The following is a 57671-nucleotide window of genomic DNA, read 5'->3' as shown; positions in this document are numbered from 1 at the left end:
TGAGCTTTAGGGAAAAAGGAATGTTTAATCTTCCTCCTCAAATCGTAAAACTGGATTCATTGTTCTTTTTAAATGTAATGGCAAATAAGCTTGAGAAAATGGATCAGGAGCTCTTTAGGTTAAAAGAACTGGAATTTTTGAATGTGAACGAAAACAGCATCAAATATATTCCCGATGAAATCAGTCAGCTCAGAAAACTCACCACATTCTCTATGAATTTGAATAGTCTGACAAGCATCAATCCTAATATAGCAAAGCTGCAAAATCTTAAGGTAGTTCATTTTGATGCCAATAATCTTAATACTTTTCCCGAGGCACTTATGAAAATTCCTACCTTGGAAGAAATAAATTTACAGGGAAATCAGATAAGTTTTATTGCCGACCGGTTATATCAGATCAAAAATCTGAAGTTTTTAAACCTGGCAAATAATCAGATCAATGATATGGGAGACCTATCATTTCCCCAAAATTTAAAATATCTTGAATTACAGCAGAATGCAATTGGCAGGCTTCCGGAAAATCTTTTTAAAGCCCGGGAACTTGAATTTCTGAATGCAAGTGATAACAATATCACTGAAATTTCATCCAGAGTAAAAGGATTAAAGAACATTGTAAGCATGAATCTGGCTAACAATAATCTGAAAGATATTCCTGTAGAAATCAGCCAGCTTAAAAATCTGAAAACTTTGATTCTTACAGGAAATCCTATAGAAAAATCCAGAATTGAAAAGTTAAAAACCTTACTTCCGGAAACCCAGGTCTATTTCTAGGCCTATCCGCCAACACGTTTGGTTTTATAACCCATATCTTTAAGGATAGCCATTATTTTATCACGGTTGTCACCCTGGATGATAATCGTTCCATCCTTCTCAGAACCGCCTATTCCTAAGGTGGTTTTTATTTTCTTTGAGATCTTTTTAAGGTCTTCTTCACTGCCTTCCCAGCCTTCAACAACCGTTACAGGCTTTCCGTTTCTTCCTTTCTTCTCAAATTTGCATACCAATGGTTCTTTCTGCTTGAATTCTTCTTCAGGCATTTCAAAATCCTGCTCTTCATGTGCAGGAAAAAGATTCTTCAATTGATCACGTAAGTCCATACCGCAAAATTAAAAAAGATTTATGGATTAGCCCGCGCAATCCTCATGAAAATTAAAGAAGAAAGTTTTTAAGCTTGAATTATTCTGCTTCAAAAGTAACAGATATGTTTTCGGATCCCAGTGCTGTTGTTAAGCCGGTTGTATTATTTATGGTGCCCAGTCTTGTATAGCTGTAGGAAGTTGGAATAGCTTTATAAAATAATACCAGTGTTTGTGATCCATATAACATCAGGTCACCATTTTTTATAGTCTTAGGACGCTCCATATTTGTTGGAAGATTTTTCGGTAGATCACTATACTTTTCATTTCCGTTGAGTTCAGTCATAGCTATCGTTAATGGTAACATTTCTTTAAATGCTTTTGCCGGATAATGATCTAAAAGGGTAGCGGTGAAAACCTGTGAGCCAACTTTTATTTTAATGGTGTCGTTTGTCACTGGAGAAGTATTTTCAGGGTTATTTACATTTTGAAGAGAGGATGAGACGCTGTACAGAACCATTGATATGCAAACTGAAATCATTAAAAATAATGGTCTCATAGCTGTTTTTTATTTTAAATTATCCTTAAAAAAAGCTTCCAGTTTATCAAAAGGAATAAGATTCGTTTTATCATATAAATCTACATGAACGGCATTAGGAATAATCACCAGTTCTTTAGGTTCAGCAGCCATTTTGAATGCATCTTCACTGAAATAACGGGAATGGGCTTTTTCTCCGGCAATTATCAGAAGTGGTCTGGGTGCTATTTCTTTAATATAAGTGAGGAGAGGTATGTTCATAAAAGACACTGCATTTGTAGCATTCCACGCACCGGTAGAATTTAGGGAACGTTCGTGAAATCCTCTTGAAGTTCTGTAATAATCGTAATAGTCTTTTACAAATTGTGGCTCATCACCTTTCAGTTTTTCAGCATTCAGTAAGCTTCCGGCATGAAAAACTCCTTCTTCAGCATCTTTCCAGCGCTGTTCTCCCAACTGTTCTAATGTTTTATTTCGTTGTTCAGGTGTCATAGCATCATAATATCCCTTTGACATTACTCTTGACATATCATACATGCTTGTAACAGCAACAGCTTTTACACGTTTGTCTATAGCCGCAGCATTCAGAGCAAAACCACCAAAACCACAGATTCCTATGATTCCTACCTTATTTCGGTCAATATTTCTTTGAATGCCCAGAAAATCTACTGCAGCACTAAAATCTTCAGTATTGATGTCGGGAGATGCTACATTGCGGGGCTCACCACCGCTTTCACCGGTATAGGAAGGATCAAATGCCAGCGTGATAAATCCACGCTCTGCCATCTGATTGGCATATAGTCCTGATGATTGTTCCTTTACAGCTCCAAATGGCCCACTGATGGCAATTGCTGGTAATAATTCCTTACTGTGGTATTTAGGAAGATAGAGATCGCCTGTAAGAATTATTCCATAACGGTTCTTAAACCTTACCTTCTGACGGGTTACCTTGTCACTTACTATAAAAGTATAATGTTCCGCTGTATTCATTTTTTGAATTTTTGATTTCTTGTCTTGTGCAAATACTTGTCCCATGGCTAGAAATATAATACACAGGCTTATTATTTTTTTCATAGTATGTCTTAGATCTGTTTAATTGTTTTCGCGGGAATCCCCCCAGCAATAGTGTTGTCCGGAACATCTTTTGAAACTACTGCACCGGCAGCAACTATTGAGTTTTCACCAATGGTTACCCCGGGTAAAATAGTTGCATTTGCCCCAATCCATGCATTTTTTTTAATGTGAATAGATCCAACCATTAAAGAGTGCCTGTCTTCAGATGAAACAGGATGTCCTTCAGACAATAAACTGACTTTGGGAGCAATCAGTACATTGTCCTCAATTGTAATTCCTCCTAAATCTAGGAAGGTACAATCAAAATTGATAAATACATTCTTTCCAATTCTGGTATGTTTTCCATAGTTGATGTAAAGTGGAGTAAATATATGGGTGCTTTTGTCAATCTCAGAAGCTGTTATTTGGCCTAGCAAATCTCTCACTTCGTCAGGATCAGAAGTGTTGTTCATCTGAATAAGCAGTTTTTTTGTCGAAAAAGATTGTTCCAGCATTTTATGAGCTTCAGGATCGTTGGCCGGAATGGTTTTTCCGTTTCGTAACCTTTCAAAAATATCTTGTGTCTGCATTGTTTTATTAATTTACTAACCCTGCAAAATTAAAGATAAAGCCTCACTGCTGTTTTGCTGTGAGGCTCAAACTACTTTTTCTGTAAAGCTCGTTTTTAGACCTTGTCCTTATATTTCTGTTGGTGGTACACCATATTGTTTTTTAAAAGCAGTGGAGAAGTGGGAGAGATTTCTGAATCCAACTTCCATATAAACGTCTTGTACCTTTTTCTTTTCTTCTTTTAGTTTTACATAGGCCATTTCAAGGCGTTTTTTTATCAGCCATTTCTGAGGAGGCAGGCTGCTGATCTTTTTGAAATCCCTTTTGAATGTAGCTAGGCTTCGCCCAGTGAGTGATGCAATCTGTTCCATATTCAGATCATCCATATAATTATTATTGAGAAACTCGAGAAGATCAATCTTCCATGGTTCGGCGAAATCAAAAAGGATGGGATAAAGTAATTCGTTGTTGCTGAGCAAGGCATAAATTCCTTCAAGCAACTTAAGGTGTACGATGCTTTCAGTTGGCTGAATATTGCTGTCAAAATAAGGGGTAAGTGATTGGAAAAGGCTTTCAATAGCCGGTGTAGACTTTAACTTAAACACTTTTTTATCAGAAACATTAATGTCCCTTGGAATTTCTGATGTATTGATCTTGCTATAAAAATCACGCAACACATTACGTTGAAATACCAATGAAATACCACTATACAGATTGTTACCCTGGCTGTTTTTATACATTTTTAAACGATGATCTCTTCGGATAAAAGCACAGTCACCTGCCTTTAGTTTTATTTTCCTGTTTCTGTCTTCAATCACTTGCTCACCGGAGTAAAGGTAAACCAAAACATGCTCTGGCTTAGAATGAACACAATGTATACCATGTTCAGAAAAGCAGGAAAGAAATATACCTGAATAACTTATAGTTTCTAATGTGTTGTCTGTCTGTGTTTCCATATTTCTATAGTATTCATTGTTATACAAATGTAAGGTTTTTGTAATGAGGTGATTTTGCTGTGCAGCTCAATTATTATTTTATATTAATGCGTACAATTTTTCATATTTTAAATCGTTAACATTAAAAACTAATATGAAGACCCACTACATTCTTCCTGCTTTACTTTTAGCTTTCGGGATGACAAACGCTCAAGCCGGTTTTTCCACAGATCCATTGAATGCTATTTTTGAAACAAAAGATACCGAAAACTTCTGGAAAGCATTTGATAAAATGGATACCTCAAAACAAAATCCATTCATAGACTATATGAAAAATGGTTCTCCCGGAGTGAAGGGCTTCACAGAAAACAGAATCATCAATGCAGACTCTTTATACACAATGGTAAAAAAGAGAAAAGCAGATTACCTGGAAAGCCGCAATGTTTTATCAGGGTTAAAACAAAAAGAAAAAAGAATCCGGTCCATTTACGCAGGAATGAAGTACTGGTATCCTGAAGCTAAATTTCCACCCATCTATTTTGTATACGGAAGATTCAATGCCGGAGGTACATTTTCCAAAGACGGTGTGATGATCGGAACTGAAAACCTTAGAAATCTGGATGGCATTGTAGGCCTTATTTCCCATGAGCAGGTTCATTTTCAGCAGGATATTAAAGGGAAAGATAATTTGCTGAAATATTGCCTTATGGAAGGGAGTGCAGATTTTATCAGTGAGCTGGTTTCAGGAGAAACTAATAACAGTCCGTTTTATCAGTATGGTGAGGCTCATTCTGACAAATTATACAGAGAATTTGTAACAGTATTAAAAACAAGCAGTCCCATGGATTGGCTTTACGGGACCACTAAAAAAGATGACCGTCCCAATGACCTCGGATATTGGATGGGATATAAAATTTCTGAAGCCTATTTCAATAAACAGACAGATAAGCATAAAGCAATTTGGGATATTTTAAATATTAACGATCCTTTATTGTTCTTAAAAGAAAGTGGCTTCTTAGATTCCTATATCAAAGAATACACAAAGAAAAACAATATGAAGTTCGAAGACTTTTTTAAAGAATAATTTCTCTTAAATTAGAATGAAAGCCTTTGTAATCATACATAGGTTTTTTGAAAATCTCCGATTTTCCTATCCATAAACATCCGTGTAAATCCGTGGGATCTGTGGGAACATAAAATCGTTCACTGTTTTTTTCTTTTTACTCGGAATAGATGATTAGAAAGAAATTTCAAGGTTTCAAATTCTTCTATTCATCGGAAATTAGGTAAATTTGTGTACTAAAGTTTTACAAAATGTCAAAAAAAGCAATATTAGCAATCCTTGACGGATGGGGACTGGGAACAAACCCTGAAGTTTCTGCCATAGACAAAGCAAATACACCATTTATAGATAGCTGTTATCAAAAATTTCCACACACAACCCTTGAAGCAAGCGGCCTGGCTGTTGGTCTTCCTGCGGGACAGATGGGAAATTCCGAAGTAGGACATATGAACCTTGGAGCCGGAAGAGTTGTTTATCAAAATCTGGTAAAACTGAATATGGCTGTTGAAAACGGAACACTGGGACAGGAAAAAGTGATCCAGGATGCTTTCGAATACGCTAAAAAAGAAAATAAAAAAATACATTTCATCGGATTGGTTTCCAATGGAGGAGTACACTCACATATCAATCACCTAAAAGGTTTACTGACTGCTGCAAAAGAATTCGGTTTGAATGAAAATGTATTTGTACATGCATTCACTGATGGAAGAGACTGTGATCCGCATTCCGGTTTAGGTTTCATTGAAGAACTTCAGGACCATATGGAAGCAACCACCGGAAAACTGGCTACCATCGTAGGAAGGTATTACGCAATGGACAGAGATAAGAGATGGGAGCGTGTAAAGCTGGCTTATGATGCTCTTGTAGAAGGAGTAGGAGAGCAGAGTACAGATGCATTGGCATCTATCCGAGCTTCTTATGACAATAAGGTAACGGATGAATTTCTGAAACCTGTCATCTTAATGAATACAACAGCTACAGGAAACATTGTACCGGTAGCAAAAATTATTGATAATGATGTAGTGATCTGCTTCAACTTCCGTACAGACAGAGGAAGAGAAATTACAGAAGTTCTTTCCCAAAAGGATTTCCCGGAATATTCAATGAAAAAATTGAACCTTAACTATATTACGTTAACCAACTACGATAAAACATTCCAGAATGTTCAGGTTGTTTTTGATGAGAATATTTTAACGGAAACAATGGGTGAAGTTTTGGAGAAGAATGGGAAAACTCAGATCAGAATTGCTGAAACCGAAAAATATCCCCACGTTACATTCTTCTTCTCAGGGGGAAGGGAAGAGGAATACAATGGGGAGAAAAGATTATTGTGCCCAAGTCCAAAAGACGTTCCTACCTATGATTTAAAACCTGAAATGTCAGCATACGATATAACCAATGCCATTGTTCCTGAACTGGAGCAGGGTACAGCAGATTTTGTATGTCTGAATTTCGCCAATACAGATATGGTAGGACATACAGGAGTATTTGAAGCTGCAGTAAAAGCTGCAGAAACAGTAGACGCATGCATCGAAAAAGTAGCCACTGCTGCTTATGAAAACGGATATGCAGTGTTCATTCTGGCAGACCACGGAAATTCAGATGTTATGCTGAATCCTGATGGCACTCCTAATACCCAGCACTCAACAAATCTGGTTCCTTTTATTGTGATGGATAAAGATCATACATGGAGCTTAAAGCCCGGTAAATTGGGGGATGTAGCCCCTACAATCCTTAATGTAATGGGGGTTGAAATACCAAATGCAATGACAGGAGATATTTTAGTTAGCTAAAATTCAATAATATTGTTAAAAAAATGCCGTTATATCTATATATCGGCATTTTTTTATGATTTATGTCAGATAAAGTATGAGTTGCATACTTTATTATGCGCTAAATAATAAATAAATCATATCTTTGTTAATTAAAACTGAATATAAAAATGTATCAAAAGCTTGTTAGGAAAGAAGTAATGGGATTATTGGAAAAGGAAGTAGGTTCTTTTCTTGATAAATTTTTAACTCCAATTGAAAAAATTTGGCAGCCTTCTGATTATTTACCAGACCCTTCAAGCGAAGAATTTAAACATGATCTGGAAGAAATTCAGACTTTTGCCCGTGAAATGCCTTACGATCTTTTTGTAACATTGATTGGAGACTGTATTACGGAAGAAGCTCTTCCTTCTTATGAATCTTGGTTAATGGGTGTTGACGGAATTAATCAGGAAGAAAAAGTAGGCTGGGCAAACTGGGTAAGAGCTTGGACTGCAGAAGAGAACAGACACGGAGACTTATTAAATAAATACCTTTACCTATGCGGTAGAGTAAATATGAGAGAGGTAGAAATTACCACTCAATATCTTATTAATGATGGATTCGACTTGGGAACAAGCATGGATCCATACAGAAACTTCATTTATACAAGTTTCCAGGAAACAGCAACCAATATCTCTCACAGAAGAGTAGGCACATTGTCTAAACAGTCCGGAAACGGAAAGTTAGCTAAAATGTGTGGTGTAATTGCTGCTGATGAAGCAAGACACGCAAAAGCTTACAAGCATTTCGTAGCTAAAATCCTTGAAGTAGATCCATCAGAAATGATTCTTGCCTTCGAAGATATGATGCGTAAGAAGATCGTAATGCCAGCTCACCTGATGAGACAGTCAGGACAGAAAGCAGGTGAACTTTGGGGACATTTCTCAGATGCAGCACAAAGATGTATGGTATATACCGGTCAGGATTATATCAATATTATGAAAGATTTGTTAGATGAATGGAAGATTGAGCACGTAAAAGGTCTTACAGAAAAAGCTGAAAAAGCTCAGGAATACCTGATGAAGCTTCCTGGAAGACTACAGAAGATTACCGACAGAGTTTCTACTCCGGATCTTCAGTTCCAGTTTAACTGGGTTAAGAGCTAGTAGCCCATATTATTATTTTAAATTATAAAAGTATTGAGTGCCTTTCTTTTTGGCACTCTTTTTTATTTCTTATCTTTGCAAAGCTAAAAAAAGAACAAAATGTTAAATAATAAAAAGATTGCTGTTGACTTTGACGGAACTATTGTTGATGATGCTTATCCGGGGATTGGGAAGGCAAAGATCTTCGCTTTCGAGACCTTGAAAAGATTGCAGGCAGAGGGATACAGGCTTATTCTTTGGACATACAGACACGGAGAAACATTAGAAGATGCAATAGAATTCTGCAAAAAGAATGGAGTAGAATTTTATGCAGTGAACTCAAGTTTCGAAGGAGAAGTTTTCGATTCTGAAAACCAATCCAGAAAGTTGGATGCAGACTGGTTCATTGATGATAGAAATTTAGGCGGATTCCCTGGATGGGGTGAAATCTATAATATCATTCAGGAAAGAATAGAATTCCGTGTAGAAGGAAAAGAAGTTTTAGCCTATTCAAAACTTAAAAAAGAAAAGAAAAAAGGCCTTTTCTGGTAGAATAAAAAATAACAATTTAACAGTGCACCGATTGAGCAATCATATTGTTACACTGATATATTAATACATTGGTAAATTAATACAATGATTCAATTAAAAACAATAGACGAACTGCGTCTGATGAAGGAGAGCGCCCGATTGGTTTCTAAAACATTGGGTATGTTGGCAAAAGAAATTAAACCGGGAATTACGACTTTATATTTAGATAAGTTAGCACACGATTTTATTAAAGATCATGGTGCCCACCCTGCATTCTTAGGATATGGAGGTTTCCCGAATTCTCTGTGTATCTCTCCGAATGAGCAGGTAGTTCACGGCTTCCCGAATAATGAAGTGGTAAAAGAAGGAGACGTTCTTTCCGTAGACTGCGGAGTAATCCTTAACGGATTTGTGGGAGACCACGCTTATACTTTCGAGATCGGAGAAGTAAAACCAGAGGTTAAAAAACTATTGAAAGTTGCTAAAGAATCTCTTTATAAAGGTATTGAGCAGTGTGTAAGAGGAAAAAGAATCGGAGATATTTCTAATGCTATCCAGAAACATTGTGAAAAAGAAGGATACGGAGTGGTAAAAGAATTGGTAGGACATGGTTTGGGAAGACAGATGCATGAAGATCCTCAGGTTCCTAACTATGGAAAACAGGGAAGTGGAAAGGTGATTAAAGACGGTTTGGCAATTGCTATTGAACCTATGATCAACCTTGGAACAGAAAAAGTAAAGTTCCACAGCGATGGCTGGACGGTAACGACTTTAGATAACCTTCCTTCTGCACACTTCGAGCATGATGTAGCAGTAATCAATGGTAAGCCGGTATTGCTTTCCACATTTGATTATGTGTATGAAGCATTAGGGATTGTAAGTGATGAAGAAAAAGCTTTCCAACTGGACTTTTAATGAAAAAGATAACTAAGCTTTTACTGAACAAAATTCCACGTCCGATGCTTATTAAAATGAGCATCTGGGCAAGACCGCTTATTTATCAGTTTTTCAAAGGAGATCAGTTTTATGATCCTATCGATGGAAGATCTTACCGAAAGTTTCTGCCTTATGGGTACGGGAAGCAAAGGGAAAATGCCCTTTCTCCGGGAACCCTAAGTCTGGAGAGACACCGCCAGATGTGGCTGTATCTTCAGAATGAAACCGATTTCTTCATTAAAAGTTATAAAGTTCTGCATATTGCTCCCGAACAGGAATTTTTAAGGAAATTCAAGAGAATGAGCAATCTGAATTATATATCAGCAGATTTATATTCTCCCATTGTTGATGTGAAAGCCGATATTCTTGATTTACCTTTTGAGGATAACAGTTTTGATATAATTTTCTGTAACCACGTTCTGGAACACATTGAAGATGATGCAAAAGCAATGAGTGAACTATACAGAGTAATGAAGCCAGGTGGATGGGGAATCCTTCAGGTTCCGATGAAAAATTCACTGGAAAAAACCTATGAAGATTTTACCATCAAAGATCCAAAGGAACGCCAGAAACATTTTGGCCAATATGATCACGTTCGTTGGTACGGAATGGATTATTTTGACCGTTTAAAAAAAGTCGGCTTTGAAACAGATGCGAACTTCTATTCGCAGAAATTTTCTGAAGAAGAAATAAAGAAGTACGGGTTGAGAAGCAATGAAATCTTACCTTTAGTCTTCAAAAAATAATAAGAAATATAAATATGGATACAAACAAAGCTAAGGCTGCAAAGTATCCTGAAATATAATCAAAAAACAAAACCGTCTTCATATCGAAGGCGGTTTCATTTTTAAATATAGATAGAAGTTTATATTTTTATCTTAGTGTGATGAAGACACAGCTTTTAATCCTACAACAGAACCAATAAGAGTCATAATAAAGAATACTCTCCAGAAGCTTACAGGGTCTTTAAAGAAGATGATTCCCATTAAAGCAGTTCCTACCGCTCCAATTCCTGTCCATACCGCATAAGCAGTTCCAATAGGTAACGTTTGTGTAGCTTTAATCAGAAGAAGCATACTGATAGTCATCGTTATCAGAAAACCGGTATACCAAAGATACATTTCCGTTCCTGATGTCTCTTTTGCCTTTCCTAAACAAGAGGCAAAGGCAACCTCAAATAATCCTGCGATAACTAATATTATCCAATTCATTTTTTAAAATTTTTCTACTGCAAATTTCAGGATTTGAATGGAGAAAACATTTTACAATTGTTAAAAAATGATGTTTTATATAAGAGGGAAGCTGGAGGCTGGGAGAGAGAAGTTTATGGTAGTTGGAATAGGGGATGTTCTGATGTTTAATTAATGGAGTTATTATTTGAAGGGAAGCTGGAAGCGGGAGGTTATGGTAGTTGGAATGGGTGATGTTCTGATGTTTAATCAATAGGGGTCTTTTTGATAGGAAGCTGGGAGAGGGAAGTTATGGCAGTTGGAATGAGTGGTAATTCTGTTGCTTAACTAATGAGAGCTTTTTAGATAAAAGCTATTACTGCTTCCTTTTATTTCAATAAATAATCATCAATATTGAGATCATGTAGTATATAATATCAATAGGAGCGGACTTTAGTCCGCTCTCAATATAAATAACCATTCCTTCGGCTTTAGCCAAAACTTAAAATGACCTTTAGATCAATTAATAAAATAGAGGTGTCTTTACAGACTACCATAAACTTCCATCCTCCCTCTTCCAGCTTCCATCCTCAAACACATAAATTATTTAATCTCCGCCCGGATTCTGCTCAAACTCACCTGTGTAATTCCAAGATAGGACGCAATATGCCCAAGCTGAACTCTTTTAAGCAGATCAGGTTGATACTGGATAATATCTTTGTATCGCTCCAGAGACGTTTTGAATTGTCTTGAAATAATCAGTTCTTCAGATTTTATCATTTCTGCTTCAGCCAGTTTTCTTCCCCAGTTGGCAATATGAATATCTTCATTAAACAGCTTTTTGAGATTATCTGTTTCCAGTCTGTACAGATCACAGTCTTCCAGTAATTCAATGCTTTCATAACCCGGTTTGTCTTCCACATAGCTTTTCATAGAAAGGACGCATTGACCTTCACTTCCAAACCAGAATGTAATATCATTATCAGAAGTGGAAGAATAGGCACGGGCAATTCCTTTCCTTATAAAATAGACATAGGGAATTACCTTATCAGCTTCCATCAGACAATACCCTTTCGGGTGTGAAACTTCGGTTATATATGCTTTTAAGCTATTTTTGGAGGACTCCGGAAGGATATAAATCTGGTCAAGAATCTGGTCTATATTCATAAAAGATGAATTCTAATATTCAAAAGTATCAGTTTTAAGTAATGCGATACAAAATTATTTTATGGTTTTTGTGAGAAATATATCAGCTGCCGGATAAAGAAAAGATTATGACGGGTATTGCGGTAAGGTTTATCTTTCGACAGCAGTCTCTACAAAGTATTTGAATAATGTTAAATTGTTTAGATCTTTACAGGATGATAAATAGAATGTTTTAGAAACCGCGGATCTTTTTATCATATCATACCATATAATTCTTCTTAGTAAAATAATATAAAAACAAATAACTCTCTTTTTTCTTTTAAATATTGAGATTAACCGTAAAGACCAATTTTGTTTTACTAACTTTGCAGTTCGTAATATTATTTTTATGCACAAAGCTGGATTTGTAAATATAGTTGGAAAGCCCAATGCCGGAAAATCGACACTACTCAACCAATTAATGGGAGAGAAACTGGCGATTGTAACGCAGAAAGCCCAGACAACCCGTCACCGAATTTTTGGTATTTATAATGAAGAGGACCTTCAGATTGTATTTTCAGATACTCCCGGAGTATTGGATCCAAAATACGGATTGCAGGAGAAGATGATGGATTTTGTAAAAGATTCCCTACAGGATGCGGATGTATTCCTGTTTATCGTTGATGTAACCGATAAAGCTGAACCTTCCGAATTTTTAATTGATAAATTAAATAAAATCCCTGTTCCTGTACTTTTACTATTAAATAAAGTAGATCAGACTGATCAGGCAGGCCTTGAAACATTAGTAGAAACCTGGCATAATAGGATTCCAAAAGCGGAAATACTTCCTATTTCTGCTCTGAATGCCTTTAATACTGAGGTTATTTTACCTAAACTAAAATCTTTATTGCCTGAAAATCCACCTTATTATGATAAGGATCAGTATACAGATAAACCAGAAAGGTTCTTCGTAAATGAAGCAATCCGTGAGAAAATCCTTTTAAACTATGATAAGGAAATTCCATATTCTGTGGAAGTAGTGACGGAGCAGTTCAAAGAAAAAGAAGGAATTATCTTCATTGACTCTATTATTTATGTGGAAAGAGATACCCAAAAAGGAATCATTATCGGACATAAAGGAGAAGCTATCAAAAAAGTAGGAACAGAAGCAAGATTAGACCTGGAGAAGTTCTTTTCCAAGAAAATTCACTTAAATTTATTTGTTAAGGTGAAAAAAGATTGGAGAAAGAACGATAGAGACCTTAAGAATTTTGGCTACAGATAGACTAAAAATGCTGTAAAGCCCCTTGTATTAAAAGATTTTTATTACCTTAGTCTAAATTTTTTAGTAGATGAACTATAATAATTCAAATTCGAGCTCAATACCTAAAGATATTATTTTATTAGTAGTAAGAGTATTTGCGGGTTTTGCAATGCTATCTCACGGATACCCGAAACTACAAATGTTGTTGGCAGGTGGAAAAATCGAATTCTTTGATTTTCTTGGCATGGGACCTCAGATTACTCTGGTTCTTACAGTACTTGCAGAATTTGTTTGTTCAATTCTGCTGATATTAGGGCTTTTCACAAGGGTTTCCTTAGGTTTCCTGATCTTTACAATGATCATTGCCGGATTTGTAGTTCATGGAGCAGATCCTTTTGAAAAAAGAGAAATGAGCCTTATTTATCTTTCGGTATACCTTCTTCTGATGATGACAGGAGCCGGAAAAGTTTCTGTTGATCATTTGATTGAGAGAAGAAAAAGAGCTTCAGACTGGTAAAAACATTACAATATATAATCAAAAGAGCATCTTCGGATGCTCTTTTTTATTGGAGTTATTTTTATAAATCTCTTTATTATTAGGGTTTATAGATGGTTTTTTATACCAGATTTATCTCAAAAATCACTACATTCGTAGAAAATGAATCTATATGAAGATAAAACTGACAATCTGCCTTCTGGCATTTCTCAATTTTTATGATGCCCAGGAGAATATTACTTATCAGAAACCCTCTGCCGAAATTTTAAAACTGGCAGATTATGAAAGACCACCATCAGTTTTAATGAACAATAAAAAAGATTGGGTGGTGTTTACTTACCGTCCAACTTATAAAACGTTGGATGATCTTAATCAGCAGGAAATGAAGCTGGGTGGATTAAGGATCAACCCGGTTACCAATATAGCAAGCACTGTTACTTATTTCAACAATCTTAAAGTAAGAAAGTTCAGTGATAAAAATGAGGTTCAGGTGAAGAATCTGCCTGCAGGTGCCAAAATTGCCTATGTACAGTTTTCACCGGACGAAAAAAAACTCACTTTTACCAATACAACGAATAAGGGAGTAGAGTTGTGGATTGTAGATATGGAAACAGCTACAGCCAAAAAGATTACAGGAGACATTCTGAATGCCAATTTAGGAACTCCATATCTTTGGTATAATGATTCCCAAAGTTTACTAATCAGAACGCTGCCTCAAAACAGACCTGCTTTGATTGATTCAGGAAAAGATCTTCCCACAGGACCCATTGTCTCTACAGCAGATGGAAAAGTATCCCAAAACAGAACATACCAGGATCTTTTAAAGAATCCGCAGGATGAAAAGAACTTTGAGACATTAGTAACTTCTGAAGTATTCAATGTAGATCTGAACGGAAACCTTAAAAAGGTAATGGACCAGGATATGTATACAGGATTAAGTTTTTCTCCTGATGGAAATTACCTGTTGTCTTCAGTCATTAAAAAGCCATTTTCTTATATTGTTCCACTGAACAGATTTCCTATGACCACAACGGTATCTGATACAAAAGGAAATACAGTAAAAGTTGTCAATGAAATTCCTCTGAATGAAATTATGCCTAAAGGCTTTTCATCAGTAAGAACAGGAAAGAGAGAAATGTCCTGGAGAAATGATGCTCCGGCTACATTAGTCTTTACAGAAGCTCTTGATGGTGGAGATCAATATAAAACTTCAGAATACAGAGATGAAATTTTTACCTGGGATGCGCCATTTACAGCTGCTCCTAAATCATTCTTCAAAATCAAACAGAGATTTGAGGATGTAGACTGGACGAATGACCACTATGCCTTAGTATCTGAAGAATGGTATGATACAAGAAATACCAAAACATTCCTGGTTGATCTTAACAATGGTGAATCAAAGATAATTGATGACAGAAATTCTCAGGACGTTTACAGCGATCCGGGAAAATTCAATACAGTGAAAAACCAATACGGTAGATCCGTTGTTGATATGAAAGGAGGTAAAGCTTTTCTGATAGGAGAAGGATTTACCAAAGAAGGTCAGCATCCGTTTATTGATGAGATGGATGTTAAATCATTGAAAAAGAAAAGGTTATACACTTCTAATCTTAAAGGCGCTAAAGAAAATATTGTAGATATTTTAAATCCGTCAAAAGGAGAAATCTTAACAACGCAGGAATCTTCAAGCCAATATCCGAACTTTTTCAAAAAGAATATCAAATCTAGCAAAGCTGAAGCGGTAACTCATTTTACCAATCCTTTTGAAAGTATCAAAGATGTTCACAAAGAAGTAATTACTTACAAAAGAAATGATGGTGTTACATTAACGGGAACCCTTTATCTGCCGGCAAACTATGACAGAAAGGCGAAGAAAGAAAAATTACCTTTATTGATCTGGGCTTATCCAAGAGAATTTAAGGATAAGAATACAGCAGGGCAGAGTACTCAGAATGATAATGACTTTACTTTCCCTTATTATGGCTCTTTCGTGTACTGGGTGACTAAAGGATATGCTGTTTTAGATAATGCTGCATTCCCGATCATCGGAGAAGGAAAAACAGAACCCAATGATACTTTTATTACGCAATTGGTAGCTGATGCTGATGCTGCGATTAATGCAGTAGATCAGTTAGGGTATATAGATAAAAAGAAAGTTGCTGTTGGAGGTCACTCATATGGGGCATTTATGACGGCTAACTTATTGACACACTCTAATCTTTTTGCATGTGGAATTGCAAGAAGTGGTGCTTACAACAGAACGCTGACTCCATTTGGATTCCAAACTGAGCAAAGAAACTATTGGGATGTTCCGGAGATCTATAATACCATGTCTCCGTTTATGAACGCAGATAAAATGAAAACCCCATTGCTTCTGATTCATGGTGATGCAGATAACAATCCGGGAACTTTTACATTGCAGACGGAAAGGTATTTCCAGGCTTTGAAAAACCTTGGAGCATCAGTAAGAATGGTTCTTCTTCCGAAAGAATCACACGGATATCAGGCTAAAGAGAATATATTTCACGTTTTATGGGAACAGGATCAGTTCCTTGAAAAATGTCTGAAAAAATAATATTAAAGGCTGTCTCAGAAATGGGACAGCCTTTATTTTTACAGAATGACAATGAAAGTAAATTGGAGGATTAAAGAAATTCTAAGATCTCATCAATATTTTTTAATTCTATAAAACGGTCATGTTCAAGGTTTAGATCATATTGTTCATGGCTCCAGGTCACATGGTAAGGAATATGAGCTGCTGATCCTCCGATTTCCAATACGGGCAGAATATCAGACTTAATTGAATTTCCGAGCATCAGGAAATTTTCCGGCTGGCAGTCAAGATGCTTCAGTAATTTTTTGTAATCATTTTCCTTTTTATCACTCATGATCTCAATATGGTGGAAATACTCCTGTAATCCTGAATTTTTAAGCTTGCGTTCCTGATCCAGCAGGTCTCCTTTGGTGGCAACAACCAGCCTGTATTTTCCCTTTAGACTTTCCAGGGTTTCTGTTACTCCATCTAAAAGCTCAATCGGTTTCTGAAGAAGCTCCTGTCCCAATTCAATAGCTTTGTTGACCAGTCGGAGAGGAGCTGTATTGTCAGAAACTCGTCCGATAGTTTCAACCATACACAGCATAAATCCTTTGACTCCATAACCATATAGATGGAGATTTTTCATCTCTGTTTTAAACAATTCCTGAGAGACAGAATGCTGAGGAAGATAGTCTTCAAGCAGTATACAGAATTCTTTTTCAGCTTCCTGAAAATAAGGCTCATTGATCCAAAGTGTATCATCCGCATCGAAAGCTATTGTTGTAATATGATTATTCATTTTTGTTTTGTAAATTTCTGGTTCAAATTTCTGTATAAAAAATAAATCAGCAAAGGACAATTGTCCCGAAGACCTATGTTACGAACAAATCAATCTTTTTTAAGCCATCTGGAAACACTTTATCAAAAACAATCCGGAGAAAATATAGTTCTGGAATCATTCTTCATAGGTCAGAAATTATTAATCCAGGATCACTCTGTTTCTAAAGTAATGCTGATTAAAGAAGGAATTACGAAATGCTACTTTGAAGAAGAAAATGGAAAAGAATACATTGTTGAATTTCTGGGAAGTGGTGAAATCATGGGGGAAGTGGAACTGATTAAAAATATCCCTTGTCTATGCGGTATTGAAGCATTAACGGAAGTTGTGGTATATACGATCAGCCTGTCATATTTTAATGAGCTGATTCAAAAAGATCTTATTTTAAATAACCTATTATTGAATTCCTTTGCAGAACGTATTATCAATACTTCCAGCAGAGCTTCATATCAGCAGCTTTATACTGTAGAACACACATTGACGCAGTTGCTTAAAATGCAGTCTAAACAGAATATTCAGATTTCCAAAGAAGATATGGCTGCATATTTAGGAATCACAGTGCGAAGCCTGAACAGAATTTTGAAAGATTTGAAATAATAGTTGTTGGTAAGCGTAAAGATTTTAAACCAACTTTATATCTATTTAAGAAGCAAGAGAATCAAAGATTCTCAGCAAGAAAAATACGTTCAACTTATTTTTTCTATTACAATATTCTAAGTCCCTATGGAATTTTTAAACGGATTTTAAGTACGTCAGCTTATAGTTTTTATAGGGGTTGGATGATTTTTATTAATTGAATTTAAATAAACTATTCAATTAAATAGGGGGTGTTTTTAAAATTTATTATTTTTGTATAATAAAATTGAATACAATACCAATGGGGAATTTAAAATTCAGAAATGCAGAATTGGCCGATTTAAATAAAATTGTAGCGATTTACAACTCAACAATTGCTTCAAGAATGGTGACTGCAGACGTTGAAGAAGTTTCTGTAGAAAGTAAAGTACAATGGTTCAGTGAGCATAATACTGAAACAAGACCACTTTGGGTTGTAGAAGATGCAGATGGTCAAATGATAGGCTGGGTGAGTTTCAGTTCGTTCCATGAAAGGTCGGCCTACAGTGGTACTGTGGAAGTGAGTATTTATCTGGATGAGAGCTGCAGAGGAAAAGGGTATGGCAAAACGATTCTTCAATATTGTATAGATAATGCAGGAAAATTCGGGGTGAATAACCTGGTTGCACTTATTTTTCTTCATAATGAACCGAGTTTAAAGCTGTTCAGGTACTTTGGATTTGAAGATTGGGGAAGCCTTCCTAATGTAGCCGTTCTGGATGGAATAGAAAGAAGCCTTGTAATATTGGGGAAAAGGATTTAAATAAAAAGCGACCTTGTTAGGATCGCTTTTATGATTAGTATTACATTGAGTCTCAGAAGACAGGCTGCTTATCTTTTTCAATATAAATATATCGGCCTTTGATTCCTTTCTGAAGCATTTCTTTTTTACTGTTAAGAGCTTCAATAGATTCTATCGTTTCATTCTTAAAGGTTGATTTTTGCCCGTTCTTTATTCCTTCCGAAAACATCCTTGTAGGGTTTTGATAAATATCTTCGATATACTTATTGAACTTCTCATTGGTGATAGGAATAGCCTGTTTTCCATAATGGGTTTCTACGAAATCCTGAGTATCATAATCTGAACTTAGTTTTTCATTGTTGATAAGCTTATACACAAAATTCTGATCTAGATCTTCCAGCATAAAGATGAGACCGGGAAGTCCTCTGAATTTATAGGGGCCTTCTTTGATGTTGATCTCATTAGAAAACCATGCAATCCAGCTTCTGCCTCCAAATTCTGTGGTAGCTTTTTGAAGTTTATAACCATTGTATTCTTTGGTTTCAGGGATGACCTGCCATTTCATTTCATCATTTGTTTTTACCACAAAATAGTCAAAAAAATCTCTGTACCAATTATTTTTGAAAGATTCAGGTTTTCTTTCAATTACCTGGTCTGTTCTTGTACTGTAATGCGATATTGATTGGTTGTTTTCTTTATTTTTTACATCATAGTCGGCAAAACTTTTATCATAAAATTTAACAGATCTGGGGCTTACATCCAGATTCATCAGGTTGGTGATGTATTCCTGGGAAGAATCGTTTCGGTATCGAAGTTCGTAAGTGAATCTGTTCGTTTGAGATTGATATAGAGCACCTGCATACAGAGCGAAGATGATCAGTGTTTTTTTCATGCTTATTAATTAATGTCGTCAAAAATAATAAAAAAACGCAGAGTTTTTATCTCTGCGTTTTTTTATTATTATGCTTTAACCTCAATATTTTGTTTGATTCTCTTTGCTGACATATTTAAGAACCGTTTAACAAGGAATACGGCTGAAATCGTTAATCCCAATCCTAGAGCGATCCACATTCCGAAAGCTCCCATTTCCAATGTTACGCAGAAGAAATATCCCAGTGGAATGGTAATCACCCAATAGGCAATAAAGGTGTAGATTGATGGGATTTTCACATCCTGTAACCCTCTCAGCATTCCTAAAGCTGTTACCTGGATTCCATCAGAAAGCTGGAATAAAGCTGCAATGATCATCAGCTTTGAAGCCAGGGTGATCACTTCTACTTCTTCTTTTTTCGTAAAGAAAGTAGGCAGTATATTTCTTCCAAGAATGAAGACCAATCCACAGATGCACATGAAAATAAAAGCGATCTTTAAATTATTGATCCCTACTTTTCTGAGTTCCACAAAGTTTTGTTCACCCAGTTTTCTTCCGATCATTACGGTAGAAGCTACACTGAATCCAACACAAAGGTTGAAGGTGAATGAAGCCATACTCAAAGCAATCTGGTGAGAGGCAATATCGTGTGCCGAAATTAATCCGCAGATAAATGCTGCTCCTGCAAAAGCTGTTACTTCGAAAAACATCTGTAATGCGGTAGGCAGTCCCAGTCTTACCATTTTATCAAACATCGCTTTTGAGAAACTTTGGATTTTTAATGAAAAATCCTTGATATAACGTCTCGTTCTCTTTTCCTTCAACAATACAAAATAAAGGAAAACTACCATGAAGATTCTAGAGATTAAAGTTGCTAAAGCAGAACCTTGTACTCCCATTGGCGGAATTCCCCAAAGTCCTTTGATAAAAACGTAGTTTAGAACAATATTGATGATGTTAGCAATAATGGTAGCCTTGGTAACTCCAATTGTATAAGATAAGCCTTCTGAAACCTCACGAAGTGTCTGAAAAGCCATAATAGGTATCATACTGACCACCATAATACTTAAAAAGCCTATCGTATCAGGAATGATCTTCTCTGGCTGCCCGGAATGATAGAGTAGTGGCATTACTGCGAATAATACCAACATAAGAATAACACCCACAGCCATATTGATGATAAAACCATGACTAAAAACAGAATTAATAGTAGCATGATCCTCCTTTGAATGTGCTTCCGAAACCAATGGTGGTATCGCAAATGAAAATCCAAGAGCCAATACAAATATAGAGAAGAACACTGCATTACCTAATGAAACGGACGCTAATGCATCAGCGCCTAAAAGTTTTCCAACAATAATATTGTCAAATAAATTCACTGAAACTTGCCCTACCTGGGTAAGCATTACAGGTAGAGCCAAAGTCAGGCATTCTTTTGTGTGGTTTTTGTTTAAAAATTTCATAATATTTTAAGATTCATATAGTTTATCATTCAAAATAGTCCAAAAAAAAAATTTGCAGTAGTGTACTGCAAATTTTTATAATATTGTAATAATAGCTTTATTATTTCCTTACAAAACTTGCAACGTCACTTTCAGAAACAGTATTTCCACCAAGAATAATCAATCTTTCCACAACATTCCTTAACTCCCTGATATTTCCAGTCCACGAAAGAGCTTTTAAAGCATCAATAGCTTTATCTTCAAACTTTTTCATAGCAGTACCATGTTCATCAGCAATCATACCGGAGAAATGCTCAACCAGCAATTTGATATCGTCTTTTCTGTCATCCAATGGCGGAACATAGATTTCAATTACAGAAAGTCTGTGGTAAAGGTCTTCTCTGAATTTTCCTTCTTCGATCTCTTTCTGCATATTTTTATTCGTTGCTGCAATTACTCTTACATCAACTTTTATTTCTTTATCGCTTCCCACAGGAGATACTTTACTTTCCTGAAGTGCTCTTAATACCTTAGCCTGAGCGATAAGGCTCATGTCTCCGATCTCATCAAGGAAAATAGTTCCTCCGTTAGCCTGTTCAAATTTTCCCTGCTTATCTTTAATTGCACCTGTAAAAGAACCTTTTACGTGTCCGAAAAGTTCAGATTCAATAAGTTCAGATGGGATGGCCGCGCAGTTTACCTCAATCATTGGTCCTCTTGCACGCTCACTTTGATTGTGAATAGCATGAGCTACCAATTCTTTTCCTGCACCGTTAGGTCCTGTAATCAGAACTCTGGCATCAGAAACAGCTACCTTTTCGATCATATCCTGAATCTTCTGCAAAGCAGGAGAATTTCCGATCATCTGGTATTTTTTATTTACTTTTCTCTTTAGCGTTTTATTTTCAGTCTGAAGGTTTTTGTTTTCTTTCTTCAGGGTTTCTTTTACTAAAGCATTCTTTACACTCGTAATAAGCCTGTTGATATCAATTGGCTTAGAGATAAAGTCGTATGCACCTTCTTTCAGGCAGGAAACGGCAGAATCAATGTCTGCGTGACCTGAAATCATGATAAAAGTAGTTTCAGGCTTTAATAACAGGCTCTGCTTCAAAAGCTCGGTTCCTGAAAGTTTAGGCATTTTGATATCAGAAATCACCAACGCGAAATCTTCTTTTTCTACCTGTTTGTAACCTTCAAGGCCGTCTTCGGCAATAACAAATTCATAATCTGTAAGTTCATCAGAAAGAATACTGTGAAGTACACCTGAGATTGCTTTTTCGTCTTCTACTATAAGGATTTTTTGCATAGTTGCAAATTTAAATTTTTTGTTTCAATTATTAGCAAAAACCATACCTAAATATTCTATTGAGAATAGTCTCTTCTTCCAAAAATTGCAGATCCCACTCTCACAGAGTTAGCTCCACATTCAATAGCCACAGGGAAATCATCACTCATTCCCATTGATAAGGTTTTTAAAGATTTCAGTTGATTTAATTCATCAAAAAGCACTTTTAGAGTTAAAAATTCTTTTCTGATCTGGGACTCATTATCCGTAAAGGTAGCCATTCCCATCAAACCGGTAATTGCAATATGTGGATAATTTCCATCAATATACTGTTGGAAAAGAGCTTTGGCTTCAGAAATTTCAAGCCCAAATTTACTTTCCTCTGCAGCAATTTTTACCTGAAGCAAAACTTTAATGCTTCTATTGTTTTTACCAGCTTCCTTATTGATTTCAGTCAATAATTTTTCTGAATCCACACTTTGGATGGTATCTATAAACGGAGCAATATACTTTACCTTATTGGTTTGTAGATGCCCGATCAGATGCCATTGGATATCTTCAGGCATGAGAGGAGCCTTTTCCATCAGTTCCTGAACTTTGTTTTCTCCAAAAACTCTTTGCCCAAGATCATACACCTCCTGAATAGAAGCAACCGGATGCGTTTTTGAAACGGCAACCAGTTGAACATCTGATGTAAGCTGACCTTGTATTGCTTTATAATTTTCCTTAATACTCATACATGCAAATTTCCGAAATTTAGTTCAAGGTTCAAAGCTTTAAGTTGAAAGTGGTGGAAAAACAGATGTTTTCCTATAGGTATCTGCTTTTCATGAATTTTTTGGCTTCACTTTAATGCCTGAATTAATTCAGGATCTCATTGATCTTCGGATACTGAGAGATCTTTCTGAAAACAAACTTGTTGCTTTTCTGTAGTTTCTCAATAAACAGATCCAGCTCATTGATAGAATCAGTGTCTCTAAGGTATTGGTCATGAGTAAGGAAAACCAGATGTCTTGATGTTTTTTCAAGATCGTTCAGAAAGATGCTGTCTACTTTTTTCAGCATGGCTTCATGGCTTCCTTTTAAGGTCATTTTTTGAGAAGGTCTCCATTCAAGATCCCAGCCAATGACTTTATAGCCTGCTCTTTTAAGACCATCTGCAGCTGCAGTGGAGCTTTTAATATCCGTTACATTAATATTGTTCAGTCTCCAGATATTTCTTCCCGGAGTTCTTGCTATTTTATCATGAAGTTTCAGACTGTCTTTGGCAATATCAAAATCATGAACCACGGCATCAGCATTCTTATAAAAATCACTGTATTTGTTATGGGCATGGGTAAAACTGTGATTGGCCAGCTCAATCCTAGGATTTTCCTTTAAAAGGTTAAAGTCATTTTTTTGTTTCGTGCTTCCATAGGCGTGTCTTCCCACTAAAAAAGCTGTGGCACATACATTTCTTTTATCAAGGATCTTTAAAAGATTTTCTGTTCCCTGATTGGGGCCATCGTCGAAGGTAAGGTAGATCACTCTTTTATCCGGATCTACGTTTTCATCGTCCATCGTGGGAACTGTTTTTGCGGTAGGATGTTCCAGTGAACTCATAGTGTCGTTCACGTCGCTTTTAAAATTACAGCTGTTTAATACTACTGAAGTTGCACTCATCAATGCAAACATCCCGAGAAAAGTCCTGTTTTTTGACTTTCCCGCAAAAATTTTTCTCATAAAGGTAATGGAAATTTAAATTGTTAAAAATCGTTAAAAATAACGGTAGAATGTTAACAAATTATATGCCATATTTCTCGGTAATTTTCCTTTTTAAGGTTATTTTAAGAACTTTATTTTAAAGGTGATTTCCGTTAAATTACTGATTGTTGTATAATGGTTTTATTTTCTACAATTCTTAACATTTATAAATGCTAAAGCGATAGTCTTTTTCTATTTATGTTGAAGTAATAATATTCTTCCTTTAGTTGGGAATTATTTTATTTTAACAAACGTAAGACATATTATGAGAATGATTTTGACAGTATAATATTCATTTTAAAATGCTTTTCAGGTACAAAGCATTTTCAATGGCAGCAGTTCCCCATGTATTGTTAAAGAATATAAATACAGTCTGTTGGGTATTTGCTGTACTTTCTGCAAGATGATTAAGAAAACCTTCGGTATAAGCAGATTTGTAGAGAACTGGTTTTCCATGAAGTCTATAGTATATTACCTCAGAATGATTAATGATAATGTCCTCAGGAAGATTTCCGGGGAAACTTACTCCTGAGAATACAATATTATTGCTTTTTAAAAGATCAAAAATCTCCTTCTTCCACCAGGATTCGTGACGAAACTCAATAACATTTAAAAATCGATTGTCAATATTGTTAATGATCAAATCTATATTTTCCTGAGTATGTTTAAAAGAGGGTGGAAACTGATACAGGAAGCCGGAAAGTTTTTGTTGAAGATGTTCATGAATATGTCTGCAGAAGACGGTGATCTCGTCTTTTGAATCTGCAAGACGTTTTTGATGGGTAATTGTTTTAGGAATTTTAATAAAAAACCTGAACGATCCGTGTGTTTCGTTATGCCATTTTAAGAGTGTCTTGGCAGTGGGTATTCTATAGAATGTAGAATTGATCTCTACGGCATTAAAAGTTCTGGTATATAAGGAAAGAAAATCTTTACCAGGGGTATTCTCAGGATATAAAGACCCTTTCCAGTCATTATTATAAAACCCTGAGCATCCTATGTAAAGATTTTCTTTTTTCATGCTGTTATTTTATATCCAGATCCACCGAATTTAATCTTAATGAATTTAAAATCACGGATAATGAACTTACGCTCATTGCTGCTGCTGCAATCATCGGTGATAAGAGGATTCCAAAAAATGGATACAATAATCCTGCCGCAACCGGAATTCCCAAAACATTATAAATAAAGGCAAAGAACAGATTCTCTTTAATATTTTTAAGAAGTTTTTCGCTTAATAATTTTGCTTTTGCCACTCCTAAAATATCTCCTTTTAATAAGGTGATTTCAGCGCTTTCAATAGCAACGTCGGTACCGGTTCCCATAGCAATTCCTATATCCGACTGGGCAAGGGCAGGGGAGTCGTTGATTCCATCACCGGTCATCGCTACAACTTTACCTTGTTGCTGTAATTTTTTTACTTCATTCAGCTTATCTTCAGGAAGGCAATTGGCTTTAAAATGTTTGATTCCTAATTCTTCAGCAACAGCTTTGGCGGTATGTTCATTATCTCCGGTCATCATAATAATGTCAACACCTTCGCTCATTAATCTATCTATTGCTTTTTTTGAACTTGCTTTAATTTTATCCGTAAAGCTGATGAATCCTAATACTTTCTGATCCTGAGCAATATAAGAAATAGTATGTGCTTTTGACTGTACTTCTGTAGCTTTCTGCTTTAATGTTGCTGGAATCTGGATCTGATGGGAGATTAATAGATTTTCATTTCCAAGATAGGCTGTTTTCCCATTGACGTTTCCTTTTACCCCTTTTCCTGAAATGTTTTCAAACTGATCTACTTTTTCAGCGGATACATTTTCATCCTTTGCTTTCCTGATAACAGCGTTTGAAAGTGGGTGTTCCGAATTTTGATTCAGTGAAAAGGCAAGTTTTAAAATATGATTTTTATCTTCGTTATTTACTGTCTCTATATGCTCTACAGAAGGTTTTCCTTCCGTTAAAGTTCCCGTTTTGTCGGTGATCAGAACGTTTACCTTATTCATTTGTTCAAGAGCTTCTGCGTTTTTGATCAGAATACCGTTTTTAGCTCCTTTTCCGATGCCTACCATCAAGGACATTGGGGTAGCCAGCCCTAAAGCACAGGGACATGCTACAATTAGAACTGCTACAGCATTCACAAAAGCGAATAAACTTCTTTTCCCTTCCGGGCCAAAGAACTGCCATAAAACAAAAGTAAGAACAGCAATAAGGATTACTACAGGAACAAAAACCTTTGATACTTTATCTGTCAGTTTTTGGATAGGTGCTCTGCTTCGGCTGGCTTCATTCACCATTTTAATGATTTGTGAAAGCAATGTTTCATCACCTACTTTTTCGGCTTTCATGATGAATACCTGATTTCCGTTAATTGTTCCTGAAGAAACTTTGTCATCAACGGTTTTTTCAACGGGAACAGGCTCACCTGTAATCATACTTTCGTCTATGATAGAGTTTCCTTCTGTAATTTTTCCGTCAACCGGAATTTTTTCACCCGGTTTTACCTTTAAAAGATCTCCGATTTTCACCTGAGAAAGCAATACTTTTTTTTCTTCGCCATTCACGATAAGATTCGCTTCATCTGGTGAAAGGTTCATCAATTCCTTGATGGCATTTCCTGTTTTTTTATGTGCAGCAGCTTCCATCAGCTGTCCAAGAATAACAAGGGTAAGAATCACGCAGACTGCTTCAAAATACAGTGGGATTTCATGATTGTGTCCACGAATTTCATGAGGGATAATGTCAGGGAAAGCTAATGCCGCAATGCTGAAAATAAAGGCAGCAGCCACACCCAGTGCAATTAAGCTAAACATATTCAGATTCCATGTTTTGAAGGAAACCCAGCCTCTTTTTAGCAGAAACCAGCCGGAATAAAACATCACAGGAAGTGTTAAGGCAAGCTCAATGAATCCCTGTACCTGATGTGAAAACGGAAAGTCTATAAACATTCCACCCATAGAGAGAATGAAAACAGGAATGGTGAATGCCAGTGAAATCAGAAATTTTCTTTTCAGAATGTTGTATGTTTCATCTTCATCATCTTCTCCGGTATTGGGCATTCTTACCAGATCCATTCCACAAATTGAGCAGCTTCCCGGTTCATCACTGATGATTTCAGGATGCATCGGACAAGTGTATTTTGCGGTTTTCTTCTCCGGGTATTTTACCAGGTCCATTCCGCAAACAGGGCATCCCACGTTGGAATCATAGGTTTTGTCTCCTTCACAGTACATCGGACAGTAGTATCTTCCTGCCATTTCATCAGTGACCTTAGGGGCTTCATGATGGTTGTGATTATGTGAATGTGAATGTGAATGTGAATGTGAATGATTGTGGTGTGAAACTGCGTTTTTAGCCATGTCATCGGAGATTTCCTCTAAACGCATATGACATACAGGGCAGTCTCCTTTTTCATCATATACTTTATCTCCTTCGCAGAACATCGGACAATAGTATTTGCCAATACTGTTTTTAAAGCTTTCAGGAAGATGGGTAGATGAGTAAGTGGGCTTATGATTAGGATCTTTTGCAAGTTTTTCTTCAATCGGAACCAGATACATATTACAGTCAGGACATCTTTCTCCCTGTTTGAAATATACTTTATCCCCTTCACATTCCATAGGGCAGTAATATACTGAAGATGGGGATACACGATCCTGAGGTTTTACAAAAGCTTTTTCAGGATTGTTTGGGTCTTCAAGTCTGTACTTTCCTATTTCTGTCAGGGAATCGTTTAAAACTGAAAGGGCAATTGCGTGATCAGAAGTGATCGTAGCCGTGTTGTTTTCCAGATTTACATTGGCGGTAACGCCTTCAATACTGTTCAGTTGGTTAGAGATCTTTTTCTGGCAACCGGAACAGGTCATTCCGAGTATTTTATACTGTTGGTCCATGATTCTTAAATTTATACTACAAATTTCCAAAATGAAAATCTAAGACTGTTATAAATTTAAGGATAATAGTTATAGAATTTAGGTTTGAGAGTGGGAGAGTATTAGAGGAGCAGGGAATTGATACATTATTATAATATCAAATATTCTGAGACTCATACTCAAATACTCTCCAACTCAATTAAAGAGTATCGAGGGGTTTTCTATGATGATCTTTTAATTTTTTAAACTCAGTAGGTGTGAATCCGGTAACGTTACGGAATTGGGTAGAAAGATGCTGAACACTTTTATAGCCCAATTTTCCTGCAATTTCCGTAAGATTAAATTCATTATATAAAAGAAGTTCCTTTACCTTTTCTATTTTTTGAAGAATAAAAAACTGTTCCAGTGTGATGTTTTCATTCTGGGAGAATGTTTTTGAAAGGGAACTGTAATCTTTATGAAGTTTTGAACTTAAAAATTCAGAAAGAAGAAAATCCTCATCAATGTCAAGGTCACTGACTTTTACAATAATAAGATTTTTAATTTTCTCAATAAGTTGATGGGCAGAATCCATGATTCTTTCAAAACCGGTTTCAAGCAGTTTTTCTTCAATGGACCGCATGATCGTTGCAGAAACATCCGACTCTGTTTCTACTTCTCCCAAGATAACAGAACTTGTGTTTACATTTGCATTATTGAAGATGGTTTCTACAGCGGAAATACATCTGCTGCAGACCATATTCTTTATGAATATCTTCATAGTTCGCTGTTTAACCTGTCTTTTACAAACTCAATCTTGGTTTTGCCATGAGGAGCTGGGTTTCCGTCACTGTCCAGATTAACCATGACGATTTTATCTACGGTAATGATTGTCTGATGGGTCATTTTATTACGGACATCACATCTTAAAGTAATAGAGGAGGATCCAAAGTGATTGGCTTCAATACCAATTTCTATAATGTCTCCCTGTTTTGCGGAACTTACAAAGTTGATCTCAGAAATAAATTTAGTTACTACTTTAGTGTTTTCAAGCTGGATGATTGCATATAATGCTGCTTCTTCATCAATCCATTGTAATAGTCTTCCTCCGAATAGTGAATGATTAGGATTTAAATCTTCGGGTTTTACCCATTTTCTTGTATGGTAGTTCATATTCTTAATAATTTACTGTACAAATTTAGTGTTAAAAGCTGGTGTTGTCAAAAGAATTGCATTTATGAATCTGAAGAGAATTATTCATTTTCTCAATTATTTTCTTTTGGAGCGCATTGCTTTCGTTTTTGCGATGTCGGGATCGGTTAAGAATTTTTGGTATTCTTTACTTTCTACGGGGAATATTGCTACTTTCCCTTCCTTATTATGATGAAACCCGAATCCATATCTTTTGGCGAGGGGAGAAGAGCGGAGGCAGGCTTGACCTTTGGAAAGAACTGCTCTCTTACTTTCTGTTTTTCATTTTCTGAAATATCATTTTTAAAGGCATAGCCATCAAAAATAATATCATCTGATGAATATTGATAAGGATGTTTACTGATCTTTTCATATTGAAGGTTCGCCAGAGTTTTTTCTTTCTTATCAGGGGGAACCTGTGCATGGGAGACGGGGCAGTCTTCGGCAACTTCTATGAAAGTATTCGTGTAATTGGTGCTATGTTGTTTCATAATAAAATCCCATTAAAGGCTTCATGAATGTAATGTTAAAAAGGGATTATAAATATACTAATATCTGTTTGTATTCTAAAATATAGGTTGTCGGCAGCCAATGAGTCTTACGTGGGGTGTGATTATTCCAAACAATTACACCTTATATATAATAATACTAAAAGAATTTTATTATGTTAACTAACTTTAACTTTTTAATGTGTTTTAGGTTTGATTTACTGATAATCAGTTTTTTAATGTTTAATTTTTAGTGAAATTAAACATTAAATTCAAACCAATGTGAGAAAGAGATAAAAAAAGCTTTGATTTAACGTTTTTAATTGTATCTTGCATACGTTTATATTTGGAATCAATATTTGTTCATTAATTTATGTTGCTTTTCTTTTATATACCAAATTTTTATTAATTTTTTAATTTATTTTAAAATGAACATTTTTGTTTCAAACATCAATTACGCAACTAAAGAGTATGAGTTGCACGATCTATTTGCAGAATTTGGTGATGTATCATCAGCTAAAATTGTAACAGACAGAGAAACTGGCCGTTCTAGAGGTTTTGGTTTCATCGAGATGGGTGATGAAGAAGGACAGCAGGCTATTGAAGCTCTTAATCAAAAAGAATTCAACGGAAAAACATTAAACGTATCTGAAGCTAAGCCAAGAGAAGAGAAGCCAAGAAGAAGCTTCGATAACAACAGAGGTGGAGGTTACGGTGGTAACAACCGTGGAAATGGTGGCGGTGGCTACGGCGGTGGAAACCGTGGTGGTAACGGCGGCGGAAATCGTTGGTAAAAAATATGAAGCGGCTTTTTTAAGCCGCTTTTTTTATGGTTTCTTTTTCTTCTTCTTCTTTTCTTTATCCTTATCTTTTTCTTTGCTGATTTTTGCCTTTTTGTCTTTTTCTTTCTTCGGATTTAGTATCTCGTCAGCAACCTCAAACTTTGGTTCTTCAACTTTCGCAGGTTTGATTTCAATTTTAAGATCAAAATAGCCCTTAAGATCGGTCTGTGTAAGCAGCTTCTCACTGAACAAAAACTCAAGGATTTCCTTTCCTGAATCATTGAAAAAATTGTGTGTAAGTTCTTTTAATAAAAACTTCCTGTATTCCTCAGACGGAACAAGTACCGTATACTTGAAGATTCTCCCTTCTTTTACAGTAGATAAATAGCCCTTTTCAACCAATATTTTCAAATATGTGGAAACCGTATTTTGGTGTGGTTTGGGTTCCGGGTGCTGCTCCATAACGTCCTTCAGATAGAAAGATTCCATTGTCCAAAACAGCTTCATAAAGTTTTCTTCTGCGGCAGTAAGATGATTGATTTTCATATATTCTTCTAATGTTGAAATTGTATATTGCAATAAAGATAAATAAAAGATACCATAAAAGCTATTCCAGCTCCCATAAATACTTCTTTTACCGTATGCCTTTTTAAAATAATTCTGGTGAGTCCCACCAGGCTGGCGATCCCTAACCATACAAGACCCATTTTCCAGTCTAAGGTGAAAAATAATGCAGCTACAAATATATTAAATGCAGTGTGCATCGAACTTTTAATGAAAAAATTGCTGATCTGAAGGGCAAAAAGCAGGACTAAAATAAAAAGCATTACCAGATCAATATACCCGTTTCTGATATAATGGAAAATAAGGTAAACAACAACACAGGCAGCAATAAATACATACAGTGTTTTTCGCTGTACCCGGTTAGAAACATCCATATTGGTGTATCTTCCGGTTTTCACATTCCATATCAGCCAGATAACAACTGGAGCAATAATCATTAATAATATAGGCAGAAAATAAAGCAGAGATTCCTTAAAAGTATACTCCCTGGTGCTCATATACACAAAAAAGATAATCAGAGAAACCAGTGGATTGAAGAAATCTGAGATAACCTTTGAGATTTTGTGGAGAAGCGAAGACTTTTTTTCTTCCATATTTAAGTTTAAAGACCAAATATAAGATTATAAGCCCAAAAAACAAACGAAGACCGGATGATGATAACGTTTTTGAGATACTGAAAATGCAGATAAGTACTATGCTTCTTACTATGCAGAATGTCTTTTTGTTTTTTTTTGAAAATAATCCGCTTTATTTCCGGAAATATTTAATTTTAATCACTTCTGTTTTTGAAGATAAAAGGAATGATTTTTCATTGAATATTTTTTGAAATATCAGATATAATAAAGGCTGATACAAAGGATTAATAAACTAATATCAATACTTATATATAATGAAACAACTATTTACATTATTCATATTTGTTCTTGGTGGATTTGTTTTCGAACAAACTTATTCTTCAACAGATTCTTCGCCCTCACAACTTCCTGTTCACCAGTTGAGAATTTATGAAATTCCAAAAGAAAACAGATAGGTGTTTTTAGACCGGTTCAGAGATCATGCCTTGAGAATTATGAAAAAGTATGGATTCAATATTGTGTCAATCTGGGAGTCAGAGTCTGAAGAAAAAAAAGAGTTTGTCTATCTGCTGGAATGGAAGGATGAAAACACAATGGAAATAGCATGGCAGGGTTTTATGGCAGATAAAGAATGGAAAGAGATTAAGGTTCAGACCGCAAAACTACATGGTGATTTCGTCAATAATATTGAAGACAGAACACTGAAGCTTACAGATTTTTCACCGGAAAAGAAGCTGTTGAAATAACCAAAAGATATGTTAACAATAATTAAAGAGGAAAGAGGAAGGGAATAAAATCAAGTGGTTTTTTGATAGTCTGTTTCATTTATGATGCCCGGAAGACTATACTGACAGGCTGATTTCTTATGTATTGCAATAAGAAAATAACAGACAAATTGCTGTTTTATGGGGGGTTCTAAGGGTCGAAAATTAAGAATAATCTGTTCCGCCTGCAAATAGATTTTAGAGAAAAAAGGAAAAGTTACTTATGCATACAATAAAAACAAAGTTTTTTTCATAATTTTGCTCAACTATTTCATCATAAAAAAGCAAGAGCTAACACATGAAAGAATTTTCTAAAGAGGTATACCTGAAGTGGTATGAAGATATGACAATGTGGAGAAGGTTTGAAGACAAATGCCGTTCTCTTTACCTAAAACAAAAGATCAGAGGATTTTTACATTTGTATAATGGTCAGGAAGCAATCCCTGCCGGATTTACACATGCAATGGACCTTACTAAAGACAGTATGATTACTGCTTACAGATGTCACATTCATCCAATGGCGATGGGAGTAGATCCTAAGAGAATCATGGCTGAACTTTGTGGTAAAGCTACAGGGACATCCGGAGGTATGGGTGGATCTATGCACATTTTCAGTAAAGAGCACCGTTTCTACGGAGGTCATGGTATTGTTGGAGGACAAATTCCTTTGGGAGCAGGTATTGCTTTTGCAGATAAATATTTTGACAGAAAAGCTGTAAATATCTGTTTCTTCGGAGATGGTGCTGCAAGACAAGGTTCATTACATGAAACATTCAACATGGCAATGAACTGGAAACTTCCTGTAGTATTTGTGGTAGAAAACAACCAATACGCCATGGGAACTTCTGTAAAAAGAACAGCCAACCACGAAGATATCTATAAATTAGGATTAGGATACGAAATGCCTTGTCTTGCTGTAGATGCAATGGATCCTGTAAAAGTAGCGGAAGCTGCTTACGAAGCTATCGAAAGAGCAAGAAGAGGAGACGGACCAACGTTTATCGAAGCAAGAACTTACCGTTACAGAGGACACTCTATGTCTGACGCTGAGCCTTATAGATCTAAAGAAGAAGTAGCTGTTCACAAGAATGATGACCCAATCGAATTGGTGAAACACAGAATTCTTGAAAACGGATGGGCTACAGAAGCTGAATTGGAAGTTATGGATAACAAGTCAAGAGACTTTGTTGAAGAGTGCATCGAATTCATGGAAAATTCTCCATATCCGGATGTTGAGAAAATTTATGAGTATGTGTATGCTCAGGAAGATTATCCATTCTTAGACAAATTAGAAAACTAAAAAATAAAAATTAATTTGAAATTTGAAGTTTGAAATTTCTGAAATCTCAAATCTCAAATCTCGAATCTCAAATCAATATAGATTATGGCAGAAGTAATTACGATGCCCCGCCTTTCCGATACTATGACGGAAGGTAAGGTGGCGAAATGGCATAAAAAAGTAGGAGATAAAGTAAAGGAAGGAGATATTTTAGCTGAAATTGAAACTGATAAAGCAGTTCAGGATTTCGAATCTGAAATAGAAGGAACCCTTTTATACATTGGTGTAGAAGAAGGTGCCACAGCTGCTGTAGATTCAGTTTTAGCAATTATTGGTAATGAAGGAGAAGATATTTCAGGATTAACAGGTGGAGCTGCTGCTCCGGCTGCAGGTGCTGAAGAAACAAAATCAGAAGAACAGCCTAAAGCAGAAGCTGTGGAAACTGCTTCCGCAGAAGTTCCGGCAGGAGTAGAAGTGATTACAATGCCTAGACTTTCTGATACAATGACAGAAGGGAAGGTTGCTAAATGGCACAAAAATGTTGGCGATACAGTAAAAGAAGGTGATCTTCTTGCTGAAATCGAAACAGATAAAGCAGTACAGGATTTCGAATCTGAGTTCAATGGTGTACTATTGAAGCAAGGTGTGGAAGAAGGTGGTGCTTCTCCGGTTGACACAGTATTGGCAATTATTGGCCCTGCAGGAACAGATGTTTCAGCAGTAGGAGCTCCTAAAGCAGCAGCTCCGGCATCAGAGAAACCAGCTGAACAGAAAGCAGAAGCTAAAACCGAAGAAAAAGCTGCTCCGGCTGCTAACACTTCATCTTCTGACAGAGTGGCAATTTCTCCATTGGCTAAGAAAATGGCTCAGGATAAAGGAGTTGATATCAATGCTGTTCAAGGCTCAGGTGAAAATGGAAGAATCGTTAAAAAAGATATTGAAAACTATCAGCCAGCTGCAAAACCAGCTGCTTCAGCTCCGGCTGCAAGCGCTGCTGCTCAGGTTGCGGTAAACTTCGTACAGGGAGAAGATACAGAGACTCAAAACTCACAGGTAAGAAATATTATTGCAAAACGTCTTTCTGAAAGTAAGTTCTCTGCTCCGCACTATTATCTTATGGTTGAAATCAACATGGATAAAGCGATCGAAGCTAGAAAAGAGATCAATTCTATTCCAGATACGAAGATTTCATTCAACGATATGATCATTAAAGCAACAGCTATTGCTTTAAGAAAGCACCCTCAGGTAAATTCAAGCTGGGCAGGTGATAAGATCATTCACAGAGGAAATATTAACGTTGGAGTGGCTGTAGCTATTCCTGACGGACTGGTAGTTCCTGTATTGAAGAATACTGACCAGATGTCTTACACTCAGATCTCTGCATCTGTAAAAGATATGGCTTCAAGAGCTAAGAGCAAAGGTCTTAAGGCTAATGAAATGGAAGGATCTACATTCTCTATCTCTAACCTTGGAATGTTCGGAATTGAAACGTTTACAAGTATCATCAACCAACCAAACTCTGCAATCCTTTCAGTAGGAGCAATCATTGAGAAACCAATCGTTAAGGATGGTCAGATTGTAGTGGGTAACACAATGAAGCTTTCATTAGCATGTGACCATAGAGTGGTAGATGGAGCTACAGGCGCTCAATTCTTACAAACTTTAAGAACATATTTAGAAAATCCATTAACTTTGTTACTGTAATTTCTAGAATGAAAATAATAAAACCTCCCAATTTGGGAGGTTTTTTGTTTTAATACAAATAATGTTATGACAATTTGTTGTAAAATCAACAATATGTTACTATTTTTGACTCATGATTAAAGCGAGAAATATCCATAAATCTTATGGGAATTTAGAAGTACTGAAAGGAGTTGATATTCACATCAAAGTAGGGGAAGTGGTTTCTATTGTAGGAGAATCCGGTGCAGGTAAGTCAACATTACTGCAGATTTTGGGAACTTTAGATCATCCTACTCAATCCGGGAAATATGATACTGAAATTGAGATTGCAGGAGAATCATTTATCAATATGAATGACAAACAGTTATCAAAATTCAGAAACCAGAATATCGGTTTTGTATTTCAGTTTCATCAGCTGCTTCCTGAGTTTACTGCTTTGGAAAATGTTTTGCTTCCTACCAGAATTGCGGGAGCTAATGAAAGAGAGGCCATGGAGAAGGCATATGCCCTATTTGAGGATCTTAAAATTGAACAACGACTGAATCATAAACCCAATCAGCTTTCCGGTGGAGAAGCACAAAGGGTAGCTGTAGCAAGAGCTTTAATCAATTCACCAAAAATTATCTTTGCTGATGAACCTACGGGAAACCTGGACTCAAAAAATGCGGATGACCTTCACAGGCTGTTTTTTGACCTTAGAGATAAGTATAATCAAACCTTTGTGATTGTAACCCACAACCCGAATCTGGCTGAAATTACCGACCGTAAGCTCGTTATGAAAGATGGAATGATTATAGAATAGCCTTCTTACACATATGATGAAACACTTTATTTTTCTTTTTATACTTTTAGTTTCCTGCTCAAAAGCTGAATCTCAGCAGGTAGAAGTATTGGGTATACCCCAATCCAGAATTTCAGAAATTAAAACTTTTATTAAAGATAAAGCCTACAATCAGGATCTGGCCATTTTTATTAACTTTAAAATTCCATCCGGAAAATACCGTTACTTCATTTACGACCTGAAAAATAATAAAATAGTACAAAAAGCAATTGTTGCTCATGGCTCCGGTTCAGTAATTTCGGGATCAAATGCTTTGAAATTCAGTAATGTTGAGGGGTCTTATCAGTCTTCCCTTGGGAAATATGCAGTTGGAGGAAGCTATGTTGGACAATTTGGAAAAGCTTACCGCTTAAAAGGACTGGATCCTACCAATGATAATGCGATGCTGAGAGCTATTGTCTTGCATTCCTTTAGTAGTGTTTCTGATGTAGAATCGGAAAAACCTGCCACTTTGAGCCTGGGATGCCCAATGCTTTCAATCAATGCTTTTAAAGAAACAGCAAAATATATTGACAAATCAGAGAAACCTATTATCTTATACACTTTCTATTAACCTATAATTTATCTTAATTCTATGTCCTTGAAATTTTTGGCAGAAGACGACAGACCCCGGGAAAAATTCTTGCAAAAAGGTAAGAGTGCACTTTCCGATTCTGAACTTTTAGCCATTATTATGGGAAGCGGAAATAGGGAAGAGAGCGTTTTGGAACTGTCAAGGAAAATTTTAGCATCCGTCAATAATAACTGGCATCAGCTAAGCTTACTTTCTGTTCAGGATCTGATGAAATTCAAAGGCATAGGAGAAGCAAAAGCTATTTCTATTATTACAGCGCTTGAAATCGGAAGAAGAAGAGCCGGACAGGAAATTCCTGAAAAATCAATTATCGGTAACAGTCATGATGCTTATGCAATTCTAAAAAACCAGTTATCAGATTTAAGAACTGAAGAATTTTGGGCCATTTTTCTGAATAACAGCAATAAGGTGATACATATTTCGCAGCTTACCCAGGGAGGAATCAGTCAGTCTATTGTAGACGTGAGGGTGCTGTTTAAAACAGCCCTTGAACATTTTTCAACAGGAGTGATTATTGCCCATAACCATCCTTCAGGAAGCCTTAAACCAAGCAAAGAAGATATTAACATTACACAAAAAATAAAAGAAGCGGGAAAAGTATTAAGCATCCAGCTTTTAGACCATATTATCATTACACAGAATTCCTATTTTAGCTTTTCAGACGCAGGATTATTATGATTAGAAGATTGAAATACAATGAAATTGATTTTGTGAAATATTCTCAGTGTTTAGACCGTTCTGAACAAAGAAAATACTCTGCTGCAAAAGACTTTTTGGATACCACTGCACCGAAACAGTGGGAAATACTTGTATATAACGATTATGAAGCAGTAATGCCCGTTCCTTTTGTGAGGAAATATGGTGTCAAAATAGTTCATAATCCTAAGCTTTGTCAACAGTTAGGAGTTTTTTCCGAAAAGGATGATGTGAATCTTAATGAGAAATTTTTAGATTATCTGGAAAGTCACTATCTGATAAGAGCATATCCTTTTAATGATGGCAATGAGCTTCGTACACCGTTCAGAATAAAGAAAAATTTTTTGATTTATCCTGATGCCTATGAGGATGTTTATGCAAGATATTCACCCAAAAGGAAGAGAAAACTGAGGCTGGATCAGGAAGTTTGTGATCATTCGGAATTGAGAAGCGTTTCTTATGGTGAAGTGAAACCTTTTATAGAATCCAATATTATAGGATTGAGTAAAGAAAGTGATCTAGCCGGATTTATGGATATCTATGAAACTTTCTACAGTCTGAAATATCTGAAGTTTCTAGCTTTCTATTATCAAGGGAAAATCATCAATGTTATTGCTACTTATTCAGACTGTGGTATGGTGGCACTTTTAGGGAATTTCAGTGATAAAGAATATGTAAAGCTATCCGGAGCTTCTGTTCTGATTGACCGGATGATTAAAGAAACCATTGCAACCCATATCTTTGATTTTGAAGGGGGAGATATTCCAAATATAGAAGAGTTTTTCAGAGGATTCCGCCCGGAGTTGAAACCTTATGCCATTATTGAGCGTTCCAAAAAAGACCTTTTTAAAAAATTAGGATCTTTATTTTTAAAAGGAAGGATTTTTTAATGATAAAAAGCATTGTTTAGATTGGTTCTAATGTAGTATTATTCCGTACCTTTATAACAGTTATATAACCGTCATGTTACAACAAATTCGTAATTATAAATTATCCTATATGCTTTATAATTTCTTTAAAAAAAGTAAATTAAAGCATAATATTCCATTATATAAAAAATACGGGATCAGCAAAAGCTATTTTTCGAGCATTTCAAGTAAAGATTTTTCACACCTTCCGCAGACAGAAAGAAGTATTACTGAAGAAAAGCTTTCTTCTACTGCCTTTTTTAAAAAACTATCAGAAGAAAATAAAGAAAGTGCTCTTCATTATGATGATAACGGCTACATGATCCTGAGAAACTTTATTACCCCGGAAACAGCAGAAAATATCAATCTTGAGATTGAAAAGCTGATGAAAGACGGAACCTTAAAATTTCGTTACGGTGGAAAACTGATGTTTGCGATTCACCATTCGGAAATTCTCAGAAATATCGGAAGCGATAAAAATTTCCTTGAATTTCTATCTGTTTTGCTTGATGGTAAGGCTAAATTGTTTCAAAGTATCAATTTTATTAACGGAAGCCAGCAGAAGACCCATTCCGACAGTATTCACATGACAACATTTCCTTTGGGAGGACTTTTAGGAGTATGGATTGCATTAGAAGATGTAGATGAAACCAATGGCGCATTGCATTATATTCCGGGAAGCCATAAACTGCCTTATTTCCTGAACTCTGACTATGATAATGAAGGGACTGCTTTAAAAATAGGGAAGAAAAGCTATAAGGCATATGAAGAATTTCTTGAAAATAAAGTCAAAGAATTGGGTTTGAAAAAAGAAATTTTCAGGGCGAAAAAAGGAGATATGCTGATCTGGCATGCTAATATTCTTCACGGGGGAGAGCCACATACTGATAAAAACAGAACCCGGAAAAGCCTGGTATATCACTTTTTTGACGAAAACAGTGTATGCTACCATGAAGTTACACAAAGACCCGCATTATTTGAACTGTAATATCAGAAAATATTAGTAATTTTGCATCCTAAAATTATGACGAGTCTTTCAGGATACCTACCGTATGCATTTGCATTAATTATTGCAATTCCTTTTCTGGTTTTGCTGAGACAATTTGTACACTCGTATATTACCCTTAAAAACCAGGAACTCAAATTACTTACCGTGAAGTCGAATTCAGAGAATAAAGCCCATTCTTATGAGAGAATGACTTTGTTTCTGGATAGAATAAAGCCTTCCAACCTGATTCAGCGATTTGATAGAGGATTGGCGGTTCATGAGTTTATTTTCCTTACCGAAAAAGCGATCAACGAAGAGTTTGAGTACAATTCCTCCCAACAGCTTTATGTAACAAAGAATTCATGGAAGAATATTGTAGACTCTAAAAACGCCATTATTGACCTTCTTCATAAGACTTATGATGGGTTGAAGGGTGAAGTGAAACTGGATGAGTTCAAAACCATTTTCATCATGAATTATATGGAAAGCAATGATTATGTTGCTGAAACAATAGAAGATTTAAGAAAAGAAATTTTAATAATAACTTAAAAATAACAGATAAATAATGATTCCAAATTTTAAAGCACATCCATGGCATGGAATTTCTGCAGGAGAAGATGCGCCAAATGTTGTAAACGTATTTGTGGAAATTGTTCCTTCAGATACTATTAAGTATGAAGTAGATAAAGAAACAGGATATTTAAAAGTAGACAGGCCTCAGAAATTCTCTAACATCATCCCGGCTTTGTATGGTTTTGTTCCAAGAACATATTGTGATAAAGAAGTGATGAGACTTGCTGTAGAAGCAGGGGCTACTGATGTAACAATGGGAGATCATGATCCGCTTGATATTTGTGTTTTAAGTTCTCACAATATCCACGCTGGAGGTTTATTGATGGAAGCTATTCCAATCGGTGGTTTTAAAATGATTGACGGTGGTGAAGCTGATGATAAAATTGTTGCTGTAATGATCAATGACCATGCTTTCGGACACTTCAGAGATATTACTGAGTTACCGGAAGCAGAAGTAAAAAGATTGATGCACTATTTCCTAACCTATAAAAACCTGCCGGACGAGCCTGCAAAATGCAGAATTCAGGAGGTTTACGGTGCTGAGCATGCTAGAAAAGTAATCAAAGCTTCTCAAACAGACTATGCAGATAAATTCGGAGGATAAGATTCTCTGATGTAAATAATACAAGAAGGATAAACGGGAAACTGTTTATCCTTTTTTGTTAATTAAGAAAACTGGGGGCTGGAAGAAGGAAGTTATTGAAGGATTTAATGATGAAAGGCTGTCCCTTTGAAGTGCTTTTTATTGCTTAAACCTTAATTGTTTACAAAATCAAAACCATTTTCAGTCCTCATTCTATAAGCTTTTATATTGATTCTCATATTGCATATTTTTAAGAGAAATCAATATTCATATTTAAAATTCTTTTGATTGATAATGATAAGTCCATGTTTTTTTTGATGCTTTGATGGTAATTATTTATTATATTTAATTTTCTATTACCAAAAAAATATTAAACTATGGATCTATTTGTGTTAGTGCCAATTTTTGGTGTCGTAGCTTTGGTGTATACATTTCTTCAGAGCAACTGGGTAAGTAAACAGAATGCCGGAAATGAAAAAATGAAAACAATCAGCGGACATATTGCTGATGGTGCCATGGCTTTCTTAAAAGCTGAATATAAAGTCTTAGCCTATTTTGTCGTCATTGTCGCCATTCTTTTGGCAGTAATGGGATCAAGCAATGCCAATTCTCACTGGAGTATAGGGCTTGCCTTTGTGATGGGAGCTATTTTTTCTGCAGCAGCTGGTTTTATAGGGATGAAAATCGCGACTAAAGCCAATGTAAGAACTGCAGAAGCAGCAAGAACTTCGCTATCAAAGGCTCTTAAAGTTTCTTTTACAGGAGGTTCCGTTATGGGAATGGGAGTTGCAGGACTTGCGGTGTTAGGGTTAGGAGCTTTGTTTTTAATTATTAAACAGATCTTTGCACCGGAAGCCACAGTAGACTCTCACGAAATGGAAACAACCATAGAGATTCTTACAGGATTTTCCCTTGGTGCTGAATCCATTGCTCTTTTTGCAAGAGTAGGTGGTGGTATTTATACAAAAGCAGCAGACGTTGGAGCTGACCTGGTAGGAAAAGTAGAAGCAGGAATTCCGGAGGATGATCCAAGAAACCCTGCTACTATTGCAGATAACGTAGGAGATAATGTAGGGGATGTTGCAGGAATGGGAGCCGATCTTTTCGGATCTTATGTTGCTACCGTGCTGGCAACAATGGTATTGGGAAGGGAAACAATTTCTGATGATTCATTTGGAGGTTTTGCTCCGATTCTTCTGCCTATGCTTATTGCAGGAACAGGAATTATCTTTTCAATGATAGGAACTTTATTTGTGAAGATCAATGATAATGAAGGGTCATCTACTTCCAGTGTACAGAATGCATTGAATTTAGGAAACTGGGGTAGTATTGTCATTACAGCTATATCCTCTTATTTCCTGGTTACTTATATTCTCCCTGAAAAAATGATTCTAAGAGGTCATGAATTTACTAAAATGGGAGTGTTTGGAGCCATAATGGTTGGTCTGGTTGTTGGAACCCTCATGAGTATTATCACCGAATATTATACCGCTATGGGAAAAAGACCGGTTTCCAGTATTGTGAGACAGTCTTCAACCGGACATGCTACCAATATTATCGGTGGACTTTCCGTGGGAATGGAATCAACATTACTTCCGATTATTGTACTGGCAGGTGGAATCTACGGATCTTATTTATGTGCCGGGCTTTACGGAGTTGCTATTGCAGCAGCCGGAATGATGGCAACAACAGCCATGCAGCTGGCAATTGATGCCTTTGGACCTATTGCAGATAATGCAGGAGGTATTGCCGAAATGAGTGAACTCCCGAAAGAAGTCCGTGAAAGAACAGATATCCTGGATGCTGTAGGAAATACAACAGCTGCTACGGGAAAAGGATTTGCGATTGCTTCTGCAGCATTAACAGCTCTGGCCTTATTTGCAGCCTTTGTTGGAATTGCAGGTATTGACGGGATTGATATCTACAGGGCAGATGTTTTGGCAGGGCTGTTCGTTGGTGGAATGATTCCGTTTATATTCTCTTCATTAGCCATTACTGCAGTGGGGCAGGCTGCTATGGCCATGGTGGAAGAAGTAAGAAGACAGTTCCGTGAAATCCCTGGAATTTTAGAAGGAAAAGCCCAGCCTGAATACGAAAAATGTGTTGCCATCTCTACCGATGCTTCCATCCGGAAGATGATGTTACCGGGAGCTATTGCCATTATTTCACCATTATTGATCGGATTTATCTTTGGACCTGAAGTGCTTGGTGGATTTCTTGCCGGAGCTACCGTGTGTGGTGTATTGATGGGAATGTTCCAGAATAATGCGGGTGGCGCTTGGGATAATGCGAAAAAATCATTTGAAAAAGGGGTTGATATCAATGGTCAGACCTATTACAAAGGTTCTGAGCCTCATAAAGCTTCAGTAACAGGAGATACGGTGGGAGATCCGTTTAAAGATACTTCAGGACCGTCAATGAATATCCTGATTAAGCTGATGTCAATTGTTTCCTTGGTTATTGCACCTACTTTAGCCGTTTTACATAAAGATAAAATTGAAGCGAACAGAAAAGCTAAAATAGAAAGTTTAATAGGAGTTTCAGCAGCAGCTGGAACAGCTTCAGATCTTAAAGTTCCCGCAGCTCCTGGTGAGGTGAAAGGGCATTTAAATGAAAACGGAGACTTTGTATATGAAACCGGAAATCTGCAAAAAGTAAAACTAAAAGGTGGGAAAATAATAGAACTGGGAGAAACTAGCCAGCTGTATCAACTTTACAATGCTGTTAATCAGAAAGACAAAACTGTTCTGGATCCTAATAAATGGTATACGATTGAAAACCTCTATTTTGAAACAGGATCAAGTGACCTGAAAGCAGGGTACGAGCTACAGCTGAATAATCTGACAGAAATTCTGAACGCTTATCCTGATCTGAAAATAAAATTAGGAGGATATACTGATAATAGTGGTAATGAAGAAAGTAACCAGAAATTATCTAATCTGAGAGCACAAACAGCTAAACTTAAACTATTGGAATTGGGAGTATCTGCAGATAGAATAGAAGCTGAAGGATATGGATCCCAACATCCGGTTTGTGAAGCTAATGATACTGATGAATGTAAAGCCAAAAACAGAAGAATTGATGTAAGGGTTCTCGCTCTTTAATGTCAATATAGATAAAAGTAAAGCATCGCATGAGCGATGCTTTTTTTATGCTTTTTGGATAAAGATTTAAGTCATTACAACCTGAGTTTTAACATAATCATTTTATTTACCAGGAATTTTTTATTTGGTATTCTTGGCAAAAATATATTGTGTCCTTTACTGAGAACCTTTGTACCCTTGGGATATATCCAGCCCAAAAAGTTAGTTTATTATTACAGATTTTTTCTTAGATGCTCCAGTGCCTGGATGATCACTTCATCCTTTTTAGCAAAGCTGAACCGGATGTAATCTGAATTCTGTCTGGAGTTATAGAAGGCAGAAAGTGGGAGGCAGGCTACTTTTTTTTCAATGGTCAGCCATTTTGAAAACTCCACATCAGTCATTGTTTTGGAAACATTTCTGAAGTTGACTACCTGAAAAACACTTCCTTCAGCTTGTTTTTCAATTTGTAAGGGGGTTTCTTTAAGCATTTCATCAAAGATATCCCGTTTTTTCTGCATCATTGCTTTATTTTCCGAAGGATCAAATACTTCAAGATACTTTGCCAGTGCATACTGAGCAGGAGCATTAGCACTATAGGAAATATATTGCTGGTGGATTCTGAATAAAGCAGTTAATTTTTCAGAGGCAAGCATATAACTGACTTTCCATCCTGAGGTATGAAACATTTTACCAAAAGAAAAGATACAAAATGTTCTTTCTTTGAGCTCAGGATGAATAAATGAACTGTAATGCTCAGCATCATCATAACAATACGTGTCATATATTTCTTCTGAAATCAGATAGGCATCCCGGTCTTTTATCAGTTCATATAACCGATTCCAATCCTCCTGCTTCCATATTTTACCGGTTGGATTCTGTGGAGAATTGACGATAATTGCTTTCGTTTTTTCAGAAATGCAGGTCTTCAAGAGGTCCCAGTTTATGGTAAAGTCAGGCTCCAGGTCGTAATAAACAGGAATGCCACCGTTCATCACAACAGCCGGTGCATAAGTGTAATAGGAAGGTTGGATAATGATAACTTCATCATGTTGATTTAAAATAGATTTGAGTGCAGTATATAAAGCAAAGGTTGCGCAGGGTACAATAGTAATTTCATTTGATTGCAAGGAAATACTGTTTTTCCGTTTTGTATTAAAACCGATAATATTTGTAATTAGCAAAGGATTTCCTGCAAGAGGCTCGTAGTTATGAGTGTCAAGATCTGCAGATTCTTTTAAAAAGAATTTTAAGCGTTCATCAATATCAAAATCAGGCAGGCCTAAAGAAAGATCAAAGCTTTCATGTTTTAAAGCCAGTTCAGACATTTCTGTAAAAAAGGAATAATGAGTAAATCCGAAAATTTCTTTCATTTATTTTGTTTTTGTTCAAATGTAATAAAAAATTGATATCGTATTGGATGTATATTTTAAAATATGCTAATGTTTGTTTTAATTTTTTAAATATTTCCTATTGGCAGGGAAGTGTTTAATAATAGACGGGGAGTTTTATTAATGATACCTGAAAAACTGGTATTCTTTATAGTGATATTGCATTATATGTTTCAGATTCAATAAAAAATGTTATTTTTAAGAAATTTATGTCTGTATGAAAAAACTACTTATTCCGTTATTTGCCCTTACTCTGGTGACGAGTTGCGGAACAGCGAAGGTTGCTGATGGTGCATCCTCAAATCCGGTTTCTAAAAATCATAATAAAGCGTTTACGAATGCCTATAGCATGATTAAAGCTGAGAATTTAAAGAAAAACTTATACGTTATTGCTGCTGACGATATGGAAGGCCGTGATACAGGAAGTAAAGGACAGAAAAAAGCGGGGGAGTATATTGTTAACTACTATAAAAGCCTAGGCATTTCTCATCCTAAAGCCTTAGGTTCTTATTATCAGAAAGTTCCTTCAGAGTTTATGAAGAAAAGAGGCGGAGGCAACCTTCCGGATTCTGAAAATATCCTGGCCTTTATCGAAGGAAGCGAAAAGCCTGAAGAAATTGTAGTGGTCTCTGCACATTATGACCACGTAGGAACAAAAAATGGCGTAGTATATAATGGTGCTGATGATGACGGAAGCGGAACCGTTGCCGTTATGGAAATGGCTAAAGCTTTCCAGGAAGCTAAAAAAGCGGGTAATGGACCTAAAAGATCTGTTTTATTTCTTCATGTAACAGGAGAAGAACATGGGTTATTCGGTTCGGAATATTATACAGACAATCCTGTCTTCCCATTGGCGAATACGGTTGTAGATCTTAATATTGATATGATCGGGCGTGATGATCCGGATAACAGAGGAAAACAGTACGTCTATGTAATAGGCTCTGATATGCTAAGTTCCCAGCTTAAAGTAATTAACGAAGCTGCTAATAAAAGAACCAATAATCTTGAGCTGAACTATAAATATGACGATCTTAATGATCCTCAACAGTTATACTATCGTTCAGATCATTATAATTTTGCTAAAAACAATGTTCCTGTAGCATTTTTCTTTGACGGAATTCACGAAGACTATCACAAACCAACAGATGACCCGGACAAGATCGACTATAATCTGTTGGAAAAAAGAACTCAGCTTGTTTTTACCACTGCATGGGATATTGCCAACAGAGCAGAAAGGATTGTGGTAGATAAAAAATAGAGATAACCAGTGTAAGCTGGAAGATAATAATACATGCAGAGGTGCAGGATTTCATGGATTCAGATTTTTAAGACTAGTTATTTTCTTGGAAATCAATTGGATTAACATGATTTTTGCACCTTTGTTTTATGCTGAACTCAATTTAATTTATCATGAATATGATCATCCGTGAAGCCAGACCAGAAGATATTCCACAAATTCAGATCGTTAGAAACTCTGTGAAAGAAAATGCCTTATCAGATCCAGGTCTGGTTACAGACAGAGATTGTGAACTGTTTATGTTTCAAAGAGGAAAAGGCTGGGTGAGTGAAGTAAATCACAAAATTGTAGGATTTTCTATTGTTGATCTGAAAGAACATAATATCTGGGCATTATTTGTACATCCTGATTTTGAAAACAAAGGCATTGGAAGAACACTTCACAATACAATGCTCGATTGGTATTTTGAACATACAAAAGAGAACATTTGGCTTGGAACTTCACCGCAGACAAGAGCAGAAACTTTCTACCGAAAATCAGGCTGGGAAGAAATCGGAATGCACGGAAAAAAAGAAATCAAGTTTGAAATGACCCTCAAGAGTTGGAAAAATAAATAATATGAGACAATTGAAATCCATCAGACCTTTTATCGGAGCGAAGAACTTCGGGGTCAGCAGAAATTTTTACAGAGATCTGGGATTTGAAGAAGTAATCCTTGAGCCTAAGCTGTCATTGTTTATAAGAGAAGAAACAGGGTTTTATCTTCAGGACTATTATGCAAAAGACTGGATTGATAATACGATGATTTTTATGGAAGTTGCTGATACAGAAGAATTCTGGAAAGAACTTCTTGCCTTAGGGCTTCAGGATAAATATGAAAATGTAAGAATTATTCCTGTAAAAACTATGGATTGGGGGAAAGAATGCTTTGTACATGATCCCTCAGGGATATTATGGCATTTTGGTGAATTTTTTTAATCCTGAGAATTCTGCATTCATTACTTGTACAGACTTTTTGTTTGCGATCAATAGTTAATGTATCTTGTCAGCACAATTAGAACAAAATGATTTACGCATTTGATACCTATTATTATGAAGATTATGCCAATACTGTATGTATTGCATTTGAAGGCTGGAAATCCAGTCGTGAAGTAGAAATCTTTACAGAGCAGACGCCTATTACTTCAGAATATGAAAGCGGAGCCTTTTACAAGAGGGAATTGCCTTGTATCCTGAGTTTATTAAGTAAAATAGTTTTAAAAGAAGAAGATATCATTATTGTGGACGGATATGTTACTCTTGATGATGAAGGTAAAATTGGTTTAGGAGGACATCTCTATGAAGTTCTGCAGGGTAAGGTTCCTATAGTGGGAGTTGCCAAGAATGAGTTTACCACTCCAGATTCTCAAAGGAGAAGTGTATTTCGTGGAGATAGTAAAGTACCACTTTTTGTAACTGCCAAAGGGATTGATGTTGATCAGATTACACTTGATGTAGAGCAGATGCATGGCCCTTTCAGAATTCCTACCTTACTGAAAAAGCTTGATCAGCTCAGCAGAGAATAGTTCAATACTTTGTCTTATCTATTTTTGGATAAGATTTTTTTACCTTATCAATATACCGATTGGTATATTTTATTATATTTGTAATTGAATCCGTTTGAATATAAGAGCGGAATTTTTTTAACTATAAATATACCGATTGGTATTTATTTTAATAAACAAAACTATGAAAGAAGTATTTATCATTGCAGCAAAAAGAACTCCTATCGGAGGTTTTATGGGAAGTTTATCTGGTTTTACTGCCCCTCAGTTGGGAGCGATAGTTATACAGAAAACCTATGAAAGTGTATTGATTTCTCCAGAAAATATAGACAGTGTATACATGGGAAACGTATTGAGTGCAGGGTTGGGGCAGTCACCGGCGAGGCAGGCCGCCATTTTTTCAAAAATTCCGGTAGATAAAGATGCTACCACTGTAAATAAAGTATGTGCTTCCGGAATGAAGGCCACGATGATCGGAGCACAACAAATCCAGCTCGGAATGGAAAATCTTGTGATAACGGGAGGAATGGAAAGTATGAGCAATGTGCCTCATTACCATTATCTCCGTCATGGAAGGAAACTAGGAGATGTCACCCTTACAGATGGGCTGATTAAAGACGGGTTATGGGATGTATATCATGATTTTCATATGGGAAGTGCTGCGGAATTGGGAGTGAAAAAATATGGATTAACAAGACAACAGCTGGATGATTATGCATTACTGTCTTATAAAAGAGCTCAGGAAGCAGCATCAGCTAACAAGTTCAATTCGGAACTGATCAGGATATCTGCTGAAAATAAGAAAGGGACCATAATTATGGATCGGGATGAAGATATTGATAAACTTATTCCTGAAAAAATTTCTCTCTTGAAGCCTGCGTTTGAAAATGACGGTATGCTTACAGCAGCCAATTCAAGCAATCTGAATGATGGTGCCGCTGCCATTTTGTTGGGCTCTTCGGAAGCTGTACAGCAGTATCGTCTCAAACCACTGGCAAAGATTATAGCCTATGCAGATGCTGCCCAATCTCCTGAATGGTTTACAACATCTCCCTCTGTTGCTATTCATAAGATTTTGAAAAATACCGGACTTAGCTTAGCTGATATTGATTATTTTGAAATCAATGAAGCGTATTCCTCGGTGATTTTATCCAATCAGCAGATTCTGGAATATGATCTGGACCGGGTAAATGTATATGGTGGAGCAGTGGCACTAGGACATCCGATTGGGGCTTCAGGAGCGAGAATAATGGCAACATTAGTGAATGTACTGTGCCAGGAAGGCGGAAAATATGGAATTGCGGCGATTTGTAATGGCGGTGGTGGTGCATCTGCGGTTCTTATTGAGAATTTGAATTAAAAAACATAATTTTATAGGATAAAAGACTGTTAAAAGAATTTATTCCAATAAAGAAATATGAAGTTATGGAACAGGAATCTGAAGGATTATTAGGCAATATAGATCATTATTGGAAAATAATTCCAACCCATCATTCGGCGTCTTATTCTGTAGACAAAGAAATGACAGATATAAAATCAGTTAAAGTTTTAACAGTAGGCAAGCACCATCAAAACTGGAAGCTCATCTTTGATTGTCCCAATCTTGAAGAAATAACCCTGGATCAACCTACTCCTGATCAGGCTCAAGCTGTCAGTGAGATAAAGAGCCTTAAAAGGTTAAGAATAAAATCATTCCGTACTAAAGATATAGGCTTTATCAGTACTTTGGGAAACTTAGAAGAAGTGTCTTTGGAATATGTCTCAGGCTTTTCAGACCTTTCTCCACTGCAAAAACTTTCAGAGCTGAAAGCACTTCATCTTGAAAATCTGAGAAAGGTCTCCAGTTTTGATGGGTTAAGAGGAATTAAGAACCTGAAATACCTTCATATTGATGGTACTTTAGACTGGAAGCAGCCTATAGAAAGCTTCTCCTTTTTAGAAGATCTTCCCAAACTTGAAATTCTCAGTGTTATGTCTGTTACTCTTAAGGCTTCTTTTCCAGCCTTTACATCTCTTTTAAGACTGGAAAAGCTTTTAGAGATAAGAATACCAAGAGAAATCTTAGATAGCAGAGAATACGCTTTTTTAGAAGTTGCAAAACCAGAAATCATAAAAGGCTTTGTAAATGAAACTTCATGGCCTTTGTTTGCCAATAAGGATTATACAGATCAGGGATATGTAAGTTTACTTGGTAAAGGTGAGGGGAGAATTAAGCGTAATCATCCTGATTTTAATAGGAAATTAAAAGCTTATTCTGAAAAATATGAGGAATTTAAACAGAAGGCCAGAGAAATTATTTCATCTCGATAATGAATTAAGATATTGATAATTATATAATTAATTTAAATTTTTTTGTCTGTTTTAAAATAATTCAAAGCTAAATATCTGGAAACTGATAAATATCATCACGTTCTTATTTTTATTGATTCTAAATAAATATAAATTTGTCTCATCAAAAATTAAGAACTTTATGAAAAAAATAACTACTCTTTCTGCTGTCATTTTATGCGGGCTGATGGATGCCCAGTATTGCACTCCAACATTTCAATATGATGCAGGCAGTAATATGATCAGCAATGTTACTTTTGGTAACATCAACAATAATTCAACCACCAATTCATCCACTGTACAGGAATATGAGGATTTTACTTCGCTCGCAACTGATCTGGTGGCAGGAAATACCTATCCGATATCAGTAAAAGGTCCTTCCAGTACATTTCCAAGTGATGTAATGGTTTATATCGACTTTAATGGGAATGGAAACTTTGATGATGCCGGTGAAGGCTTTTATATAGGAAGGCTGGAAGCCGCTAATCCGGCAAATGCTTTTACAGTTGATAACACGATTACGGTTCCGGCCAACGCATCTGGTGGAAGTAAAAGAATGAGAGTCCTTAAAAATACAAATGTATTGGCCTATTCAGATCCCAATGCTGAAAACTCTATTCATTCTGCCTGTGATTCGGGGTTAAGAGCTGGTCAGACCGAAGATTATACAGTGAATATTTCCGGAAATAATACTTCTTTTCCATTTCCTTATTGCGGTGCTGAGGGGATAACAAGTCTTACCGTAAGTGAAATAAGCAAGGTGGAATTCGCAGGAATAACAAATGAAAGCCAGATTGACGGAAATTCAAGTGTTATTGAAGACTTTACGGGAACTATTTTTAATGCCAGCCGTGGAAATGCGTATCCGATAACCGTAACAGGTGGAACTCATGGTCAGACAACGGTTTCTGCTTATGCTTATATTGATTTTAATCATAATAATCAGTTTGATGCTGATGAAAAATTTAATCTGGGATATTTGGATGCTTCAAATCCGGTTTCAGGTCATGAATCAGGAATTACATCCGAAACAATCACTATTCCAGCTAATGCATTATTGGGAAATACACGTTTCAGACTGGTAAAAGCATATGAATCCAACTCGTGGATGGGAACACTGGAAAATCTGCCGTGTCCTTCAGGATGGGTTATTGGTCAGGTGGAAGATTATACCATCAATATTCAGCCGGAAATCCTTTCCACTGCTGAAGTTGCTAAAGACAAATCCATTGAAATAAAAATATATCCGAATCCTACCCATGAAAATATAACCATCAGAGTAAAAGAAGGACTGGAGAAGTATGAGATTTATACTGTTGCAGGCCAGAAAATTTCAGAAGGAAATTCTGATACGGTAAATATGAACGGCTTTATTCCGGGAACTTACCTGATTAAAATTCAGACAAAAAATAAAAAAATAATCACCGAAAAGGTTATAAAGAAGTAAAACACATATCTAATCATATCCATATCAATTTTTGTTTTTTACCGGCAGATTCTATCTGTCGGTTTTGTTTTGTTGTATGTATTTGAAAATTAAATGGATGTGTATGGTGTGTTTGCGGGAATTTTGCCGATTTTAAATTAATCAGGCACAAACAACAGGATATTCTTCCCGGAAATGAATTGGGAATGTTACTTGTATAATAGCTCTAGCTAGGTCTTAAAGATTCTTCAACCAGTAATCCCAATCCTTTATTTCTGATCCAGAATATTCAGCAGGTCCTGTTTTGAGAGCCCCTGAAATTTAGTTCCATCAGTCTTAAGAAGATTTTCAGCCAATAGTTTCTTCTTTTTCTGAAGGGCGAGGATTTTCTCTTCCACTGTATTGGAGCAGATCATACGGACAGCAATGACGTTTTTAGTCTGTCCTATACGGTAACTTCGGTCTATAGCCTGATTTTCAGTAGCAGGATTCCACCATGGATCAATCAGATAAATATAGTCAGCCTGGGTAAGATTAAGTCCGACACCCCCAGCTTTTAGACTTATCAAAAATACACGCACATCTTCATTTTCCTGAAAATTAGCCACTTTTTTACCTCTGTCTTTGGTTTGTCCAGTAAGATATTCAAAAGGAATTCCGTGCCGTTCCAGTTCAGGCTTTAATAAATCAAGCATTCCTACGAATTGAGAGAATATAAGAATCTTGTGGTCTCTTGATTTTCCAAGGATCTGTTCCATCAGAATTTCAATTTTTACGGCATGCTCTCCGGAATACCCTTCTTTAATCAGTACAGGAGAGTTACAGATCTGTCTGAGCCTCGTAAGGCCTGTAAGAACGTGTATGCTGTTTTTGTTGAGATCATCGTCATCATTAGCAGCAATGAATTCACGGAGTTCTTTTTCATATGCATCATAAATTCTGCGCTGTTCAGCATTCATTTCGCAATAAATAACTGTTTCCGTTTTCTCCGGAAGTTCTTTGGCCACCTGTTTTTTTGTTCTGCGGAGAATAAATGGTTTTATTTTGTTCTGAAGCTCCAGGGCCCGTTTGCTGTATTCAAATTTATCAATAGGAATAGCATAGATATCTTTAAAGTACTGTTTGCTTCCCAATAATCCGGGGCAGGCAAAGGAAAGCTGGCTGTAAAGGTCAAAGGTGCTGTTTTCAACCGGAGTTCCGGTGAGTACAATTCTGTTTCTGGACTGGAGCAACCGGGCTGCTTTATATCTCTCGGAATTAGGGTTTTTAATGGTTTGTGACTCATCAAGGAAAACATAATTGAAACTGAATGTTTTCAGGAAACGGATATCAGAAAGCAACATTCCGTAACTGGTAAGTACAACTTCATAATCTGAAAAATGATTGATTGATTTTTGCCTGTCAGGACCATAATGTAACAATACTTTGATGGAAGGAGCAAACCTGCTGATCTCTTCCTGCCAGTTGAAAAGCAGGGAAGTAGGAACCACAACGAGATTGGTGGTTTTTCCTCTTTTTTCTCTCTGAGAGAGAATAAAAGCAATGATCTGAAGGGTTTTTCCGAGTCCCATATCATCGGCGAGACATCCTCCGAAATTAAAACTATCAAGGAAATTGAGCCAATTGAGTCCATCATGCTGATAATCTCTTAGCTCAGCTCTTAATTCAGTGGGAATACTGACCTGGGGAATATTCTTAACCGTTGAAAACTGGGTGGAATACGTGGAAATCTCATCCTGTACTTCAGTACTCAGTATTTCTTTTTCAAAAAGAGAAGAGACTTCGGTAAAATTGATTTTGGGGATTTTTAGGAGTTCTTCATCTATTTCTCCAGCCTGGAAGTAAGCTGCAATTTTATCCATCCATTCTTCAGGAAGAATACCAAGGCTGCCATCATCCAGTTGAACAAATTTACTTTTATTGCGGATTGTTCGGTGTAGTTGTTTCAATGTGGCTTCTTTCTGTCCAAAGCCTACTTTTAGCTTAGCATTAAACCAATCCAGTCCGCTGGTGATCTGAATATTGATCTTTGCACGATGAGGATTCAGTTTGTTATTTCTTAATTCATTAAAGCCTAAAATAATGACACCTTCATTTCTCCATGTTTCAAATGCATTCAGAAACCAATTGTCATCAAGGAATTTATCCCGGTGTAGATAGAAATACTGATAGCCATCCATTTGCTCTTCAAAGTCAGGATGCTGCTGCATCACCAAAGAAGTGAAACGTGCTTCTGCAGCATCGTTTCTTTCTATTTTGAACGGATTTCCGTTTTGATCAGTATCAAAAATCTGTTTTCTGGAATATACAGGAACCTCCACCTCTCCATACTTCATCACTGGGGTAATCCCAATATAATTTTCCTGCTGGCGAAGGTAAATAATTTTTTCTGTCCCGAAATTCTTTTCTTTAAGCTGTACTTTCGTTGCGGTCTGTATGTAGCTGTAATTTATATGGATACATTCTTCAAGTGTAGATAGGATTCCCTGCATAAACCCTTCGTATTTTGAAGAATGAATGAGCAAAATCTCATTATTTGCTTTGAAAAATCTGATAACCCTGAGCATGTCAGTGTTGTTTACTAAGCTGAATGTCTGGTTGTTATAGATGAAATACTCATTCCTGATCATTACATTTTTAAATGGGACCGAAGAATCATTAAAGAGTAATTCTCCGGTAATTTCATAAAATGGATCTTTCTTAAATACAGAGAGTTGGATCTCGGCATCTAAAGTATTAAGTTTAATGGAGGTCAGGGATTTTGCGGAGATTGTTTCTGCGATTTCACGATCGTGAAAATATATATCCAGATCAAGAGGATTCTTTACAATAAGTTTTAAAGCCTCCAGTTCAGCGGAATTATAGTCTTCATTGTAATTGTTCTGAAATGAAGAAATAGCGGTATAGAACTTTATATCCTGAGGTTTCTCGGCTTTCCATATTAATTGCATAGCATCTACCGGAGTTACAGGATTTTTAATTTTGCCGGTTTGTGTGATTTCTGCTTCCATAAGGGAAAATACAAGATGATTGTAGTAACGGTGTTTACCGATAACCAATATCTGTTTTTTACCTGTTTCTGAAATAGCCAGCTCATCTAATTTAGATGGAAGTTGAGGCAGAAGGTCTCTTTGGAACATCAGCTCATCCATGGGAAGCATTTCCCTGATCTTTGGAGAAATTTCAAGTTTGCCATCTGAGATCTGCAGTTCAAAATATTGATCAAGGTCAGGTTCATTTTCTAAACCATACCCTTTAGCTCTGGAGAGTAATGTATTTTTACGGAGTATATCATCAAAGAAAATCCTGTACTTTTTCTCTTCCAGAATGCAGTGGATAATTTCTGCCTGATGTGAACACAGCTGAGCTTTAGAGTTATCACAGGTGCAGCTGCAAAGTAGTGAATTGCCAATTCTGCTTATGGAAACCACTGGGAAATCCTTTAGCGAAGAATTTTTTGTGAAAATTCCGGTGTTATTTTCAATGGTAACAGGATAAATTTCATGAAAACCTGTGATCCCGACAAATGCACTTTCTGTGGTATGTTTTAATAAGTCATATACGGAAAGTGTACTGAGATTGATGTTTTCAAGAATGTATTCTGCCATAAAAATTAATGGGAACAAACTTACAAAAAAACAAGAAAACGAAAGGAAGTTTAAAAATTCATTTTGGCTACAGTTTAATCCGTTTTGGCAACTCTTATATTTTCTTTGATTCTGAACTTTGTCCTGTAATTTTAAACAAGAAAAAATGAAAACAATTTTTATAACAGGAGCTTCTACAGGATTAGGTAAAGCGACTGCACAGTTATTTCAACAAAGAGGATGGAGAGTGATTGCTACAATGAGAAACCCTGAAGCGGCTTCAGATCTTGCTTCTCTTAATAATGTGACGATACTTCCGTTAGATATCACCCATCCGGAACAGATAAGAATGACGGTGAAACAAGCCCTGGAATCAGGAGAGGTGGATGTTGTTTTTAATAATGCAGGTTATGGTCTTATGGGACCTTTGGAAGCTTTGGCTGATGAACAGATTGTAAGACAGTTGAATACGAATTTACTGGGTACTATTCGTGTTACTCAGGAATTCATTCCCTATTTCAGAGAGAAAAAGAATGGAATGTTCATTTCTACCACTTCTATTGGAGGATTGATTACTTTCCCTTTGAATTCAATTTATCATGCTACAAAATGGGCATTGGAGGGCTGGAGCGAAAGTATGGCTTTTGAACTGAATACATTTGGAATAGACATTAAAACGGTTTCTCCAGGTGGAATTAAAACTGATTTTGTAAGCCGTTCTCTAGACTCTGCATCAAGTCCTGCTTATGAAGAAATCATAGATTCCCTATATTCCAAAATGGAAGGGATGATGGAGGCTGCCTCTACACCGGAACAAATTGCTGAAGTGGTCTACGAGGCTGCAACAGATGGTAAAAAGCAGTTGAGATATGTTGCAGGTGACGATGCAAACGCATTATATGCACAACGTCTGGAACTGGGTGCTGAAGCATTCAGAGAACAATTGGGAAAACAGTTTTTATAATCTGTTACACAACAGTATTATGGTAGGACTGCTGTTTTTCAGTCTAAATAATTTGTAAATTTATATCATGGAAAAAAGAGAGCATATTCCACAGAAAATATCATCCATTTCGGAACTGCACAGCCTTTTACAGCTTCCTAAGCCGTTGCATCCGCTGGTAAGTCTTGTAGATAATACTAAGATGACCATTAATAAGGAGCTGCTGAGCAGAAGTTTTGTTCTTAATTTTTATAAAGTATCTTATAAATATTCGAAAGTAGGAAAAATGGGGTATGGGCAGGGATATTATGACTTCAATGAAGGTGGAATGATGTTTACAGCTCCAGGACAGATCCTTTCTACGGATGAAAATACAGAATATTGTGGATATACGTTATTGGTACATCCTGATTTTCTGCGAAACTATCCTTTGGCCAGAAATATTAAGAGTTTCGGATTCTTTTCATACGATACTCATGAAGCGCTGCATCTCTCTGATCAGGAAAAGAATATCATAACGGGATTGCTGGATAGCATTAAAAATGAACTGAATACAGCCATTGATGAAGTAAGCCAGGACGTTATAGTTTCTTATATTGAAGTACTTCTGAATTACAGTAATCGTTTTTATAAAAGACAGTTTATTACTCGGAAGGCTGTAAATAATGATCTATTGACTAAAATGGATGCTATACTGGAAATGTACTTTAATCAAGAAAAAACATTGACTAAAGGGCTTCCTACTGTAGAATTTTTAGCTTCTGAACTTCATCTCTCACCACATTACCTCAGCGATATGTTAAGAAACCTTACAGGGCAGAATGCTCAGCAGCATATTCATGAAAAACTGATTGAGAAAGCCAAGGAATACCTTACTTCAACAAGTTTTTCAGTATCAGAAGTAGCTTATGCCTTAGGATTTGAGCATCCGCAGTCTTTTAATAAATTATTTAAAAAGAAAACGGATCAGACCCCTTTAAGTTACAGACAGCTATTTAATTAAGTATAACATTCCCAGCCAGAACGGCTGGGGATTTTTTGTTGTGTGCAGTTGGTAGGATACAATATGTTTTATGTAGATATATGATTTACAAAAAATAAATTTTATTTATCTTTATAGTGGGAAATATATGTATGTAACTAACCATAAATCAATATAATATGAAAAAGTTAAACTTTGTTTTATTCCTTTTCATAGGAATAATGTCCTACGCCCAGCCATCAGTAACAAGAGCTGGAGTTGACAGAATTAACAGCACAGTTAATCTCAAATCAGAAGATGTAAGCAGTACTTCTATTACAGCAGGCTCGTCAGGAGCAAATATTACTTGGGATTTTTCAATGTATACGGGAACTAATCCTGTTGCATATACTGTAAGAGCATGTCCCGGCCAATCGAACTGTTTCAGATTTCCCGGTGCTAACAGGATTGCAACAATGACTACTGTTGATACGCATGACTTTAGTTCTATGACAGATACTGAGGCTACAACGTTGGGTTCTTATTCCGGACCTGCGTTAGGAGATGTTACAGTCACTTATATTAATCCTCTGACTGAGTATAAATTTCCGATTACTTATCTGCAACAGTTTGATGATACCTATGAATTTAACAGTGTTTCCGCAGCAATTGGAAATACCAATGAAACGGGACAGGTAAGTGTGAGTGTAGACGGCTATGGTACAGTAATTACCCCGAGAGGAACCTATGCTAATGTGCTGAGAATAAAAAGAATGAGAACGGGAACGCAGACTTTTGCCGGTTCACCTACACCCATTACCGCTACTTATACCAACGAATCCTATCAATGGGTGAGCCAGACAGAAGGTATGGTGTTTAGTTTTGCCATCAATACTTTTGTTCTGAATGGAAATACAAATATTTCAAAGTCGGTGTCTTATCTTGATCCTACGGTATTATCAACTGCTGAGCTGAACAGAAGAGCAGAAGAGTTTGCCATCTATCCGAATCCAAGTTCTGATTTTATTACTATAGCTTCTAAAGAAGATATTAGAAAGGTGACGATAACTTCTTTGGACGGTAAGAGAGTTTTAGCTGTGGAAAATTC

Annotated in this window: 56 protein-coding genes and 1 pseudogene (2 of these 57 cut by a window edge); 35 read left to right on the top strand and 22 right to left on the bottom strand. The window is 36.3% G+C overall.

Going from position 1 to position 57671, the window contains the following annotated elements:
- Positions 1-770, top strand: the 3' portion of a protein-coding gene (locus DRF65_RS03875; protein WP_115968928.1) for a leucine-rich repeat domain-containing protein. 130 nt of this gene lie to the left of the window's left edge; 770 of the gene's 900 nt are visible here — the last part of the coding sequence; its start codon lies off the left edge, out of view; it ends in the stop codon at positions 768-770.
- 2 nt (positions 771-772) lie between these two features.
- Here DRF65_RS03875 and DRF65_RS03870 read toward each other — a convergent pair whose 3' ends face one another.
- The 5 genes from DRF65_RS03870 to DRF65_RS03850 all read right to left on the bottom strand — a co-directional run bounded on the left by DRF65_RS03870 (position 773) and on the right by DRF65_RS03850 (position 4192).
- Complete coding sequence (locus DRF65_RS03870) at positions 773-1096, bottom strand: translation initiation factor (protein ID WP_115968927.1); 324 nt, start codon at positions 1094-1096, stop codon at positions 773-775.
- 79 nt (positions 1097-1175) lie between these two features.
- On the bottom strand, positions 1176-1634 hold the full coding sequence (locus DRF65_RS03865) for a cyclophilin-like fold protein (protein ID WP_115968926.1): 459 nt from the start codon (positions 1632-1634) through the stop codon (positions 1176-1178).
- Positions 1635-1643: 9 nt separating this feature from the next.
- Complete coding sequence (locus tag DRF65_RS03860; RefSeq protein WP_228438497.1) at positions 1644-2603, bottom strand: alpha/beta hydrolase; 960 nt, start codon at positions 2601-2603, stop codon at positions 1644-1646.
- Positions 2604-2695: 92 nt separating this feature from the next.
- Entirely contained in the window at positions 2696-3256 is a 561-nt protein-coding gene (locus DRF65_RS03855) for a sugar O-acetyltransferase (RefSeq protein ID WP_115968924.1), read from the bottom strand.
- 108 nt (positions 3257-3364) lie between these two features.
- A complete protein-coding gene (locus tag DRF65_RS03850) occupies positions 3365-4192 on the bottom strand; it encodes a helix-turn-helix domain-containing protein (RefSeq protein WP_115968923.1) in 828 nt (275 codons plus the stop codon).
- A gap of 133 nt (positions 4193-4325) precedes the next feature.
- Here DRF65_RS03850 and DRF65_RS03845 point away from each other — a divergent pair, with 133 nt between their 5' ends.
- The 6 genes from DRF65_RS03845 to DRF65_RS03820 all read left to right on the top strand — a co-directional run bounded on the left by DRF65_RS03845 (position 4326) and on the right by DRF65_RS03820 (position 10346).
- On the top strand, positions 4326-5255 hold the full coding sequence (locus DRF65_RS03845) for a DUF2268 domain-containing putative Zn-dependent protease (RefSeq protein ID WP_115968922.1): 930 nt from the start codon (positions 4326-4328) through the stop codon (positions 5253-5255).
- Between the two features lie 230 nt (positions 5256-5485).
- Positions 5486-7027, top strand: a complete 1542-nt coding sequence (gene gpmI / locus DRF65_RS03840; RefSeq protein ID WP_115968921.1) for a 2,3-bisphosphoglycerate-independent phosphoglycerate mutase — start codon at positions 5486-5488, stop codon at positions 7025-7027.
- A gap of 149 nt (positions 7028-7176) precedes the next feature.
- Positions 7177-8154, top strand: a complete 978-nt coding sequence (locus DRF65_RS03835; protein WP_115968920.1) for an acyl-ACP desaturase — start codon at positions 7177-7179, stop codon at positions 8152-8154.
- A 99-nt stretch (positions 8155-8253) separates the two neighbouring features.
- A complete protein-coding gene (locus DRF65_RS03830; protein ID WP_115968919.1) occupies positions 8254-8685 on the top strand; it encodes a BT0820 family HAD-type phosphatase in 432 nt (143 codons plus the stop codon).
- Between the two features lie 84 nt (positions 8686-8769).
- A complete protein-coding gene (gene map, locus DRF65_RS03825) occupies positions 8770-9579 on the top strand; it encodes a type I methionyl aminopeptidase (RefSeq protein ID WP_115968918.1) in 810 nt (269 codons plus the stop codon).
- The gene (locus tag DRF65_RS03820) at positions 9579-10346 is read left to right on the top strand and encodes a class I SAM-dependent methyltransferase (RefSeq protein ID WP_115968917.1); all 768 of its coding nucleotides are present in this window, start codon (positions 9579-9581) and stop codon (positions 10344-10346) included. The genes map and DRF65_RS03820 overlap by 1 nt, the downstream gene beginning before the upstream one ends.
- 132 nt (positions 10347-10478) lie before the next feature.
- On the opposite strand, the gene DRF65_RS03815 is transcribed toward DRF65_RS03820, so the two are convergent.
- The gene (locus DRF65_RS03815; RefSeq protein WP_115968916.1) at positions 10479-10811 is read right to left on the bottom strand and encodes a DMT family transporter; all 333 of its coding nucleotides are present in this window, start codon (positions 10809-10811) and stop codon (positions 10479-10481) included.
- A 561-nt stretch (positions 10812-11372) separates the two neighbouring features.
- Complete coding sequence (locus tag DRF65_RS03810) at positions 11373-11936, bottom strand: Crp/Fnr family transcriptional regulator (protein ID WP_115968915.1); 564 nt, start codon at positions 11934-11936, stop codon at positions 11373-11375.
- Between the two features lie 367 nt (positions 11937-12303).
- Between DRF65_RS03810 and era the strand changes: the two genes are divergently transcribed.
- From era to DRF65_RS03795, 3 genes are all read left to right on the top strand, one after another.
- Entirely contained in the window at positions 12304-13179 is an 876-nt protein-coding gene (gene era / locus DRF65_RS03805) for a GTPase Era (RefSeq protein ID WP_068943071.1), read from the top strand.
- Between the two features lie 67 nt (positions 13180-13246).
- Positions 13247-13675: a DoxX family protein gene (locus DRF65_RS03800; protein WP_115968914.1), complete on the top strand. Its 429-nt coding sequence runs from the start codon at positions 13247-13249 to the stop codon at positions 13673-13675.
- A gap of 151 nt (positions 13676-13826) precedes the next feature.
- Entirely contained in the window at positions 13827-16229 is a 2403-nt protein-coding gene (locus DRF65_RS03795) for an alpha/beta hydrolase family protein (protein ID WP_115968913.1), read from the top strand.
- Positions 16230-16299: 70 nt separating this feature from the next.
- Here the strand turns inward: DRF65_RS03795 and DRF65_RS03790 are convergent, their stop codons facing one another.
- The gene (locus DRF65_RS03790; RefSeq protein ID WP_115969179.1) at positions 16300-16989 is read right to left on the bottom strand and encodes an HAD family hydrolase; all 690 of its coding nucleotides are present in this window, start codon (positions 16987-16989) and stop codon (positions 16300-16302) included.
- A gap of 75 nt (positions 16990-17064) precedes the next feature.
- Here DRF65_RS03790 and DRF65_RS03785 point away from each other — a divergent pair, with 75 nt between their 5' ends.
- Both DRF65_RS03785 and DRF65_RS03780 read left to right on the top strand, forming a co-directional pair.
- Positions 17065-17625: a Crp/Fnr family transcriptional regulator gene (locus DRF65_RS03785; protein ID WP_115968912.1), complete on the top strand. Its 561-nt coding sequence runs from the start codon at positions 17065-17067 to the stop codon at positions 17623-17625.
- A gap of 280 nt (positions 17626-17905) precedes the next feature.
- Positions 17906-18406: a GNAT family N-acetyltransferase gene (locus DRF65_RS03780; protein ID WP_115968911.1), complete on the top strand. Its 501-nt coding sequence runs from the start codon at positions 17906-17908 to the stop codon at positions 18404-18406.
- A gap of 52 nt (positions 18407-18458) precedes the next feature.
- Here the strand turns inward: DRF65_RS03780 and DRF65_RS03775 are convergent, their stop codons facing one another.
- From DRF65_RS03775 to DRF65_RS03730, 10 genes and pseudogenes are all read right to left on the bottom strand, one after another.
- Positions 18459-19277, bottom strand: a complete 819-nt coding sequence (locus DRF65_RS03775; protein WP_115968910.1) for a GLPGLI family protein — start codon at positions 19275-19277, stop codon at positions 18459-18461.
- A gap of 68 nt (positions 19278-19345) precedes the next feature.
- Complete coding sequence (locus tag DRF65_RS03770) at positions 19346-20719, bottom strand: MATE family efflux transporter (RefSeq protein WP_115968909.1); 1374 nt, start codon at positions 20717-20719, stop codon at positions 19346-19348.
- A 100-nt stretch (positions 20720-20819) separates the two neighbouring features.
- Positions 20820-22004: a sigma-54-dependent transcriptional regulator gene (locus tag DRF65_RS03765; protein WP_115968908.1), complete on the bottom strand. Its 1185-nt coding sequence runs from the start codon at positions 22002-22004 to the stop codon at positions 20820-20822.
- 56 nt (positions 22005-22060) lie between these two features.
- Complete coding sequence (locus DRF65_RS03760; protein ID WP_115968907.1) at positions 22061-22720, bottom strand: YggS family pyridoxal phosphate-dependent enzyme; 660 nt, start codon at positions 22718-22720, stop codon at positions 22061-22063.
- 124 nt (positions 22721-22844) lie between these two features.
- The gene (locus DRF65_RS03755) at positions 22845-23705 is read right to left on the bottom strand and encodes a polysaccharide deacetylase family protein (protein WP_115968906.1); all 861 of its coding nucleotides are present in this window, start codon (positions 23703-23705) and stop codon (positions 22845-22847) included.
- 313 nt (positions 23706-24018) lie between these two features.
- Positions 24019-24747 (bottom strand): DUF72 domain-containing protein, encoded by a 729-nt coding sequence (locus DRF65_RS03750; RefSeq protein ID WP_115968905.1) that lies wholly within the window; start codon positions 24745-24747, stop codon positions 24019-24021.
- A gap of 4 nt (positions 24748-24751) precedes the next feature.
- On the bottom strand, positions 24752-27616 hold the full coding sequence (locus DRF65_RS03745; RefSeq protein WP_115968904.1) for a heavy metal translocating P-type ATPase: 2865 nt from the start codon (positions 27614-27616) through the stop codon (positions 24752-24754).
- A 178-nt stretch (positions 27617-27794) separates the two neighbouring features.
- Positions 27795-28355 carry a helix-turn-helix domain-containing protein gene (locus DRF65_RS03740; protein ID WP_115968903.1) on the bottom strand — a complete coding sequence of 187 codons (561 nt, stop codon included), beginning with the start codon at positions 28353-28355 and terminating at the stop codon, positions 27795-27797.
- Positions 28352-28747: an acyl-CoA thioesterase gene (locus tag DRF65_RS03735; RefSeq protein WP_115968902.1), complete on the bottom strand. Its 396-nt coding sequence runs from the start codon at positions 28745-28747 to the stop codon at positions 28352-28354. Before DRF65_RS03735 ends, DRF65_RS03740 begins: the two co-directional genes overlap by 4 nt.
- A 96-nt stretch (positions 28748-28843) precedes the next feature.
- Positions 28844-29256: pseudogene (locus DRF65_RS03730) on the bottom strand (DUF6157 family protein).
- A gap of 425 nt (positions 29257-29681) precedes the next feature.
- Between DRF65_RS03730 and DRF65_RS03725 the strand changes: the two are divergent.
- Complete coding sequence (locus DRF65_RS03725; RefSeq protein ID WP_045496213.1) at positions 29682-30047, top strand: RNA recognition motif domain-containing protein; 366 nt, start codon at positions 29682-29684, stop codon at positions 30045-30047.
- A 33-nt stretch (positions 30048-30080) separates the two neighbouring features.
- Here DRF65_RS03725 and DRF65_RS03720 read toward each other — a convergent pair whose 3' ends face one another.
- Both DRF65_RS03720 and DRF65_RS03715 read right to left on the bottom strand, forming a co-directional pair.
- Positions 30081-30581: a BlaI/MecI/CopY family transcriptional regulator gene (locus tag DRF65_RS03720; RefSeq protein WP_115968901.1), complete on the bottom strand. Its 501-nt coding sequence runs from the start codon at positions 30579-30581 to the stop codon at positions 30081-30083.
- Positions 30582-30589: 8 nt separating this feature from the next.
- Positions 30590-31192 (bottom strand): ABC transporter permease, encoded by a 603-nt coding sequence (locus tag DRF65_RS03715; RefSeq protein ID WP_115968900.1) that lies wholly within the window; start codon positions 31190-31192, stop codon positions 30590-30592.
- Positions 31193-31488: 296 nt separating this feature from the next.
- Between DRF65_RS03715 and DRF65_RS28775 the strand changes: the two genes are divergently transcribed.
- From DRF65_RS28775 to DRF65_RS03660, 12 genes are all read left to right on the top strand, one after another.
- On the top strand, positions 31489-31629 hold the full coding sequence (locus DRF65_RS28775) for a hypothetical protein (protein WP_228438495.1): 141 nt from the start codon (positions 31489-31491) through the stop codon (positions 31627-31629).
- Complete coding sequence (locus DRF65_RS03710) at positions 31630-31920, top strand: NIPSNAP family protein (protein ID WP_228438493.1); 291 nt, start codon at positions 31630-31632, stop codon at positions 31918-31920. It begins immediately after the preceding gene.
- A gap of 316 nt (positions 31921-32236) precedes the next feature.
- The gene (gene pdhA / locus DRF65_RS03705) at positions 32237-33238 is read left to right on the top strand and encodes a pyruvate dehydrogenase (acetyl-transferring) E1 component subunit alpha (RefSeq protein WP_115968899.1); all 1002 of its coding nucleotides are present in this window, start codon (positions 32237-32239) and stop codon (positions 33236-33238) included.
- A gap of 84 nt (positions 33239-33322) precedes the next feature.
- Positions 33323-34921, top strand: a complete 1599-nt coding sequence (locus DRF65_RS03700; RefSeq protein ID WP_115968898.1) for a pyruvate dehydrogenase complex dihydrolipoamide acetyltransferase — start codon at positions 33323-33325, stop codon at positions 34919-34921.
- 112 nt (positions 34922-35033) lie between these two features.
- A complete protein-coding gene (locus tag DRF65_RS03695) occupies positions 35034-35702 on the top strand; it encodes an ABC transporter ATP-binding protein (RefSeq protein ID WP_115968897.1) in 669 nt (222 codons plus the stop codon).
- Between the two features lie 13 nt (positions 35703-35715).
- Positions 35716-36294, top strand: a complete 579-nt coding sequence (locus DRF65_RS03690; protein ID WP_115968896.1) for a murein L,D-transpeptidase catalytic domain-containing protein — start codon at positions 35716-35718, stop codon at positions 36292-36294.
- Positions 36295-36315: 21 nt separating this feature from the next.
- Complete coding sequence (gene radC / locus DRF65_RS03685; RefSeq protein WP_115968895.1) at positions 36316-36993, top strand: RadC family protein; 678 nt, start codon at positions 36316-36318, stop codon at positions 36991-36993.
- Complete coding sequence (locus DRF65_RS03680) at positions 36990-37901, top strand: hypothetical protein (protein WP_115968894.1); 912 nt, start codon at positions 36990-36992, stop codon at positions 37899-37901. Before radC ends, DRF65_RS03680 begins: the two co-directional genes overlap by 4 nt.
- Before the next feature lie 109 nt (positions 37902-38010).
- Positions 38011-38907: a phytanoyl-CoA dioxygenase family protein gene (locus tag DRF65_RS03675; protein WP_228438491.1), complete on the top strand. Its 897-nt coding sequence runs from the start codon at positions 38011-38013 to the stop codon at positions 38905-38907.
- Between the two features lie 36 nt (positions 38908-38943).
- On the top strand, positions 38944-39456 hold the full coding sequence (locus DRF65_RS03670) for a DUF7935 family protein (RefSeq protein ID WP_115968892.1): 513 nt from the start codon (positions 38944-38946) through the stop codon (positions 39454-39456).
- 16 nt (positions 39457-39472) lie between these two features.
- A complete protein-coding gene (locus DRF65_RS03665; protein WP_045496234.1) occupies positions 39473-40084 on the top strand; it encodes an inorganic pyrophosphatase in 612 nt (203 codons plus the stop codon).
- A gap of 356 nt (positions 40085-40440) precedes the next feature.
- Positions 40441-43167, top strand: coding sequence for a sodium-translocating pyrophosphatase (locus DRF65_RS03660; RefSeq protein WP_115968891.1), 2727 nt, complete (start codon positions 40441-40443; stop codon positions 43165-43167).
- A 212-nt stretch (positions 43168-43379) separates the two neighbouring features.
- Here the strand turns inward: DRF65_RS03660 and DRF65_RS03655 are convergent, their stop codons facing one another.
- Entirely contained in the window at positions 43380-44519 is a 1140-nt protein-coding gene (locus DRF65_RS03655) for an aminotransferase class I/II-fold pyridoxal phosphate-dependent enzyme (protein ID WP_115968890.1), read from the bottom strand.
- Positions 44520-44754: 235 nt separating this feature from the next.
- On the opposite strand from DRF65_RS03655, the gene DRF65_RS03650 reads away from it, so the two are divergent.
- From DRF65_RS03650 to DRF65_RS03620, 7 genes are all read left to right on the top strand, one after another.
- A complete protein-coding gene (locus tag DRF65_RS03650) occupies positions 44755-45795 on the top strand; it encodes a M28 family metallopeptidase (protein ID WP_115968889.1) in 1041 nt (346 codons plus the stop codon).
- 152 nt (positions 45796-45947) lie between these two features.
- Positions 45948-46391 carry a GNAT family N-acetyltransferase gene (locus DRF65_RS03645; RefSeq protein ID WP_228438489.1) on the top strand — a complete coding sequence of 148 codons (444 nt, stop codon included), beginning with the start codon at positions 45948-45950 and terminating at the stop codon, positions 46389-46391.
- Position 46392: 1 nt separating this feature from the next.
- Positions 46393-46752 (top strand): VOC family protein, encoded by a 360-nt coding sequence (locus tag DRF65_RS03640; protein WP_115968888.1) that lies wholly within the window; start codon positions 46393-46395, stop codon positions 46750-46752.
- An 86-nt stretch (positions 46753-46838) separates the two neighbouring features.
- Complete coding sequence (locus DRF65_RS03635; RefSeq protein ID WP_115968887.1) at positions 46839-47339, top strand: endonuclease V; 501 nt, start codon at positions 46839-46841, stop codon at positions 47337-47339.
- A 163-nt stretch (positions 47340-47502) separates the two neighbouring features.
- The gene (locus DRF65_RS03630) at positions 47503-48678 is read left to right on the top strand and encodes an acetyl-CoA C-acyltransferase (protein WP_115968886.1); all 1176 of its coding nucleotides are present in this window, start codon (positions 47503-47505) and stop codon (positions 48676-48678) included.
- A gap of 65 nt (positions 48679-48743) precedes the next feature.
- Entirely contained in the window at positions 48744-49628 is an 885-nt protein-coding gene (locus tag DRF65_RS03625) for a leucine-rich repeat domain-containing protein (RefSeq protein ID WP_115968885.1), read from the top strand.
- A 160-nt stretch (positions 49629-49788) separates the two neighbouring features.
- The gene (locus DRF65_RS03620; RefSeq protein ID WP_115968884.1) at positions 49789-51093 is read left to right on the top strand and encodes a T9SS type A sorting domain-containing protein; all 1305 of its coding nucleotides are present in this window, start codon (positions 49789-49791) and stop codon (positions 51091-51093) included.
- A 248-nt stretch (positions 51094-51341) separates the two neighbouring features.
- Here the strand turns inward: DRF65_RS03620 and DRF65_RS03615 are convergent, their stop codons facing one another.
- Entirely contained in the window at positions 51342-54680 is a 3339-nt protein-coding gene (locus DRF65_RS03615) for a DEAD/DEAH box helicase (protein WP_115968883.1), read from the bottom strand.
- A 145-nt stretch (positions 54681-54825) separates the two neighbouring features.
- Between DRF65_RS03615 and DRF65_RS03610 the strand changes: the two genes are divergently transcribed.
- The 3 genes from DRF65_RS03610 to DRF65_RS03600 all read left to right on the top strand — a co-directional run.
- Positions 54826-55623 carry an SDR family oxidoreductase gene (locus DRF65_RS03610; protein WP_115968882.1) on the top strand — a complete coding sequence of 266 codons (798 nt, stop codon included), beginning with the start codon at positions 54826-54828 and terminating at the stop codon, positions 55621-55623.
- A 67-nt stretch (positions 55624-55690) separates the two neighbouring features.
- Positions 55691-56605 carry a helix-turn-helix domain-containing protein gene (locus DRF65_RS03605; RefSeq protein ID WP_115968881.1) on the top strand — a complete coding sequence of 305 codons (915 nt, stop codon included), beginning with the start codon at positions 55691-55693 and terminating at the stop codon, positions 56603-56605.
- A 158-nt stretch (positions 56606-56763) separates the two neighbouring features.
- Positions 56764-57671: the 5' portion of a T9SS type A sorting domain-containing protein gene (locus DRF65_RS03600; RefSeq protein WP_115968880.1), read on the top strand. Its footprint extends 100 nt past the window's final position; only the first 908 of its 1008 coding nucleotides appear in the window; its start codon is at positions 56764-56766; the stop codon falls past the right edge of the window.

The organism is Chryseobacterium pennae (genome assembly GCF_003385515.1).
In the GTDB taxonomy this organism is placed as follows: domain Bacteria; phylum Bacteroidota; class Bacteroidia; order Flavobacteriales; family Weeksellaceae; genus Chryseobacterium; species Chryseobacterium pennae.
This window is presented reverse-complemented; position numbering and strand designations above follow the sequence as displayed.

Excerpts from the sequence above, each read along its gene's own strand:
- radC (WP_115968895.1), top strand. The coding sequence starts at position 36,316 with ATGTCCTTGAAATTTTTGGCAGAAGACGACAGACCCCGGGAAAAATTC.
- DRF65_RS03605 (WP_115968881.1), top strand. The coding sequence starts at position 55,691 with ATGGAAAAAAGAGAGCATATTCCACAGAAAATATCATCCATTTCGGAA.
- DRF65_RS03670 (WP_115968892.1), top strand. The coding sequence starts at position 38,944 with ATGACGAGTCTTTCAGGATACCTACCGTATGCATTTGCATTAATTATT.
- DRF65_RS03650 (WP_115968889.1), top strand. The coding sequence starts at position 44,755 with ATGAAAAAACTACTTATTCCGTTATTTGCCCTTACTCTGGTGACGAGT.
- DRF65_RS03715 (WP_115968900.1), bottom strand. The coding sequence starts at position 31,192 with ATGGAAGAAAAAAAGTCTTCGCTTCTCCACAAAATCTCAAAGGTTATC.
- DRF65_RS03755 (WP_115968906.1), bottom strand. The coding sequence starts at position 23,705 with ATGAGAAAAATTTTTGCGGGAAAGTCAAAAAACAGGACTTTTCTCGGG.
- DRF65_RS03760 (WP_115968907.1), bottom strand. The coding sequence starts at position 22,720 with ATGAGTATTAAGGAAAATTATAAAGCAATACAAGGTCAGCTTACATCA.
- DRF65_RS03855 (WP_115968924.1), bottom strand. The coding sequence starts at position 3,256 with ATGCAGACACAAGATATTTTTGAAAGGTTACGAAACGGAAAAACCATT.
- DRF65_RS03850 (WP_115968923.1), bottom strand. The coding sequence starts at position 4,192 with ATGGAAACACAGACAGACAACACATTAGAAACTATAAGTTATTCAGGT.
- DRF65_RS03620 (WP_115968884.1), top strand. The coding sequence starts at position 49,789 with ATGAAAAAAATAACTACTCTTTCTGCTGTCATTTTATGCGGGCTGATG.
- DRF65_RS03775 (WP_115968910.1), bottom strand. The coding sequence starts at position 19,277 with ATGAAAAAAACACTGATCATCTTCGCTCTGTATGCAGGTGCTCTATAT.
- pdhA (WP_115968899.1), top strand. The coding sequence starts at position 32,237 with ATGAAAGAATTTTCTAAAGAGGTATACCTGAAGTGGTATGAAGATATG.
- DRF65_RS03660 (WP_115968891.1), top strand. The coding sequence starts at position 40,441 with ATGGATCTATTTGTGTTAGTGCCAATTTTTGGTGTCGTAGCTTTGGTG.
- DRF65_RS03865 (WP_115968926.1), bottom strand. The coding sequence starts at position 1,634 with ATGAGACCATTATTTTTAATGATTTCAGTTTGCATATCAATGGTTCTG.
- DRF65_RS03795 (WP_115968913.1), top strand. The coding sequence starts at position 13,827 with ATGAAGATAAAACTGACAATCTGCCTTCTGGCATTTCTCAATTTTTAT.
- DRF65_RS03820 (WP_115968917.1), top strand. The coding sequence starts at position 9,579 with ATGAAAAAGATAACTAAGCTTTTACTGAACAAAATTCCACGTCCGATG.
- DRF65_RS03695 (WP_115968897.1), top strand. The coding sequence starts at position 35,034 with ATGATTAAAGCGAGAAATATCCATAAATCTTATGGGAATTTAGAAGTA.
- DRF65_RS03640 (WP_115968888.1), top strand. The coding sequence starts at position 46,393 with ATGAGACAATTGAAATCCATCAGACCTTTTATCGGAGCGAAGAACTTC.
- DRF65_RS03860 (WP_228438497.1), bottom strand. The coding sequence starts at position 2,603 with ATGAATACAGCGGAACATTATACTTTTATAGTAAGTGACAAGGTAACC.
- DRF65_RS03810 (WP_115968915.1), bottom strand. The coding sequence starts at position 11,936 with ATGAATATAGACCAGATTCTTGACCAGATTTATATCCTTCCGGAGTCC.
- DRF65_RS03675 (WP_228438491.1), top strand. The coding sequence starts at position 38,011 with ATGCTTTATAATTTCTTTAAAAAAAGTAAATTAAAGCATAATATTCCA.
- DRF65_RS03785 (WP_115968912.1), top strand. The coding sequence starts at position 17,065 with ATGTTACGAACAAATCAATCTTTTTTAAGCCATCTGGAAACACTTTAT.
- DRF65_RS03635 (WP_115968887.1), top strand. The coding sequence starts at position 46,839 with ATGATTTACGCATTTGATACCTATTATTATGAAGATTATGCCAATACT.
- DRF65_RS03725 (WP_045496213.1), top strand. The coding sequence starts at position 29,682 with ATGAACATTTTTGTTTCAAACATCAATTACGCAACTAAAGAGTATGAG.
- DRF65_RS03780 (WP_115968911.1), top strand. The coding sequence starts at position 17,906 with ATGGGGAATTTAAAATTCAGAAATGCAGAATTGGCCGATTTAAATAAA.
- DRF65_RS03630 (WP_115968886.1), top strand. The coding sequence starts at position 47,503 with ATGAAAGAAGTATTTATCATTGCAGCAAAAAGAACTCCTATCGGAGGT.
- DRF65_RS03835 (WP_115968920.1), top strand. The coding sequence starts at position 7,177 with ATGTATCAAAAGCTTGTTAGGAAAGAAGTAATGGGATTATTGGAAAAG.
- DRF65_RS03680 (WP_115968894.1), top strand. The coding sequence starts at position 36,990 with ATGATTAGAAGATTGAAATACAATGAAATTGATTTTGTGAAATATTCT.
- DRF65_RS03770 (WP_115968909.1), bottom strand. The coding sequence starts at position 20,719 with ATGAAATTTTTAAACAAAAACCACACAAAAGAATGCCTGACTTTGGCT.
- DRF65_RS03870 (WP_115968927.1), bottom strand. The coding sequence starts at position 1,096 with ATGGACTTACGTGATCAATTGAAGAATCTTTTTCCTGCACATGAAGAG.
- DRF65_RS03625 (WP_115968885.1), top strand. The coding sequence starts at position 48,744 with ATGGAACAGGAATCTGAAGGATTATTAGGCAATATAGATCATTATTGG.
- DRF65_RS03735 (WP_115968902.1), bottom strand. The coding sequence starts at position 28,747 with ATGAACTACCATACAAGAAAATGGGTAAAACCCGAAGATTTAAATCCT.
- DRF65_RS03700 (WP_115968898.1), top strand. The coding sequence starts at position 33,323 with ATGGCAGAAGTAATTACGATGCCCCGCCTTTCCGATACTATGACGGAA.
- DRF65_RS03610 (WP_115968882.1), top strand. The coding sequence starts at position 54,826 with ATGAAAACAATTTTTATAACAGGAGCTTCTACAGGATTAGGTAAAGCG.
- DRF65_RS03765 (WP_115968908.1), bottom strand. The coding sequence starts at position 22,004 with ATGCAAAAAATCCTTATAGTAGAAGACGAAAAAGCAATCTCAGGTGTA.
- DRF65_RS03655 (WP_115968890.1), bottom strand. The coding sequence starts at position 44,519 with ATGAAAGAAATTTTCGGATTTACTCATTATTCCTTTTTTACAGAAATG.
- DRF65_RS03720 (WP_115968901.1), bottom strand. The coding sequence starts at position 30,581 with ATGAAAATCAATCATCTTACTGCCGCAGAAGAAAACTTTATGAAGCTG.
- map (WP_115968918.1), top strand. The coding sequence starts at position 8,770 with ATGATTCAATTAAAAACAATAGACGAACTGCGTCTGATGAAGGAGAGC.
- DRF65_RS03645 (WP_228438489.1), top strand. The coding sequence starts at position 45,948 with ATGAATATGATCATCCGTGAAGCCAGACCAGAAGATATTCCACAAATT.
- DRF65_RS03745 (WP_115968904.1), bottom strand. The coding sequence starts at position 27,616 with ATGGACCAACAGTATAAAATACTCGGAATGACCTGTTCCGGTTGCCAG.
- DRF65_RS03690 (WP_115968896.1), top strand. The coding sequence starts at position 35,716 with ATGATGAAACACTTTATTTTTCTTTTTATACTTTTAGTTTCCTGCTCA.
- gpmI (WP_115968921.1), top strand. The coding sequence starts at position 5,486 with ATGTCAAAAAAAGCAATATTAGCAATCCTTGACGGATGGGGACTGGGA.
- DRF65_RS03815 (WP_115968916.1), bottom strand. The coding sequence starts at position 10,811 with ATGAATTGGATAATATTAGTTATCGCAGGATTATTTGAGGTTGCCTTT.
- DRF65_RS03800 (WP_115968914.1), top strand. The coding sequence starts at position 13,247 with ATGAACTATAATAATTCAAATTCGAGCTCAATACCTAAAGATATTATT.
- DRF65_RS03615 (WP_115968883.1), bottom strand. The coding sequence starts at position 54,680 with ATGGCAGAATACATTCTTGAAAACATCAATCTCAGTACACTTTCCGTA.
- DRF65_RS28775 (WP_228438495.1), top strand. The coding sequence starts at position 31,489 with ATGAAACAACTATTTACATTATTCATATTTGTTCTTGGTGGATTTGTT.
- DRF65_RS03830 (WP_115968919.1), top strand. The coding sequence starts at position 8,254 with ATGTTAAATAATAAAAAGATTGCTGTTGACTTTGACGGAACTATTGTT.
- era (WP_068943071.1), top strand. The coding sequence starts at position 12,304 with ATGCACAAAGCTGGATTTGTAAATATAGTTGGAAAGCCCAATGCCGGA.
- DRF65_RS03790 (WP_115969179.1), bottom strand. The coding sequence starts at position 16,989 with ATGAATAATCATATTACAACAATAGCTTTCGATGCGGATGATACACTT.
- DRF65_RS03845 (WP_115968922.1), top strand. The coding sequence starts at position 4,326 with ATGAAGACCCACTACATTCTTCCTGCTTTACTTTTAGCTTTCGGGATG.
- DRF65_RS03750 (WP_115968905.1), bottom strand. The coding sequence starts at position 24,747 with ATGAAAAAAGAAAATCTTTACATAGGATGCTCAGGGTTTTATAATAAT.
- DRF65_RS03665 (WP_045496234.1), top strand. The coding sequence starts at position 39,473 with ATGATTCCAAATTTTAAAGCACATCCATGGCATGGAATTTCTGCAGGA.
- DRF65_RS03740 (WP_115968903.1), bottom strand. The coding sequence starts at position 28,355 with ATGAAGATATTCATAAAGAATATGGTCTGCAGCAGATGTATTTCCGCT.